This window comes from Streptomyces sp. NPDC014882, from assembly GCF_043081325.1.
Taxonomy (GTDB): domain Bacteria; phylum Actinomycetota; class Actinomycetes; order Streptomycetales; family Streptomycetaceae; genus Streptomyces.
In genome coordinates this window covers 239,315-294,782 of the sequence record NZ_JBIBWL010000010.1, presented here as the reverse complement: position 1 = coordinate 294,782, position 55,468 = coordinate 239,315, and the positions used below count along the sequence as shown (strand labels likewise).

General features: G+C 74.0%; 52 protein-coding genes (1 of these 52 only partly in view). 18 read left to right on the top strand and 34 right to left on the bottom strand.

The features are described 5' to 3' along the window. The 9 genes from ACF09K_RS23680 to ACF09K_RS23640 form a co-directional block, all read right to left on the bottom strand. Nucleotides 1-473 carry the 5' portion of a LuxR C-terminal-related transcriptional regulator gene (locus tag ACF09K_RS23680; protein ID WP_392246424.1) on the bottom strand. The gene continues 178 nt to the left of window position 1, outside the view, so only the first 473 of its 651 coding nucleotides appear in the window; its start codon is at nucleotides 471-473; its stop codon lies beyond the left edge, outside the window. Beyond that, a complete protein-coding gene (locus ACF09K_RS23675) occupies nucleotides 458-1,726 on the bottom strand; it encodes a sensor histidine kinase (RefSeq protein ID WP_392246422.1) in 1,269 nt (422 codons plus the stop codon). The genes ACF09K_RS23680 and ACF09K_RS23675 overlap by 16 nt, the downstream gene beginning before the upstream one ends. Nucleotides 1,727-1,838: 112 nt before the next feature. Beyond that, a complete protein-coding gene (locus tag ACF09K_RS23670; RefSeq protein ID WP_392246420.1) occupies nucleotides 1,839-2,852 on the bottom strand; it encodes an NAD-dependent epimerase/dehydratase family protein in 1,014 nt (337 codons plus the stop codon). 60 nt (nucleotides 2,853-2,912) lie between these two features. Further along, nucleotides 2,913-3,608 (bottom strand): winged helix-turn-helix domain-containing protein, encoded by a 696-nt coding sequence (locus ACF09K_RS23665; protein ID WP_392246418.1) that lies wholly within the window; start codon nucleotides 3,606-3,608, stop codon nucleotides 2,913-2,915. 113 nt (nucleotides 3,609-3,721) lie between these two features. Then, nucleotides 3,722-3,844 (bottom strand): hypothetical protein, encoded by a 123-nt coding sequence (locus ACF09K_RS23660; RefSeq protein ID WP_392246416.1) that lies wholly within the window; start codon nucleotides 3,842-3,844, stop codon nucleotides 3,722-3,724. Between the two features lie 173 nt (nucleotides 3,845-4,017). Beyond that, a complete protein-coding gene (gene glnII, locus ACF09K_RS23655) occupies nucleotides 4,018-5,049 on the bottom strand; it encodes a glutamine synthetase (RefSeq protein WP_392246414.1) in 1,032 nt (343 codons plus the stop codon). A gap of 415 nt (nucleotides 5,050-5,464) precedes the next feature. Continuing rightward, nucleotides 5,465-6,157 (bottom strand): hypothetical protein, encoded by a 693-nt coding sequence (locus ACF09K_RS23650; RefSeq protein ID WP_392246412.1) that lies wholly within the window; start codon nucleotides 6,155-6,157, stop codon nucleotides 5,465-5,467. Between the two features lie 128 nt (nucleotides 6,158-6,285). Then, a complete protein-coding gene (locus ACF09K_RS23645; protein WP_392246410.1) occupies nucleotides 6,286-7,191 on the bottom strand; it encodes a hypothetical protein in 906 nt (301 codons plus the stop codon). Nucleotides 7,192-7,256: 65 nt separating this feature from the next. Then, a complete protein-coding gene (locus tag ACF09K_RS23640; RefSeq protein WP_392246408.1) occupies nucleotides 7,257-7,616 on the bottom strand; it encodes an ArsC/Spx/MgsR family protein in 360 nt (119 codons plus the stop codon). 142 nt (nucleotides 7,617-7,758) lie between these two features. Between ACF09K_RS23640 and ACF09K_RS23635 the strand changes: the two genes are divergently transcribed. Next, nucleotides 7,759-8,046 (top strand): hypothetical protein, encoded by a 288-nt coding sequence (locus ACF09K_RS23635; protein WP_392246407.1) that lies wholly within the window; start codon nucleotides 7,759-7,761, stop codon nucleotides 8,044-8,046. Nucleotides 8,047-8,191: 145 nt separating this feature from the next. On the opposite strand, the gene ACF09K_RS23630 is transcribed toward ACF09K_RS23635, so the two are convergent. Together ACF09K_RS23630 and ACF09K_RS23625 are read right to left on the bottom strand one after the other, a co-directional pair. After that, a complete protein-coding gene (locus ACF09K_RS23630) occupies nucleotides 8,192-9,892 on the bottom strand; it encodes an alpha/beta fold hydrolase (RefSeq protein WP_392246405.1) in 1,701 nt (566 codons plus the stop codon). A 32-nt stretch (nucleotides 9,893-9,924) separates the two neighbouring features. Then, nucleotides 9,925-10,446: a DUF1269 domain-containing protein gene (locus tag ACF09K_RS23625; protein ID WP_392246403.1), complete on the bottom strand. Its 522-nt coding sequence runs from the start codon at nucleotides 10,444-10,446 to the stop codon at nucleotides 9,925-9,927. A 159-nt stretch (nucleotides 10,447-10,605) separates the two neighbouring features. Between ACF09K_RS23625 and ACF09K_RS23620 the strand changes: the two genes are divergently transcribed. Beyond that, nucleotides 10,606-10,887: a hypothetical protein gene (locus ACF09K_RS23620; protein ID WP_392246401.1), complete on the top strand. Its 282-nt coding sequence runs from the start codon at nucleotides 10,606-10,608 to the stop codon at nucleotides 10,885-10,887. 76 nt (nucleotides 10,888-10,963) lie between these two features. On the opposite strand, the gene ACF09K_RS23615 is transcribed toward ACF09K_RS23620, so the two are convergent. Both ACF09K_RS23615 and htpX read right to left on the bottom strand, forming a co-directional pair. Continuing rightward, nucleotides 10,964-11,548, bottom strand: a complete 585-nt coding sequence (locus tag ACF09K_RS23615) for a hypothetical protein (RefSeq protein WP_392246399.1) — start codon at nucleotides 11,546-11,548, stop codon at nucleotides 10,964-10,966. Between the two features lie 2 nt (nucleotides 11,549-11,550). Further along, a complete protein-coding gene (htpX, locus tag ACF09K_RS23610) occupies nucleotides 11,551-12,471 on the bottom strand; it encodes a zinc metalloprotease HtpX (RefSeq protein ID WP_392246397.1) in 921 nt (306 codons plus the stop codon). 189 nt (nucleotides 12,472-12,660) lie between these two features. Here htpX and ACF09K_RS23605 point away from each other — a divergent pair, with 189 nt between their 5' ends. Continuing rightward, complete coding sequence (locus ACF09K_RS23605) at nucleotides 12,661-13,782, top strand: CapA family protein (RefSeq protein WP_392246396.1); 1,122 nt, start codon at nucleotides 12,661-12,663, stop codon at nucleotides 13,780-13,782. A 341-nt stretch (nucleotides 13,783-14,123) separates the two neighbouring features. Here ACF09K_RS23605 and ACF09K_RS23600 read toward each other — a convergent pair whose 3' ends face one another. Together ACF09K_RS23600 and glnA are read right to left on the bottom strand one after the other, a co-directional pair. Further along, a complete protein-coding gene (locus ACF09K_RS23600) occupies nucleotides 14,124-14,381 on the bottom strand; it encodes a hypothetical protein (RefSeq protein ID WP_392246394.1) in 258 nt (85 codons plus the stop codon). A gap of 192 nt (nucleotides 14,382-14,573) precedes the next feature. Next, a complete protein-coding gene (glnA, locus tag ACF09K_RS23595; protein WP_392246393.1) occupies nucleotides 14,574-15,983 on the bottom strand; it encodes a type I glutamate--ammonia ligase in 1,410 nt (469 codons plus the stop codon). A 208-nt stretch (nucleotides 15,984-16,191) separates the two neighbouring features. Here glnA and ACF09K_RS23590 point away from each other — a divergent pair, with 208 nt between their 5' ends. Beyond that, entirely contained in the window at nucleotides 16,192-16,659 is a 468-nt protein-coding gene (locus ACF09K_RS23590; RefSeq protein ID WP_363087127.1) for an RDD family protein, read from the top strand. 259 nt (nucleotides 16,660-16,918) lie between these two features. Here the strand turns inward: ACF09K_RS23590 and ACF09K_RS23585 are convergent, their stop codons facing one another. From ACF09K_RS23585 to lipB, 4 genes are all read right to left on the bottom strand, one after another. Further along, the gene (locus ACF09K_RS23585; protein ID WP_382790202.1) at nucleotides 16,919-17,620 is read right to left on the bottom strand and encodes a DUF4191 domain-containing protein; all 702 of its coding nucleotides are present in this window, start codon (nucleotides 17,618-17,620) and stop codon (nucleotides 16,919-16,921) included. Nucleotides 17,621-17,732: 112 nt separating this feature from the next. Further along, complete coding sequence (locus ACF09K_RS23580; RefSeq protein WP_392246391.1) at nucleotides 17,733-17,933, bottom strand: hypothetical protein; 201 nt, start codon at nucleotides 17,931-17,933, stop codon at nucleotides 17,733-17,735. Between the two features lie 282 nt (nucleotides 17,934-18,215). Further along, entirely contained in the window at nucleotides 18,216-19,181 is a 966-nt protein-coding gene (gene lipA, locus ACF09K_RS23575) for a lipoyl synthase (protein ID WP_392246390.1), read from the bottom strand. A 126-nt stretch (nucleotides 19,182-19,307) separates the two neighbouring features. Beyond that, nucleotides 19,308-20,105, bottom strand: coding sequence for a lipoyl(octanoyl) transferase LipB (lipB, locus tag ACF09K_RS23570; RefSeq protein WP_392246388.1), 798 nt, complete (start codon nucleotides 20,103-20,105; stop codon nucleotides 19,308-19,310). 320 nt (nucleotides 20,106-20,425) lie between these two features. Between lipB and ACF09K_RS23565 the strand changes: the two genes are divergently transcribed. Continuing rightward, nucleotides 20,426-21,946 carry a regulator gene (locus tag ACF09K_RS23565; protein ID WP_392246386.1) on the top strand — a complete coding sequence of 507 codons (1,521 nt, stop codon included), beginning with the start codon at nucleotides 20,426-20,428 and terminating at the stop codon, nucleotides 21,944-21,946. A gap of 97 nt (nucleotides 21,947-22,043) precedes the next feature. On the opposite strand, the gene ACF09K_RS23560 is transcribed toward ACF09K_RS23565, so the two are convergent. Together ACF09K_RS23560 and ACF09K_RS23555 are read right to left on the bottom strand one after the other, a co-directional pair. Further along, a complete protein-coding gene (locus ACF09K_RS23560; RefSeq protein ID WP_392246385.1) occupies nucleotides 22,044-23,429 on the bottom strand; it encodes an NAD(P)/FAD-dependent oxidoreductase in 1,386 nt (461 codons plus the stop codon). 162 nt (nucleotides 23,430-23,591) lie between these two features. Continuing rightward, nucleotides 23,592-24,485: a TIGR01777 family oxidoreductase gene (locus ACF09K_RS23555; RefSeq protein ID WP_392246384.1), complete on the bottom strand. Its 894-nt coding sequence runs from the start codon at nucleotides 24,483-24,485 to the stop codon at nucleotides 23,592-23,594. A gap of 69 nt (nucleotides 24,486-24,554) precedes the next feature. Here ACF09K_RS23555 and ACF09K_RS23550 point away from each other — a divergent pair, with 69 nt between their 5' ends. The 3 genes from ACF09K_RS23550 (at nucleotide 24,555) to ACF09K_RS23540 (ending at nucleotide 26,481) form a co-directional block, all read left to right on the top strand. After that, nucleotides 24,555-25,046, top strand: a complete 492-nt coding sequence (locus tag ACF09K_RS23550) for a GNAT family N-acetyltransferase (protein WP_392246382.1) — start codon at nucleotides 24,555-24,557, stop codon at nucleotides 25,044-25,046. A 167-nt stretch (nucleotides 25,047-25,213) separates the two neighbouring features. Continuing rightward, nucleotides 25,214-26,188 carry a peptidoglycan recognition protein gene (locus ACF09K_RS23545; protein ID WP_392246381.1) on the top strand — a complete coding sequence of 325 codons (975 nt, stop codon included), beginning with the start codon at nucleotides 25,214-25,216 and terminating at the stop codon, nucleotides 26,186-26,188. Further along, nucleotides 26,185-26,481: a hypothetical protein gene (locus tag ACF09K_RS23540; RefSeq protein WP_392246379.1), complete on the top strand. Its 297-nt coding sequence runs from the start codon at nucleotides 26,185-26,187 to the stop codon at nucleotides 26,479-26,481. The genes ACF09K_RS23545 and ACF09K_RS23540 overlap by 4 nt, the downstream gene beginning before the upstream one ends. A gap of 76 nt (nucleotides 26,482-26,557) precedes the next feature. On the opposite strand, the gene ACF09K_RS23535 is transcribed toward ACF09K_RS23540, so the two are convergent. The 7 genes from ACF09K_RS23535 to ACF09K_RS23505 form a co-directional block, all read right to left on the bottom strand. Further along, nucleotides 26,558-27,076, bottom strand: coding sequence for a DUF4240 domain-containing protein (locus ACF09K_RS23535; RefSeq protein WP_392246444.1), 519 nt, complete (start codon nucleotides 27,074-27,076; stop codon nucleotides 26,558-26,560). A 57-nt stretch (nucleotides 27,077-27,133) separates the two neighbouring features. Next, nucleotides 27,134-28,108 carry a helix-turn-helix transcriptional regulator gene (locus ACF09K_RS23530; RefSeq protein ID WP_392246378.1) on the bottom strand — a complete coding sequence of 325 codons (975 nt, stop codon included), beginning with the start codon at nucleotides 28,106-28,108 and terminating at the stop codon, nucleotides 27,134-27,136. Nucleotides 28,109-28,362: 254 nt separating this feature from the next. Continuing rightward, nucleotides 28,363-31,065 (bottom strand): pyruvate dehydrogenase (acetyl-transferring), homodimeric type, encoded by a 2,703-nt coding sequence (gene aceE / locus ACF09K_RS23525; protein WP_392246376.1) that lies wholly within the window; start codon nucleotides 31,063-31,065, stop codon nucleotides 28,363-28,365. 427 nt (nucleotides 31,066-31,492) lie between these two features. Continuing rightward, a complete protein-coding gene (locus ACF09K_RS23520) occupies nucleotides 31,493-32,116 on the bottom strand; it encodes a GntR family transcriptional regulator (protein ID WP_366060811.1) in 624 nt (207 codons plus the stop codon). Nucleotides 32,117-32,332: 216 nt separating this feature from the next. Further along, nucleotides 32,333-34,186, bottom strand: coding sequence for a 2-oxoglutarate dehydrogenase, E2 component, dihydrolipoamide succinyltransferase (gene sucB, locus ACF09K_RS23515; RefSeq protein ID WP_392246374.1), 1,854 nt, complete (start codon nucleotides 34,184-34,186; stop codon nucleotides 32,333-32,335). Between the two features lie 75 nt (nucleotides 34,187-34,261). After that, nucleotides 34,262-35,650 (bottom strand): dihydrolipoyl dehydrogenase, encoded by a 1,389-nt coding sequence (gene lpdA / locus ACF09K_RS23510; RefSeq protein WP_392246373.1) that lies wholly within the window; start codon nucleotides 35,648-35,650, stop codon nucleotides 34,262-34,264. A 665-nt stretch (nucleotides 35,651-36,315) separates the two neighbouring features. Next, entirely contained in the window at nucleotides 36,316-37,842 is a 1,527-nt protein-coding gene (locus ACF09K_RS23505) for a leucyl aminopeptidase (protein ID WP_392246372.1), read from the bottom strand. Nucleotides 37,843-38,197: 355 nt separating this feature from the next. On the opposite strand from ACF09K_RS23505, the gene ACF09K_RS23500 reads away from it, so the two are divergent. Next, nucleotides 38,198-38,983 (top strand): endo alpha-1,4 polygalactosaminidase, encoded by a 786-nt coding sequence (locus ACF09K_RS23500; RefSeq protein WP_392246442.1) that lies wholly within the window; start codon nucleotides 38,198-38,200, stop codon nucleotides 38,981-38,983. A 25-nt stretch (nucleotides 38,984-39,008) separates the two neighbouring features. Here ACF09K_RS23500 and ACF09K_RS23495 read toward each other — a convergent pair whose 3' ends face one another. Continuing rightward, nucleotides 39,009-39,824 carry an adenosylcobinamide-GDP ribazoletransferase gene (locus ACF09K_RS23495; RefSeq protein WP_392246371.1) on the bottom strand — a complete coding sequence of 272 codons (816 nt, stop codon included), beginning with the start codon at nucleotides 39,822-39,824 and terminating at the stop codon, nucleotides 39,009-39,011. Nucleotides 39,825-39,885: 61 nt separating this feature from the next. On the opposite strand from ACF09K_RS23495, the gene ACF09K_RS23490 reads away from it, so the two are divergent. Beyond that, on the top strand, nucleotides 39,886-40,650 hold the full coding sequence (locus ACF09K_RS23490; RefSeq protein ID WP_392246370.1) for a hypothetical protein: 765 nt from the start codon (nucleotides 39,886-39,888) through the stop codon (nucleotides 40,648-40,650). 336 nt (nucleotides 40,651-40,986) lie between these two features. On the opposite strand, the gene cobT is transcribed toward ACF09K_RS23490, so the two are convergent. Beyond that, nucleotides 40,987-42,132 carry a nicotinate-nucleotide--dimethylbenzimidazole phosphoribosyltransferase gene (cobT, locus tag ACF09K_RS23485; protein WP_392246369.1) on the bottom strand — a complete coding sequence of 382 codons (1,146 nt, stop codon included), beginning with the start codon at nucleotides 42,130-42,132 and terminating at the stop codon, nucleotides 40,987-40,989. Nucleotides 42,133-42,281: 149 nt separating this feature from the next. Here cobT and ACF09K_RS23480 point away from each other — a divergent pair, with 149 nt between their 5' ends. Next, complete coding sequence (locus tag ACF09K_RS23480) at nucleotides 42,282-43,238, top strand: class I SAM-dependent methyltransferase (protein WP_392246368.1); 957 nt, start codon at nucleotides 42,282-42,284, stop codon at nucleotides 43,236-43,238. 249 nt (nucleotides 43,239-43,487) lie between these two features. On the opposite strand, the gene ACF09K_RS23475 is transcribed toward ACF09K_RS23480, so the two are convergent. Continuing rightward, nucleotides 43,488-44,699, bottom strand: a complete 1,212-nt coding sequence (locus tag ACF09K_RS23475; protein WP_392246366.1) for a bifunctional adenosylcobinamide kinase/adenosylcobinamide-phosphate guanylyltransferase — start codon at nucleotides 44,697-44,699, stop codon at nucleotides 43,488-43,490. A 114-nt stretch (nucleotides 44,700-44,813) separates the two neighbouring features. On the opposite strand from ACF09K_RS23475, the gene ACF09K_RS23470 reads away from it, so the two are divergent. After that, complete coding sequence (locus tag ACF09K_RS23470) at nucleotides 44,814-45,026, top strand: hypothetical protein (RefSeq protein ID WP_363087150.1); 213 nt, start codon at nucleotides 44,814-44,816, stop codon at nucleotides 45,024-45,026. A gap of 130 nt (nucleotides 45,027-45,156) precedes the next feature. Here the strand turns inward: ACF09K_RS23470 and ACF09K_RS23465 are convergent, their stop codons facing one another. Beyond that, nucleotides 45,157-45,858: a methyltransferase domain-containing protein gene (locus ACF09K_RS23465; protein ID WP_392246364.1), complete on the bottom strand. Its 702-nt coding sequence runs from the start codon at nucleotides 45,856-45,858 to the stop codon at nucleotides 45,157-45,159. Between the two features lie 83 nt (nucleotides 45,859-45,941). After that, a complete protein-coding gene (locus ACF09K_RS23460) occupies nucleotides 45,942-46,568 on the bottom strand; it encodes a DUF3043 domain-containing protein (RefSeq protein ID WP_392246362.1) in 627 nt (208 codons plus the stop codon). A 289-nt stretch (nucleotides 46,569-46,857) separates the two neighbouring features. On the opposite strand from ACF09K_RS23460, the gene ACF09K_RS23455 reads away from it, so the two are divergent. The 5 genes from ACF09K_RS23455 (at nucleotide 46,858) to ACF09K_RS23435 (ending at nucleotide 53,370) form a co-directional block, all read left to right on the top strand. Then, the gene (locus tag ACF09K_RS23455; protein WP_392246440.1) at nucleotides 46,858-47,634 is read left to right on the top strand and encodes a PspA/IM30 family protein; all 777 of its coding nucleotides are present in this window, start codon (nucleotides 46,858-46,860) and stop codon (nucleotides 47,632-47,634) included. 34 nt (nucleotides 47,635-47,668) lie between these two features. Next, entirely contained in the window at nucleotides 47,669-47,947 is a 279-nt protein-coding gene (locus tag ACF09K_RS23450; RefSeq protein ID WP_392246359.1) for a hypothetical protein, read from the top strand. Between the two features lie 240 nt (nucleotides 47,948-48,187). Then, nucleotides 48,188-49,408, top strand: a complete 1,221-nt coding sequence (locus tag ACF09K_RS23445; RefSeq protein WP_392246358.1) for a sensor histidine kinase — start codon at nucleotides 48,188-48,190, stop codon at nucleotides 49,406-49,408. Beyond that, complete coding sequence (locus tag ACF09K_RS23440; protein ID WP_392246356.1) at nucleotides 49,405-50,085, top strand: response regulator; 681 nt, start codon at nucleotides 49,405-49,407, stop codon at nucleotides 50,083-50,085. The genes ACF09K_RS23445 and ACF09K_RS23440 overlap by 4 nt, the downstream gene beginning before the upstream one ends. Nucleotides 50,086-50,265: 180 nt before the next feature. Next, on the top strand, nucleotides 50,266-53,370 hold the full coding sequence (locus tag ACF09K_RS23435; protein WP_392246354.1) for an efflux RND transporter permease subunit: 3,105 nt from the start codon (nucleotides 50,266-50,268) through the stop codon (nucleotides 53,368-53,370). Between the two features lie 112 nt (nucleotides 53,371-53,482). Here the strand turns inward: ACF09K_RS23435 and nadA are convergent, their stop codons facing one another. After that, entirely contained in the window at nucleotides 53,483-54,667 is a 1,185-nt protein-coding gene (nadA, locus tag ACF09K_RS23430) for a quinolinate synthase NadA (protein ID WP_392246352.1), read from the bottom strand. 300 nt (nucleotides 54,668-54,967) lie between these two features. On the opposite strand from nadA, the gene erpA reads away from it, so the two are divergent. Further along, complete coding sequence (gene erpA / locus ACF09K_RS23425) at nucleotides 54,968-55,324, top strand: iron-sulfur cluster insertion protein ErpA (protein ID WP_392246350.1); 357 nt, start codon at nucleotides 54,968-54,970, stop codon at nucleotides 55,322-55,324. Nucleotides 55,325-55,468 lie beyond the last annotated feature (144 nt).

The window sequence follows — 55,468 nt, the reverse complement described above, 5'->3', positions numbered from 1 at the left end:
ACCTCCCGCTCGCGCGGTGTCAGCCGGGCCAGCGGCCGGTCGCCGCCGTGCCGGGCCAGCAACTGCTGGATCACCTGCGGGTCCATCGCCGTCCCGCCCGCCGCGACCCGCCGTACGGCGTCCACGAACTGCTCCGCGTCGAAGACCCGGTCCTTCAGCAGGTAGCCGACGCCGCCGCTGCCGTCGGCGAGCAGTTCGCGCGCGTACAGCTGCTCCACGTGCTGGGAGAGGACCAGCACCGGCAGTCCGGGCCGCTCCCGCCGGGCCCGCAGCGCGCACTGGAGGCCCTCGTCGGTGTGGGTCGGCGGGAGCCGGACGTCGACGACGGCGACGTCCGGCTCGAGTTCGGCGAGGGCCCGTTCCAGCTCGGGTCCGCTCTCGACGGCGGCGGCCACCTCGAAGCCGAACGCCTCCAGGAGCCGGACGAGTCCGTCCCGGAGCAGGAACAGGTCTTCGGCTAGGACAACACGCACGGAATCTCCATGGTCACCATGGTGGGGCCGCCCGCCGGGGAGCTGACGGCCAGGACGCCGTCGAATGTACCCAGCCGCCGCTCGACCCCGGCCAGCCCCGACCCGGCGCCGATCACCGCGCCGCCCCTGCCGTTGTCCGTGACGGAGATCCGCAGGTGGCCGTCCGCGTGGTGCGCGTCGATCCAGATCCGGTCGGCGCCGGAGTGCTTGACCGCGTTGGTGAGCACCTCGCTGACCGCGAAGTACGCCGCCGACTCCACGGGGGCGTCCGCCCGGCCGGGCAGTTCCACGGTCACCTCGGTGGCCGTCGGCATCCGCAGCGCCAACGCCCGCACGGCGTCGCCCAGTCCGCGTTCGGCGAGCACCGGCGGATGGATGCCGCGCACCAGGTCGCGCAGCTCGGCGAGGGCGTCGGCGGAGGACCGGCGGGCCTGCGCGAGGAGCCGCTTGGCCTGCTGGGGGTCCTTGTCGACGAGCATCTCCACGGTCCCGAGGTCCATGCCCATCGCCACCAGGCGGGCCTGGGCGCCGTCGTGCAGGTCGCGCTCGATGCGCCGCAGCTCGGAGGCCGAGGTGTCCACGGCGTCCCGCCGCGTCTGCGTCAACACGCGGACACGCTCGGCGAGTTCGGCCTGGGTCGGGGCGAGGACGGCGCGGGTGAGGCGGAAGTGGAGCCCGAGGGCGCCGACCGTGTACCGGTGGGCGACGACCAGCAGGACGGCGCCCAGGGCGGCGGCGCCGAGCGCGGAGAGCTGGTCGGACACGGGCACGAACCCGTACCAGTAGGGGCCGTCGTCGTACGCGCGCCACAGCCCGAGGGCCAGCGCGAAGCCCTCCACCGGGTAGAGGACCAGGACCGCGGGCAGCAGCGCCGTCACGAACCCCGCGGTCATGTCCACCAGCAGCCACCGCAGGTCCCGCCAGGTCGCCGGGTCCCGCAGCATCGCGAAGGTGCGCGTCCAGGGGTTGGCGTCCTCGGGTGCCGGCCGGTACGCCGACGGGATGCCCACCCCGCCCCACGCGGCGGCGAGCGCCCGCCGCCGGTCGGCGAACAGGCGCACGCCGGCCAGGACGTACGGCGTGGTCACGAGGCCGACACCGATGGGGATCAGGGCGATCGAGACGGCGGTGAGGGAGAAGCACAGGACGGCGAGCGGGAGGGAGGCGACGGCCAGCACGAACCCGCGCCCGGCGGCGCGCAGCACGCCCCGGATCCCGGAGCCGTCGCTCTCGCCCTTCGTGGTGGTGTTCATGCCGTCAGTCTGGCCGACCCGCCGGCCGGGGACACGGGGCCGGACCCCCGGACCGGGGGGTGGGGTCAGGTACACCTGCCGCGGCGCCCCGGCCGGGCGGGGCGGCGCTCCGCTACCGGGTGCCCGGCGCCGACGCCTTCGCCAGCACCCTCGCCTCCACCTCCGGGTCCAGCCCCTTCCGCGTCCGGTCCGGGCGCTGCGGGGCCTCGCCGCCGATCTCCCGCAGCCACCGCCAGGTGTCGGCGACGGTCTCCCCGACCGGCCGGCAGCTCAGTCCGGTGGCGAGGGCCCGGGAGACGTCCGCCGCGTGCAGGGCGTCGTGCAGGTCGCTGCCCGGCGGCACCCACACGGGCAGCTGGGTCCACGGCTCGATGCCCGCGGCGAGGACGGTCTCCGGCGCGGTCCAGCGCAGTTCGGCCGGACCGCCGGTGGCCCGTACGCACGCCTCCAGCAACTCGCCCATCGTGGCGTGCCCCTGAGGACTCATCAGGTTGAACGGCCCGCTCAGTTCCCGCTCCACCGCTCCGAGGATCCACTCGGCGAGGTCGCGGACGTCGACGTACTGCAGGGGCAGTTCGCGCGGCCCCGGTGCCAGGACCGGGCCGCCGCGGGCGATCCGGGTCAGCCACCAGGGCAGCCGGCCGACGTTCTCGTACGGCCCGAGGATCAGTCCGGCCCGCACCAGCACGGAGTCCGCCGCGCCGAACGCGTCGACGACCGCCAGCTCGCCGCCCCGCTTGTCGCGGGCGTAGTCGGTCTGCTCCGCGCCGGGCTCGGCGCCCTCGACCGGCGGCGCGTCCTCGGCGTACCCGGCGGGCGGCGCCCAGGCGTACACCGAGCAGCTCGACACGTACACGTACCGGCCGGCGCGGCCCCGCAGCAGCCGCGCCGCCCCGTGCACCGCGCGGGGCGCCGCCGACCAGGTGTCGACGACGGCGTCCCACTCGCCGTCCTCCAGCGCGGCGAGGCCGCCGGGCGCGGTCCGGTCGCCGACCAGGGTCCGGGTGCCGGGGACGGACGCGTGCCGTCCCCGGTTGAAGACCGTCACCTCCCAGCCGCGCCCGAGGGCCGCCTCGACGACGGCCCGTCCCGCGAACTCCGTACCACCCAGCACCAGAAGTCTCATGCCGGTGACTGTGCCCGGTCCGCCGCCGGGAGGGAACCGTCCTCTGCCGTCAGCAGAGGATCACGAACCGGTCGGCGGCGTGTACTTGTAGCCCACCCGCCGCACCGTCCGGATCGTCCGGCGGTGCTCCGCGCCCAGCTTGCGGCGCAGCCGGGCGATGTGGACGTCGACGGTACGGCCGTCGCCCACGTGTCCGTAGCCCCACACGGTGCTGACGAGCCGGTCGCGGGTGTGCACCCGGTTCGGGTGCGCGACGAGGTGCGCGAGCAGCTCGAACTCCAGGTAGGTCAGATCGAGTTCCCGTCCGCCCACCCGGGCGGTGCGCTGCACGGGGTCGATCCGCACGCCCGCCTCGCCGGCGGCCGGGGCCCCGTGCCCGCCCGCCGCCTGCCGGTCCGTCGCGGGCCCGTCGGGCACCGCCGCGAACGGGAACGGCGGCTGCCGGTCGGCCGGGACGAGCACCAGGTAGCCGACCATCGGCGGCTGCCCCGGCAGGGTGGGCAGGGTGTGCGGGGGAGCGGGCAGCCAGGTGGCACCCGGCGGCAGGAAGCCCGCGACGTCCGCGAAGCCCGCGGCGTCTGCGGCGTTCACGGCGTTCGCGAGGTCCACGGTGTTCGCGGCGTCCACGGCGTTCGCGACCTCGTCGCGGTCCACCGCGCGGAGGCGGTGCCGGGCCGGGGCGGGGAGGGCGGAGACGTCGTGGAGGGCGGAGGCGGGGAGGACGGAGGCGTCGTGGAGGGAACGAGTGGTCGCCATGAGAGGTCAGCTCTTTCGCGCGAGAGGTTCGTCGGGAGGCGACGGCCGCGATGTGTGGTCGGGCTCGTCGGGGACGTACGTCGTTCGCGCCGGCCGAAGACCGGGGTACGGCTTTAGAGGGCCGGCGCGTTCGTCGCGCGGCAACACACCCGGTCGAAGTCGTGGTGCTGACGGGAGGGCCAGAACGGCTCGAGGTCGTGACGACCCGTCGCGGTGTGCTGCTGGAAGCCGACCATGGGTTCATTGAAGCAGACACCGGCCCCGGACAGCAGACTCCTCTCACTGCTCGGACGCTTTCCGGCCGGAAACGGACGAGGGGCGCCCGCCGAGCCGGCGGGCGCCCCTTCCGGGTGGAGTGCGGGGCCGGATCCGGGGAGCCCCGGGATCCGGTTTCGTCAGGAGTGCGGGATCAGACCTGGCCGGCCTTCTCCAGCGCGGAGCAGCAGGTGTCCACGATCAGGCGGGTCACCAGGTACGGGTCCACGTTGGCGTTCGGGCGGCGGTCCTCGATGTACCCCTTGCCGTCCTTCTCGACCTGCCACGGGATGCGGACCGAGGCGCCGCGGTCGGAGACGCCGTAGGAGTACTCGTTCCACGGGGCGGTCTCGTGCAGACCGGTCAGGCGGTCGTCGATGCCGGCGCCGTAGTTCTTGACGTGGTCGAGGGGCTTGGAGCCCTCACCGAGCGACTCGCACGCGGTGATGATCGCCTCGTACGTCTCGCGCATCGCCTTGGTGGAGAAGTTGGTGTGCGCGCCGGCGCCGTTCCAGTCGCCCTTGACCGGCTTGGGGTCGAGGGTGGCGGAGATGCCGAAGTCCTCGGCGGTGCGGTAGAGCAGCCAGCGGGCCACCCACAGCTGGTCGGAGACCTCCAGCGGGGAGAGCGGGCCGACCTGGAACTCCCACTGGCCGGGCATGACCTCGGCGTTGATGCCGGAGATGCCCAGGCCCGCCTTCAGGCAGTTGTCCAGGTGCGCCTCGACGACGTCACGGCCGAAGATCTCGTCGGCGCCGACACCGCAGTAGTAGCCGCCCTGCGGGGCCGGGAAGCCGCCCTTGGGGAAGCCGAGCGGGTAACCGTCCTGGAAGAAGGTGTACTCCTGCTCGATGCCGAAGATCGGCTCCTGCGCGGCGAACTTCTCGGCGACCTCGGCCAGCGCGGCACGGGTGTTGGACTCGTGCGGCGTCATGTCGATGTCGAGGACCTCGCACAGCACGAGGATGTCGTCGCCGCCGCGGACCGGGTCGGGGCAGGTGAAGACCGGCTTGAGGACGCGGTCCGAGGCGTGGCCCTCGGCCTGGCTCGTGGACGACCCGTCGAAGCCCCAGATCGGCAGCGCGTCCAGACCCACGGGCCCACCCGTGATGATCCTGGTCTTGGAGCGGAGCTTGGCGGTCGGCTGGGTGCCGTCGATCCAGATGTACTCAGCCTTGAAGGTCACGGGCCACTTCCTTCGGGGGTGGGTCAGACGCACGTGCGGGTGCTGCGGCGCTGCGGCACTGGGGCGCCGCTCTCGATGCCGGGCAGCCTGTCAACAGGCGATTTCCCGGTCATTGCCCGTATGTGAACCCCGTGTTACCTGGTGGTTCTGTGGCGCGGCTCACGGTGTGAGGGCGACGGCCCGGCCCCGAGCCGCCGTTCGCGGCCGCGACCGCGGGGACGGCCGCGGGTGCGCCGGTGCGGGCGCGAGGGTCTCGTATGCGAGCGGAGCGCGGAGGGTGCGGAGGGTTTCGGGTGCTCGGGTGCGAGCGGAACGGCGCCGCCGCGGGGCCCGGACGTGCCGGTCCCGCTGTCCGTGTGGCCGCGGACAGCGGGACCGGTGACACGTACGTCTCTTCCGGCGTCTCTTCCGGACGTCACCCCACCTTCTCGATCAGGGCCCGGCGGATGAGGAACTTGCCGGGCTCGCGGACCTGCTCGAAGGCCGCGTCGTTCAGCAGCGCGCAACTGCCGGAGACCGAGGTCACCTCGACGGTCGTGGACTTGCCGTTGTCCAGGTTGGTGACCTTGAGCTTCGTCCCCGCCGGGAACTGGTTGCTGGACGCGGCCGGGGCGCCCGCCTCACCGGAGAGGGTGACGGTCGAGCCGTTGCAGACCTGCCGGCCGGAGGCGGCCCCGGCGTCACCGGCGTTCCCCGCGTTCCCGGCCGGGGCGCTCTGCGGCGGCGAGGCGGGCGGGGTGGCCTGCTGCCCGCCGCCCTGCTGCCCGTTCTGCGCCGGCTGCGTCGCCTGGGAGCCCTGAGCCGATTCCCCGACGACGCAACCCGACGCCTTCTGCTGCACCTCGATCTGCTCGACGACCGCCTCCCGGTTGGCGATCCGGGCCGCGGACTGAGCGTCCGGGGCCGCCCGCTGGTCGGCGATGAACCGCTGGTTGTTGCCGAGGGCGGTGGCGAGCCCCTGGCAGACGGTCGACTCGGCGGCCGTCTGCGGGCCCTGCGCGGCGTTGGAGGTGGCCGCCATGACGAAGGCGCCGCCTCCCGCCACCGTCGCGGCGCCCACCAGCAGCGCGATCTTCTTCTTCGTGCCGAGAGTTCTCCTGCGCGACATCCGCGCCTCCTGAGGGGTAGGGGAGCGTACGCCGCTATGTACGAGATACCGAACGGGGTTGCTCAGTGGTCACCGGCGCCGGACGGTGTGGCGTGCGTCACGCGGACGCTCGCCCCCCGGTGGTCCGCTCAGCCGTTCCCCCCGTCCTCCCCGTTCCCTCCGGTCTTCCCGGTCTCCCCGGCCTCCCCGTCTTCGTAGGCCACCACCGTCTGGTTGACGTGCCGCAGCAACCCCTCGGTCTGGGCGGTGAGTTCGGCCTCGCCGGTCTCGGAGCCGTCGCCCCACTGGCCGTTGGCGAACACCACCGAGCGGACCGTCATCACCCGCCGGAACACCCCGGCCGAACCCGGCGGCACCGTCGGCATGCCCGCCTCGGGCGGCGGGTCCAGCGAGACCACCTGGTAGGTGACCGGGTCCAGCGAGGCCATCATGAACACCCTGGTGGCGTCCTCGACCCGGGCGAAGCTCAGCACGGTCACCGTGATCTGCGAGCGCCGGTCCGCGTCCGTGAAGAGCGCCGCCGTCATGCGGGCGCACGGCTCGCCCTGTCCGATCATCTCGGCCAGCTCCACCGACATGCCGCGGGTGCAGTCGGTGGTGGTGGCGAGATCGACCCGGGTGTACCGCGAGCCGTCCTGGACGCGGACGTTCTTCGCCGGGAACGCCTGCTCCGGCCGGATGACCGGCCGGGCGAGCAGCGAGGGCAGGCTGCTCGGGGCGCCGGAGGGCGGGGGCGCGTCGACGGACGGGACGGCGGGGCCCGAGCCGGTCGCGGTGGCCGCCGGGGGCGCGGCGGTGGGGCCGGCCCCACCGTTTCCGTCGGCCGCCATCACGGCACCGGCCGCGACGGCGGCGGCCAGGACGACACCGGTCCCGGTGGCCGCGAGCCGCCGGTTGCGCCGCCGCCGTCGCAACCGGTCCTGCTCGATCCGGTCCTGTTCGAGCCGGTCCTGCGCGATCCGGTGCTGCTCGGCCGCGAACCGGTCGTACGGGTCGGGCGGTCCGTACGGGAATCCTTGATCACCGAAGGTCATGGCGGCGGAGGGTAACAGCGTGAGCGCCCCGACTCCCGCCGCCCGACGAACCGTTCGCAGCCGGACTAACGGGACAGAGCGTCCCGTACGGCCTCGTCCGTGCGGGCCACCACCGCCGTGCCGTCCTCGGCGGTGATGATCGGGCGCTGGATGAGCCGGGGGTGCCCGGCGAGCGCCGCGATCCAGCGCCCGCGCGCGGCGGCGTCCCGCGGCCACTCCCTCAGCCCCAGCTCCCCTGCCTCGGCCTCCTGGGTGCGGGTGATGTCCCACGGCTCCAGCCCGAGGCGGTCGAGCACGGCGCTGATCTCGTCCTCGCTCGGCACGTCCTCCAGGTAGCGGCGGACCGTGTAGTCGGCGCCCTCGGCGTCGAGGAGGGTGAGGGCGCTGCGGCACTTGGAACAGGCGGGGTTGATCCAGATCTCCATGACCGTCACGGTAGCCGGAAACAGGGCCGAAAAGCCTTCTGGCCAGGGGCGTTTGTCAGTGGCGGGCAGTAGAATAGAAGCAGTGTTCGAGGGTTCCGCCGGAGGTGCCGGAGGGGACCCTGACCGCGACAGGAGGATGCCTGTGCCCGCTGCCGCACTCGAGACGAAGCGACCCGTCCAGCTCGACCTGCCCTACGTCCCCGTGGCGAAGCGGCCGCTGCCGCCCGGACGGCCCCGCGACTGGTACGTCACGCACAACCGGCGCCTCAAGGCCATGCGCCTCGCCATAGCCCTGCTCGACCTGGGCGTCTACCTGCCCAGCCAGGCCCGCGACGAGAAGATCCGCAGCACGGCCCGGCTCATCGGCGTGCACCCGCCGTCGGACACGACGTGCCACATGGTGCGGGCGCTGATGCGCTACAGCAGGTGAGGGCGGCGCCGGGTGCCGCCCCGCACGGCACCCGGCGCACCCCACCCCTTCCCTCCGAAGGACTCCGCTCCCCGCCCCGCCTCCCGCCCCACTCCCCGCTCCCGCCGGCCCGGTCCGCGTCACCCGTTCGCCGTACCCGGCCCCCTCACGCGTACGCCTCCAGCAGCCCCGCCACGTACGTCTCCAGCCGGGCGCCGAGCACCTCCGCCGTCAGGTCGGTGCGGCCCAGCTCGCGCCACGGCCCCGCCAGCTTCGCCGCGTCGGGGCAGTGGGCCAGGGCGTCGAGCAGCCGCCAGTACAGGTGGTCGGTGCCGTCGGCGAGGCCGTGTCCGCCGTGCGCCTCGTAGCGCTCCCGGAAGCCGAGGCCGTGGGCCGGACCGTGCAGCAGGGCCAGCGCCGTGGAGCAGTGCGCGACGTCCAGGTCGGCGGGGCCCCAGGAGGTCTCCACCCAGTCGACGACCCCGCTGACCCGCAGCCCGTCGCCCGCCCCGTCGAACAGCACGTTGCCGGGATGGAAGTCGCGGTGCAGGAAACGCCCCTCGTGGGCCGGGGGTTCGCGCCGGATCACGTCGACCGCCCGCTCCCACACCGCCCCGGCGGGCGCGCGGACCCGCTCCGGGGACGTCCAGGCCTGGTAGGCCCGCGGGCGCTCGCCGGGGCTGATCGCGTGGATCCGGACGAGCTGGGCCGCGAGCAGGTCCAGCCGGCGTTCCAGGTCCTCCTCGTCGACCCGCACCCGGCCGGGCAGCGACGACATCAACAGGCTGGGGTGGTCGCACAGTTCGCCCGCCGCGTCGACGGCCAGCAGCCGCGCCGCCGGGACGCCCTCCTGCCCCGCGAGCAGCCCCAGCACGTCCGCCTCGCGCGTCAGCAGCCCCGGCGCGTGACGGCGGAAGAAGGGCTTCACGAACGTCCGCAGCACCAGGCCCGAGCCGTCGTCCAGGGTGAGCCGGCGCATCTGGGAGGTCCAACCGCCCCGCAGCGGGCGGGATTCGACGACCGTCCGGCCGTCCGGCAGCCGCTCGGCCAGCCAGGCGCGGGTCGCCGTCCAGCCGTCCTCGCCGAGTCCGGTGAGGACGGCACCGGCGAACTCCCGCCGGTCGTTGGGGTGATCGCGCAGCCACGCGCCCACCTGGTGGTCGGCGTCCGGCAGTTCGAACCGGGTGTACTGGGAACGGGCGGCCAGCGCGTCCTGCACCGCCTCCGTGACCTCCGCCGGGACCACCGCGTCGGTCCCCGGCACGGCGAGCACCGCCCGGCCCCCGTACGCCCGCAGGACGTCCAGCGCGGGCGCCGCCCGCCAGCTCCCCGGCGTCCGGATGATCGCGCTGAACCGCCCCGCCCCGCTCCCGGCCGCGTCCGCCCGGGAGGGACCCCCGCCGTCCCCGAACGGCACGTCCCACGCCTCGGCCGCGTACACCGCGGGCGCGCACAGGCCGAGGGCCGCGACCCGGTCCCCGTAGTGGGCGGTGAGGTCGGCCACGGTCTGGCCCCCCATGCTGAACCCCACGAGCACCAGTGGCCCGTCCCCCGGCACGTACGCGTCGATCACCGCCACGGCCTGCTCGAAGCGCCGCCGCAGGCTCGACTCCCGCAGCGCACCGGTGCTTTCCCCGTGCCCGGAGAAGTCGAGGGCGAGGGCGTGGCAGCCCCGCTCCGCGAACTCGCCGAGCAGCGGCAGCAGTCGCTCCTTGCTGCTGCGGCCGGCCCCGTGCAGGACGACGGCGGTGGCCGCCGCCGGGCCCCCGCCGCCGTACACACCGCTGAGACACTCACCGCCGTGCTCGTGACGAAAGGACCGCAAGGGCCGGAAGGGGCCAGGGGGGAAGCCGGTCAACTCGCTCATCGGCCCATTCACTCACGCCGGCCCACGGGCGGTCACGCCGTCGGGGAGCCGGTCTCCGCCCGCGGTGCCCTGGCCGCCGCGATCGCCTCCCGCAGGTGCTCCTCCTCCGCCTTGCTCAGCGAGGTCTGCACCAACTGCCCGCCGAACGGGGCGATCTGCGGGATCACCTTGTCCCCGGCCGCGTGCCTGGACAGGACGAAGAGGGCCGCGGCACCGGGCCGCAGGTTCTGGCTGAGTTCCCTCATGAAGTCGTCGTTGATGCCGGTGTCGGTGAGGGACCCGCCGGCCGCCCCGGCCGCCGCGCCCACCGCCGCCCCGAGCAGCGGGGCCAGGAACAGCAGTCCGATCACCCCGCCCCACACGGCGCCGCCCGCCGCGCCGACCGTCGTGTGGTTCACCGCCTGGTGCAGTTTGATCCTGCCGTCGTCGCGCCGCTCGACGACCACCGCGTCCTCCAGCTCGACCAGGTGCTGCCTGGACAGCTCGAACAGCTTGTCGCGCACCTGGTCGGCGGTGGCGAGGTCGTCGTAGGCGACGACGAAGAGATTGCTCATCGGGCACCCCTTTTGATGGCGTACGTGCTTTTCATACCGACCTTAGGCGCCGGGAAAAGGGGATGCACGCCGAGTGACCGCCTCCTTACCCTGGGGAGACGCCCCCCACCGTCACCACCCGGCACACCCGTCCGTCCCCGCCCAGGAAGGAGACACACCATGGGCACCGTCGTCCTCTCCGGGACCGTCGTCCTGGTCGTCCTGGGATTCGGCAACCACCTGTACTGGCTCGCCGCGGTCGCCGCCCTCTACCTGTACGCGCGCCACGGCCGCGGTTCGTCGGCGTCGTCGTCCTCGGCGGCAGCGCCGTCGTCCGGCCCGGTCGCCGGCTCCGCGCAGGGCTCCGCCCCCGCGCCGACGTCGTACAAGGCCTACCGGGCGCGCCGCGACCAGCAGGCCAAGTGGGAGCGCCGCTACGCGCGCGAGCGCGGCGGCAGGTAGCAGGCAGGGGACGAGGGGCGGCCCCGCGCGGAGGGCCGTCCGCCGGCCGGCCCCTTCAGCGGCCGGCGCCCGCCCCTCACAGGCCGGGCGCGCCCCACAGCGGGTACCAGCGGCCGAGGTCCTGCTCGGTCCGCAGGTCGTTCGCGAGGGCCGCCCGCACCTGGAGCTCCAGCGAGCCGTCGCGCCGCTGCCCCCCGCCGGGCAGCGGCGCGAACGGGTAGAAGGAGCCGCGCTTGTACAGGTACACCAGTGCCAGCCGCCGCCCGTCCCGGTCCTCGAACCCCACCAGCGAGCACAGCAACTGGGGGCCGAAGCCGTTGGCCTCCATCGCGCTGTTCACCGCGTGCAGATCGTTGACCAGTTGCGGGAGTTCACCGGGGGTGCGCGAGGAGACCAGCCAGGAGTAGCCGTAGTCGTCCCGCAGCAGCCGCACCGGGGGCCCGGTGCGCTCGGTGTCCGCGTCCAGCAGTGCCTGGACCTCGCGGTGCGTCTGCTCGAACGCCGACCCCTCGACCGTCGCGAAGCACACCGCGCCCTGCCCGGTCGGCGTGAACCCGGCCGCCGCCTCCAGCGTCACCGCCGCCGACGGCAGCGCGAACAACTGGTCCAGGTCGGGCGCGACCGGCTTCGACCGGCCGAGCAGGATGTCCAGCAGCCCCATGGTCAGTCCGCCCTCCCCGGGGTGGCCGCCTCGCCCAGTTCGGCCGAGATCCGCCCCAGCTGCGCCAGCCGCTGCTCCAGGCTCGGGTGGGTGGAGAACAGCTGTGCGAGACCCGGCTCGGAGCCCAGCGCCGGGGTGAAGTAGAACGCGTTGAACGCCTGGACCGTCCGCAGGTCCTTCGACGGGATCCGCGCGATGTCCCCGGTGACCTTCGTCAGCGCGGAGGCCAGCGCGGAGGGCCGGCCGGTCAGCAGGGCCGCCGCCCGGTCCGCCGCCAGCTCCCGGTACCGGGACAGGGCCCGGATCAGCAGGAAACTGAGCGCGTACACGGCCGCGGAGACACCCATGACGGCCGCGAAGACGACCGCGGTGTTCTGGTCCCTGCGCCCGCCGCCGAAGAGCTGGCTGTAGAAGGCGAACCGCACGATCAGCCCCGCGATCACGCCGAGGAACGAGGCGATCGTGATCACGGCGACGTCCTTGTGCGCCACGTGCGACAGCTCGTGCGCGAGGACACCCTCCAGTTCGGCCGGCTCCAGCCGCCGCAGCAGCCCGGTGGTCACGCACACCACCGCGTGATCGGCGTCGCGCCCGGTGGCGAACGCGTTCGGCATGTCGATCTCCGACACGGCGACCACCGGCCCCGGCATGTCCGCCAGCGCGCTCAACCGGTCGACCACGGCGTGCAGTTCGGGATACTCCTCCCGCTCCACCACCCGCCCCCGCATCGCGAACAGCGCGATCCGGTCGGAGAACCAGTACTGCGCGCCGAGCACGCCCGCCGCGATCACGACGACCAGCACCCACGACTTCAGCAGCACGATCAGCGCGGCGACGAACGCCACGTACAGCAGCCCGAGCAGGAACAGCGTGACCGTCATCCGCACGGTCAGCCCGCGGTCGCTGCGAAACCGACTCCGCATGTGTACCACCACCCACGGTCAGGCACTCGCCCCACTGCCAGTGTGCACCGCCGCCTCCCATGACGCGGTCGTCGTCCGCTCCGGAAGCGGCAAAGGCTCGCGGCCCCGGCCCGGTACGACCACGGCCGCCGCTCCTGCGCCACCGCTCCTTCACCGACGGCCGGCTCCGCCCGGTCCTAGCATGGAGGCATGAGCGGCGACCTGCTCACGCTCTTCCTCTGCGGTGACGTCATGCTCGGCCGGGGCGTCGACCAGATCCTCCCGTGCCCCGGCGGCCCGGCCCTGCGGGAGCGGTACGTCAAGGACGCCCGCGGCTACGTGGAGCTGGCCGAGGCGGCCCACGGTCCGATAACGGTGCCGGCCGGCTTCGCCGAGCCGTGGGGAGAGGCGCTGCCGCTGCTCGACGAGGCGGCCCCCGACGCCCGGGTGATCAACCTGGAGACGGCTGTCACCCGGCACGACGGGTTCGCGCCGGGCAAGGAGGTCCACTACCGGATGAACCCCGCCAACCTGCCCTGCCTCACCGCCGCCCGCCCCGACGTCTGCGTCCTGGGCAACAACCACGTCCTGGACTTCGGCCGCCCGGGCCTGGCGGAGACGCTCGACGCCCTGGCCGGGGCCGGGCTGCGCACCGCGGGGGCGGGACGGAACGCCGACGAGGCATGCCGGCCGGCCGTCGTCCCGCTCGGTCCGGGCACCCGGCTGCTGGTCCTCTCCGTCGCCCTGCCCTCCAGCGGCGTCCCCCCTGCCTGGGCGGCGACGGCGGACCGCAGCGGCGTCGCCTTCGCGGACGGGCCGACGGACGCCGCGGCCCACGCGGTGACCCGACGGGTCGGGCAGGTGAAGCGGCCCGGGGATCTGGTGGTCGTGTCGGTGCACATGGGCTCCAACTGGGGGTATTCCGTCCCCCGTGAGCAGACGGCCTTCGCCCGCGCGCTCGTCGACGGCGGGGTGGACCTGGTGCACGGCCACTCCTCGCACCACATCCGGCCGCTGGAGGTCCACCGGGGCAAGCTCGTCCTGCACGGCTGCGGCGACTTCATCGACGACTACGAGGGCATCACCGGCTACGAGGAGTACCGGGACGACCTGCGGCCCGCCCACCTCGCCACCCTGGAACCGGACACCGGCCGGCTCGTCGCCCTGCGGATCGTCCCCTTCCGGGCCCGGCGGATGCGCCTGTGGCACGCCCCGCCCGCGGACGCCCGCTGGATGTCCGCGCTCCTCGCCCGGATCACCTCCGGTTTCCGCCCGCCCACCGGCCCCTCCGCCGACGGCGGCATCACCCTCAGGCCGGAGCCGGGCGGCTGACGGGGAGGGACGGGGCCCGACGGGACGGCGGCGCGGACGTCCGGCGGCCCGGCGGGGACACCTCCCGGCCGAAGGCCGGGCGACACCGGCGGCCTTCGGCACCGCGGGCGGCACGCCCTCGCGGGAAGCACGGGCCGGGCCCCGCGTCCGCCGCGGCCCGATCCGAACGGACACGCCCTAGGGCGTGTCCGGCAATTGGCGTCGGATCAGCGCGCGGCGTCTGGTGCGGTGCATCGCAAGGCGGAGGGTCGCCCGTGTACTGGGTGTACTCGGGTGATCCGACAACGCGGCGAGGTGCCGTGCCAGGCGTCGCGCGCCCGGCGGGAATTGTCAGACACACCCTAGTAGGGCGCCCGGAACCGCGCGTACCCCAGCAGCAGGATCACCGCGGCGACACAGCCCAGCACGATCGCCGTCGACACCCAGGACGACCGGCGGGGGGCCCGCGGGCCGGGGGCGGCCCGGAAGGGCTGCGGCTCGGGCGGGTTCTCCTTCCAGCGGGCGGCCAGCATGCGGGCCCGCGCCGAGGGCTCCTTGTGTTCCGCGCTGTCCGCCCACGCGAGGTCGAACTCCCGCTCGGCGTCGTCCTGTCGGGACATCCCCGTCTCTCCCCGTCACCCTTGTCGAACAGTTGTGCCGGAAACCATACGACGGCGCCCCCGCCCCGGGAAACCGGGAACGGGGGCGCGGCCCGGCAGGCCGACGGCCGTGCCCTTCCGGCGAGGAAGGGCACGGCCGACGGACCACACGCGGCCCAGGGGAGCGGAAAACCGCTCTGACCCGGGGCGACATCACACGTCGAAGTACAGCTCGAACTCGTGCGGGTGCGGACGCAGCTGGAGCGGCGCGATCTCGTGCGTGCGCTTGTAGTCGATCCACGTCTCGATCAGGTCGGGCGTGAAGACGTCACCGGCGAGCAGGAACTCGTGGTCGGACTCGAGGCGGTCCAGGACGGCCGACAGCGAGGTCGGGACCTGCGCGACGTTCGCGTGCTCCTCGGGAGCCAGCTCGTAGAGGTCCTTGTCGATCGGCTCGGCCGGCTCGATCTTGTTCTTGACGCCGTCCAGACCGGCCATGAGGAGGGCGGAGAACGCCAGGTACGGGTTGCCGGAGGCGTCGGGCGCGCGGAACTCGACCCGCTTGGCCTTCGGGTTCGAGCCCGTGATCGGGATGCGCATCGCGGCGGAGCGGTTGCGCTGCGAGTACACCAGGTTGACCGGGGCCTCGAAGCCGGGGACCAGGCGGTGGTACGAGTTCACCGTCGGGTTGGTGAAGGCCAGCAGCGACGGGGCGTGCTTGAGGATGCCGCCGATGTAGTAGCGGGCCATGTCCGACAGGCCCGCGTAACCGGCCTCGTCGTAGAACAGCGGGGAGCCGCCGCTCCACAGCGACTGGTGCACGTGCATGCCCGAGCCGTTGTCGCCGAAGATCGGCTTCGGCATGAAGGTCGCGGTCTTGCCGTTGCGCCAGGCGACGTTCTTCACGATGTACTTGAAGAGCTGGAGGTCGTCGGCCGCGGCGAGCAGCGTGTTGAACTTGTAGTTGATCTCGGCCTGGCCGGCGGTGCCCACCTCGTGGTGCTGGCGCTCGACCTGGAGGCCGGACGCGGCCAGCTCCAGGGAGATCTCCGCACGCAGGTCGGCGAAGTGGTCGACCGGCGGGGTCGGGAAGTAGCCGCCCTTGTAGCGGACCTTGTAACCGCGGTTGTCCTCCAGCGCACCGGTGTTCCAGGCGCCCGCCTCGGAGTCGATGTGGTAGAAGGACTCGTTCTCCGACGTCTTGAAGCGCACGGAGTCGAAGACGTAGAACTCGGCCTCGGGGCCGAAGTAGGCCGTGTCGGCGATACCGGTCGACGCCAGGTACGCCTCGGCCTTCTTCGCGACGTTGCGCGGGTCACGGGAGTACTGCTCGCCCGTGATCGGGTCGTGGATGAAGAAGTTGATGTTCAGCGTCTTGTCGCGGCGGAACGGGTCGACGCGTGCCGTCGACAGGTCGGCGCGCAGCGCCATGTCGGACTCGTGGATGGCCTGGAAGCCGCGGATCGACGAACCGTCGAACGCCAGCTCCTCGTCCGGGTCGAACGCCTCGACGGGCAGCGAGAAGTGCTGCATGACGCCCGGCAGGTCGCAGAACCGGACGTCGATGAACTTGACGTCCTTGTCCGCGATGAACTTCTTGACCTCGTCGGCGTTCTGGAACATCCAGCTCCTCCTACTCCCGGCCGTCGAGCCGGGGTGGTAGTTCGTTCGTGCGGCCAGTGCGGTGGCACACGCTGTCGTCGACCCTAAGGACGGGTGATTTCCCGGGCGTGACCCGTTTGTTTCGCAGAAGTTAACGGGCCCGGTTCCACCGTAACGCCGACGCACCCCGCCGTCCCCCGTGCGAAAGGGGGCGCAGTACCGTGGACGGGTGGACAACAGGCAAGCAATCGGATCGTGGCTGTCCGGGCCCCGCGCGGCCATGGAGGACGCCGGCGCCGACTTCGGATACCGGGGCGAGCAGCTGGGCCTGCCGGAGGAGGGGCCGGGCTCGATCGCCCGTCCCGGCCGGCGGCTGGGCGCACTGGCCGTCGACTGGGGCCTGTGCGTCCTGATCGCATACAGCCTGATCACGCACGGCTACGGCCCCGCGACCAGCAACTGGGCCCTGCTGATCTTCCTCGTGATGAGTCTCCTCACGGTGGGCACGCTCGGTTTCACGCCCGGCAAGCGGCTGTTCCGCCTGCGCGTGGTGGCCCTCGGGACCGGCACCGTCAGCCCCCTGCGCGCGGCCGCCCGCACGGTCCTGCTCTGCCTCGCCGTCCCCGCCCTGGTCTGGGACCGCGACGGCCGGGGCCTCCACGACCGCGTGGCCCGCACGGTCGAGGTCCGCTTCTGACGGACGCGCCACGGCACGGGCGCGTCCACGGCACGGGGCCACGGCACGGGCGCGCGCCACGGCACGGACGCCGCGGTACGAGCTCACCGCACGGGCGCCCCGCTACCGACGAGCGCCCGGCGTCCGGCGCGAGCAGGCGTCACGGCAGGGGCGGGCGCGACCGCCCCGCGGCGGTCACGACGATACGACGGCATGACGGCATGACGAAGGGGCGCCCGGATGGTTCCGGGCGCCCCTTCGTGCGGTACGGGGAGGAGGGTCAGCGGGGCCGCTGTCCGCCCTTCGGCAGGCGCATGCCCTTGGGCATCGGGCCCTTCGGCAGCGGCATGTTGCTCATCAGGTCGCCCATGGCGCGCAGCCGGTCGTTGGTGGTGGTCACCTGGGGACCGGTCAGCACCCGAGGCAGCTTCAGCATGGTGGTCCGCAGCTTCTTCAGCTCGACCTGGCCCTCACCCGTGCCGACGAGCAGGTCGTGCACCGGGACGTCCGCGACGATGCGGTTCATCTTCCTCTTCTCGGCGGCCAGCAGGCTCTTCACCCGGTTCGGGTTGCCCTCGGCCACCAGCACGATGCCGGCCTTGCCGACCGCGCGGTGCACCACGTCCTGGCTGCGGTTCATCGCCACCGCGGGGGTGGTCGTCCAGCCCCGGCCGATGTTGTCGAGCACCGCCGCGGCAGCGCCCGGCTGGCCCTCCATCTGCCCGAAGGCCGCCCGCTCGGCCCGGCGCCCGAACACGATCGCCGTCGCGAGGAAGGCGAGCAGGAAGCCCAGGATGCCGAGATAGATGGGGTGACCGATCAGGAAACCGATCGCGAGGAAGACACCGAAGGTGACGATTCCGACAGCCGCGAGTACAAGACCGATCTTCTTGTCGGCCTTGCGGGTCATCTTGTAGGTCAGGGCGATCTGCTTCAGTCGCCCGGGGTTAGCGGCGTCCGCCGCCGTGTCCTTCCTCGCCATGCCACGCAGTCTACGTGGCCCCGGGAGCACCGACGACGGCAGTGCCCCGGAGATGTCCCCGAGGCGGCCCCGAGGTGGCCCGCAGACGGCACGGAGGCGGGGCCGGGGCCGGTCAGAGGCGGACGGAGGTGACCTCTTCGAGGACGCGCTGCGCCTCGAAGCGGTCCTTGGCGCGACGGCGGTCCTCCAGCACGGAGGTCCAGGCGTTGCGCCGGGCGGTGCGCTGGCCACTGCTCATGAGCAGGGACTCGACGGCGCGCAGGGCGTCGGTGATGGTCGGGATCGCGTGGGCGCGAACGGGCGCGGCCTGCATGGCGGGGGTCCCCCTCGGGAGCGGCTCGGCACGGGTCTGCGGTGGTCTGCGGGGTGTGACACCAGCGTCACTGTTTGGTGTTACCAGGGCGTGACCGACCGGTCAAACACCCATGAAGCCTGGGTGCGGGGGGCCGAAATGCTGACGCGGCCCTGACGTACGCCCTCATCTGCGAGGACGGTCAGGACCGCGTCGTATCGGACTGTACTGGCGGGTAATCGCTTGTGCGCGAATTCACACACGGGCGCTTCCGGCCTGCCGCCAGGGGCGCTTGACGGAGTGTCAGACGGCCTGGACGGCCGCGAAGGAACCGCGCTTCTCGACGGCCATCCGGTACAGGCGTCCGGCGCGGTAGGAGGACCGTACCAGCGGTCCGGACATGACGCCCGAGAAGCCCATCTGCTCGGCCTCCTCCTTCAGCTCCACGAACTCGTGCGGCTTCACCCAGCGCTCGACGGGGTGGTGGCGCACGGAGGGACGCAGGTACTGCGTGATGGTGACCAGCTCGCAGCCCGCCTCGTGCAGCTGCCGGAGCGCCTCGCTGACCTCTTCGCGGGTCTCGCCCATGCCGAGGATCAGGTTGGACTTGGTGACCAGGCCGAAGTCCCGGGCCTCGGTGATGACCTTCAGCGAGCGCTCGTACCGGAAGCCCGGACGGATGCGCTTGAAGATCCGCGGGACCGTCTCGACGTTGTGCGCGAAGACCTCGGGGCGGGCGGAGAAGACCTCCGCCAGCTGCTCGGGGACGGCGTTGAAGTCGGGCGCCAGCAGTTCGACCTTGGTGCGGCCGCCCTCGCGGCCGGCGGTCTGCGCGTGGATCTGGCGGACCGTCTCCGCGTACAGCCAGGCGCCGCCGTCCTCCAGGTCGTCGCGGGCGACGCCGGTGATGGTGGCGTAGTTCAGGTCCATGGTCACCACGGACTCGCCGACCCGGCGGGGCTCGTCGCGGTCCAGCGCCTCGGGCTTGCCGGTGTCGATCTGGCAGAAGTCGCAGCGCCGCGTGCACTGGTCGCCGCCGATGAGGAAGGTCGCCTCGCGGTCCTCCCAGCACTCGTAGATGTTCGGGCAGCCGGCTTCCTGGCAGACCGTGTGCAGGCCCTCGCTCTTCACGAGGTTCTGCATCTTCGTGTACTCGGGGCCCATTTTCGCCCGGGTCTTGATCCACTCGGGCTTGCGCTCGATGGGGGTCTGGCTGTTGCGGACCTCCAGGCGCAGCATCTTGCGTCCGTCGGGTGCGACTGCGGACACGACCGGCTCCCTGTAGCTTCGATTCTTCGGCGTACACCAGGGTACGCCCGTGTTTGTTGAGCCCTACCGGTGAGGCCAACCCGGAGACCGAGGGCGCCATTCCCCCCGGGGCCGGGCGCCGTCCCGCTAGACGGCGGCCTTCTCGATCTCCCGCGGCTTCAGCTCCGCGTTCTCCAGTACGTCCCTCAGGTGCCGCTCGACGACCGGCAGCACCTCGTCGACGGTGACGTCCCGGCCCAGCTCGCCGGCCAGGGAGGTGACACCCGCGTCCCGGATCCCGCACGGGATGATGCGGTCGAACCAGGCGTTGTCCGGGTTCACGTTCAGGGAGAAGCCGTGCATCGTGACGCCCTTGGCGACCCGGATGCCGATCGCCGCGAGCTTGCGGTCCTCGCGGCGCTGGCCGGCGTTGGAGGGCGCGTACTCCGGGCCGTTCAGCCGCGGGTCGAACTCCTCGTCGTTCAGCCGGGGGTCGAAGTCGAGGGAGAGGCCGCCGAGCGAGGGCCGCCGCTCGACCGGGTCGCCCAGCACCCACACCCCGCTGCGGCCCTCGATCCGCGAGGTCGCGACGCCGAACTCCGCGCACACCCGGATCAGGGCGTCCTCCAGCCGCCGCACGTGCGCCACGACGTCCACCGGGCGCGGGAGCTTCTGGATCGGGTAGCCCACCAGCTGGCCGGGGCCGTGCCAGGTGATCTTGCCGCCGCGGTCCACGTCCACCACCGGGGTGCCGTCCAGGGGGCGCTCGCTCTCGGCCGTGCGCCGGCCCGCGGTGTACACCGGCGGGTGTTCCAGCAGCAGCACGGTGTCGGGGATCTCGTCCGCGAACCGCGCCGCGTGCACCCGGCGCTGTTCGTCCCACGCCTCCCGGTACTCCACGGCGTCCGCTCCGAAGCCCATGCGAACGAACCGCAACTCACTCACGGCAAGCGCCTCCCTAGGCGATACGGCGATACGGCGATACGGCGGTACGGCAATGCGGCGGTGCGGCGGGCCCCGTGCCGGTCACCCGGACCTGTCCGTCAGGCCCTACCGCGCCCCACGCCACTGTACGTCCGCCCGTCACGCGTCAGCTCCGCGGGCAATTCTCACACGATCGGATGAATGAGCGTCGAGATGTGCGATCGCCTGCTCACGCTCCGCTACATTCGCGCCGTTCACGAGGCCACCAGGGCTGATCACCGCAATCAGGGCACTTCATCCGGGCACGTCACAGGCCCGGAAGGCAGGAGACCGCACCGCAGATGACGGAACGACCCGCGCAGCGCATCCCCAACCGTCAGCTCGCCGCGCTCATCGCAGAAGCGGGATTCTCCAACGCGGGTCTGGCCCGACGCGTCGATCAGCTCGGCCTCGAGCACGGCCTGGACCTCAGATACGACAAGACGTCCGTCACCCGGTGGCTGCGCGGCCAGCAGCCCCGCGGCACCACCCCCGCCCTCATCGCCGAGGTCTTCACCCGCCGCCTCGGCCGCCGGCTCACCGCCCAGGACCTCGGCCTGGACGCCTGCGCCCCCGTGTACGCGGGCCTGGAGTTCGCCGCCACCCCCGAGGAGGCCGTCGAGATCGTCAGCGGGCTCTGGCGCAAGGACTCCGGCAGCCACGCCGAACTGCGCAAGATCGCCTTCACCGCGGCCGGACTGGTCGTGCCCAGCCGGGACTGGCTGATCGGCCGGGCCGACGAGAAGGTGGCCCACGGCGACCCGGCCGCCCGCGTGCCCGCCCAGGGCCGTCCGGCCGCCCGCTCCGCCCGGCCCGCCGCGGTGGAGACCGCCCCCGCGGCCGGCCCGCCGGCCCCGCCCGCCCCTCCCGTCCCGCCCGCCGTGCCCCGGCCGCGCGGCACGGCCGAGCGGGACCCCGGCCGGCGGGTCACCGGCGGCGACATCGCCGCGCTCCGCTCGGTCGGCGAGCTCTTCCGCACCCTCGACGACATGTACGGCGGCGGCCACGCCCGCCAGGCCCTGGTGCGCTACCTGGAGCACGAGTGCGAGCCGATGCTGCGCGGCAGCTACGGCGAGCAGACCGGCCGCCGGCTGTTCGGGGCCGCCGCCGACCTCACCCGCCTCGCGGGCTGGACCTCCTTCGACATCGCCGCGCACGGCCTGGCCCAGCGCTACTTCGTCCAGGCCCTGCGCCTCTCCCAGGCGGCCGCGGACCGGGCGTACGGCTCCTACGTCCTCGTCACCATGAGCCGCCAGGCCGTGTACCTCGGCCACGGACGGGAGGCCGTGCAGCTCGCGCGGGTGGCGCAGCAGGGCGTCGGCACCGGTGCGCCGCCGGCCGTGCAGGCGCTGCTGCACGCGGTCGAGGCCCGCGGGCACGCGGTGCTCGGGGAGGTGCGGGCCTGCACGGCGTCCCTGGTGCGGGCCGAGCGGGCGCTGGAGGCGGCGAGGCCGGGGGAGGAGGTGCCGTTCTGGGCGCGGTTCTTCGACGAGGGGCAGCTGGCCGGCGAGTTCGGGCACTGCCACCGCGATCTCCAGCAGTTCCGGGCCGCCGCGCGGCACGCCGAACGCTCCCTGCGGCTGCGGCCCGCCGGGTACGCGCGCAGCCGCCTGTTCTGCCGGATCGTCCTCGCCACCGCCCGCCTCGGCCTCGGCGAACTCGACCAGGCCTGCCAGATCGCCGCCGAGGCGGCGGGGCAGGCCACGGAGATGCGGTCGGTGCGGGCGCTGGAGTACGTCCGTGACTTCGAACGCCGTCTGGAGCCGTACCGCGACGCGGCCCCGGCCAGGGTGTACCGGGACCGGGTGGCGGCGCTGGGGTAGGGAAACCGGACGGCGCTCCCCGCTCCGTTCCGCCGGGCCGGGGACCGGGTGGGCCGGGGCGGAGGGTCCTGCCCGCCGCCCCGGCCCGCCGGCCCGCTCACGCCGCCCGCTGCGCCGTCCCGGCCGGCTCGGCCGCGTGGAGCGACCCCGCTCCCAGGTCGGAGACGATCGCCGCGGACGCCCGGTGCGCCGAGTGCAGCGCGCCCTGGACCGTGCTGGTGTCCCGGTGGTCGCCGCAGACGTACAGCCCGGCCAGCAGCCGCACCGGGCGGCGCAGGTCGTGCGGCGCCCGCATGACCGGCACGGCCTCGGCGGTGTGGTGCACGGCCAGCGTCTCCCAGCGCCCGGTCGGGGTGCCGTACAGCCGCGCGAGGTGCCGGCGGACGGCCGCGTCGACGCCGTCCGGCGGCGGCCCGAGCACCGTGGAGGAGATCAGCGTGCGGCCGGCCGGGGCCCGGCTCGGGTCCACCGCGCTGAGCACCGCCGTGTGGGCGACCGGTCCGCCCCGGTCGGCGTCCAGCAGCAGCGAGGCCCCGGTCGGGAGCGGCTCGTCCGTCGTGTGGTGCAGGACCGTGACGGGGTGGAAGCCGGGCACCCGCAGGCCGGGCAGCAGCTCCGCCGCGCTGCGCGCGTCGGTCGCCACCAGCACCGCGCGGCACCGGAACTCGCCGTGCTCGGCGGTGGTCACCGAGGTCGTGGAGACGGCGGTGGCCCGCACCCCCGTGTGCACGGTCCCCGGCGGCAGCGTCCGCGCGAGCAGCTCGGGCAGGACGTCGGCCCCGCCCTCCGGCACGCACAGCCGTCCGGCCGCGAAGGCGCGCAGCGCCAGGTCCGCGCACCGGCTGGAGGTGGTCAGGTCCGGGTCGCACAGCAGCGCGGCGAGCAGCGGCCGCAGGAAGCCGTCGATCGTGCGGGCGGGCAGACCGCGTGCCGCGAGCGCCTCGGCGGCCGGCGCCTCGGGCCGGCGCAGCAGCCGTTCGGCGGGCGTGGCCGCGAGCCGGGTGAGCGCGGCGCCGAGCCGGGCCTGGTCCACGGCCGAGCCCAGCGGCGCCCCGGTCCGCATCCGTGGCGCCGCGGCGGCCGATCCGGTGCGCTGCCGTGGCAGCGCACCGCTCCGGGGAGCGGCGGCGAGGGCGCGTACGGCGTGGAGTGCGCCCCTTGCGCCCCCCGCGCCCGCTTGCGCGCCCGCGCGGTGGTGGCGTCCGTCGCTGTGCAGCAGGACCCCCGGGGCGAAGGGACGCAGGGTGAGCGCGTCCAGCCCGGGGGCCAGGGCCAGTTCGGGATACGCCGTGGACAGCAGCTGTCCGATGCGGTCGAGCCGGAAGCCGTCGACCTTCTCGGTCGCCATGCGGCCGCCCACACAAGGGGCGGCCTCCAGGACCGTGGTCGTCACTCCTGCGCTGGTCAGCCGATGCGCCGCGGAGAGTCCGGCGACCCCGGCCCCCACGATGACGACGTCCGTCCGGTACGCGGGCTCAAGCACGTGCCCCTCCTCGAGGTTGCGCGGCCGATGGAGACGTCATGCCCCCAACTGGCTTACTGGATACCCGAGTTCGGATCGAGAGTAGGCCCGTGACCGGTCGGGGGCAGTCGCGCACGGACAGGGCACGGTCGCACGGCGGTCGCATACGGTCCCGACGGGGCGTCAGGCGGCCCGCAGGGCGTCCTCGATCCCGGGGAACGCGAAGGTGAACCCCGACTCCAGCAGCCGCCTGGGCACCACCCGCGCGCTGCCCAGCACGTCCCCGGCCATCTCGCCCAGGACCCCCCGCAGCACCGGCGCCGGCACCGGGAACAGCGTCGGCCGGTGCAGCACCCGCCCCATGGCCGCGGTGACCTCACGGTTCGTCAGCGGCTCCGGCGCGGTCAGGTTGAACGGCCCCGACAGGTCGTCACGCTCCAGCAGGTGCCGGAGCGCCGCCACCTCGTCGTGCAGCGCGATGTACGACCAGTACTGCCGCCCGTCGCCCATCCGCCCGCCGAGGCCCGCCCGGAACAGGGGGAACAGCCGCCCCCAGGCGCCGCCGTCGCGCGAGACCACCAGCCCGGTCCGGGGGAACACCGTCCGCACCCCGGCCGCCCGCGCCGGTTCCGCCGCCGCCTCCCACTTCACGCACAGCTCCGGCAGGAAGCCCCGGCCGGCCGGCGCGCTCTCGTCGACGGCCCGGTCGCCCGTCTCGCCGTAGTAGCCCATCGCGCTGCCGTTCACGAACACCCGCGGCCGCTCGTCGAGCGAGGCGACGGCCTCGGCGAGGGCGGTCGTCCCGTGCACCCGGCTGTCGTGGATCCGGCGCTTGTACTCGTCCGTCCAGCGGTGGTCGCCGACCCCCGCCCCCGCCAGGTTGACCACGGCGGAGCACCCCGCGAGCCCCGCCGCGTCCACCCGCCCCCGCTCGGGGTCCCAGCGCACCTCGTCCGCCCCCCGGGGCGCGTGGCGCACCAGGCGGACCACCTCGTGCCCGTCGGCGGTCAGGGACCGCACCAGGGCGCTGCCGATGAGACCGGACGCGCCGGCCACCGCGATTCGCGTTCGTTCCATGGACCCATCCTGCCCGCGATCCCGGAGCACCCCGCGGGGACAAGCCGCCCGACTCGTAGGATGCCGCCCATGACCGGCCCCCTCATACGCCCCGCGCGGCCCGACGACGACGCGGCGCTCGCCCTGATCGACGCCCTGACCTGGTCGCCCCTGCACGCCGTCACGCCGCGGCCGCAGCCGCCGTACGGCCCCTTCTTCGACGCGCGCCACCTCCCCGAGGACCACCTGGTCGCGGAGGTGTCCGGCCGGGTCGTCGGCTACGTCCGCGTCGTGCGCCCCACCGAACTCGCCTGCAACGCGCACGTGCGCCAGATCCAGGGCCTCGCCGTCTCCGACGAGGCACGCGGCCACGGCGTCGGACGCGCGCTGGTGCGGGCGGCCGTCGAGGAGACCCGCCGGCGCGGCGCCCGCCGCCTCACCCTGCGCGTGCTCGGCCACAACACCGCGGCCCGCAAGCTCTACGAGTCCGAGGGGTTCGTGGTCGAGGGCGTCCTGCCGGAGGAGTTCCTCCTCGACGGGGCGTACGTGGACGACGTGTCCATGGGCCGCTCCGTCCTCTGACCCCGGTACGCGGTGGCGGGCCCGGTGACCGGCCTCGCGTGCGCGGGCCCGCCCCCGACCGGCCACGCGCGCGTGCACCCCGCAAAACGCCGCGGACCGGGAGGACGGTTCCACCGGGTGGCACAGCACACGTCGCGGGCGGGGCGGAACCGCCCCACAGTGGGGTCATGCGTGCCATCCGACAGGTCCTCCGCCCCGGACGGAAGCCCGCGCGAGGGTCGGCGCACCGGTTCGCGCACCGGTTCGCGCAGAGGTTCGCGCACGGACCCGGGGGGTGGAGCCCGGCGCGGCTGCCGCGTCCGCTCCTCGTGGCCCTGGCCTGCCTGCCCGGACTGGCCGCCGTGGCCGCCCTGGGCCTGTGCGCGGGCGGCGTCGAGCACGCCGCCACGGCGTCCCTGGCCGCCCGCCCCGTGCGGCGCGCGGCGCAACTCCCCGCCCACTCCGCCGCGCGGCCGCGCATCGTGCCGCGCTCGGCCTGGATGGCCGACGCCGGACGCGCCCAGCCGCCGCCGCGCTACGACGACGAGGTCGTCGCCGTCTTCGTCCACCACACCGACTCGCCCAACGGCTACGACTGCGCCGACGCGCCCCGCATCATCCGCCACCTCTACACGGGCCAGACCGGCGGCCGCGACTGGGACGACATCGGCTACAACTTCCTCGTCGACCGCTGCGGCACCGTCTACGAGGGCCGGGCGGGCGGCACCGACCGGCCCGTCACCGGCGCGCACACCCAGGGCTTCAACCACCGCACGGCCGGCATCGCCGCCCTCGGCACGTTCACCGCGGGCGTCCCCGTGCCGCAGGCGATGGTGGACTCGATAGCGGCCCTCGCCGCCTGGAAGCTCGGCCTGGCGGACGTCGACCCGCGCGGGAGCGTCCGGCTCACCTCCAGCAACAGCGGCAGCCGGTACGCCGCGGGCGCCACGGCCACCCTGCCCGTCCTCGCCGGCCACAAGGACGGCTACATGACCAGCTGCCCCGGCGCGGCCCTCAGCGCCCGGCTGCCGGAGATCCGGCTGGCGGCCGCCCGACTCCAGGGCCGGACGTCCACAGGAACGCCTCAGGCGCCGCTCAGGGTTCTCCCGTCCCCGTCTCCCACGGTCGTGCCCGACACGATCCGGCCGGGGCGGGGACGATGAGCGACACGAACCGCGTGAACGACACGAACGACACGAACCGCGTGGACGACCTCCTGAAGCGCGGTACCGGCACCGCGCACGCCGTCGAGGAGGGAACGGCGGCCGCCGCACGACGGGCCCTCCGCGGCCCCCGGACGGTCGTCCGCGCCGTCGCCGCGGTCGTCCCCGGTCCCGCGGCGGCCACCGCGTCCGCCCCGGAGCGGGCCGACGAGACGCCGCCGCACCACGCCGTGCGGGCCGAACGGCAGGCGTACCTCCCGTCGGACGCAGGCCGCCGCCGCACGACGGCCTGACCCCGGCCCCGGCCTCTTGCCCGGCGGCCCGGCGGCCCAGACGGCCCCGGCGGCACGGTCAGTCCCGGCGGCACGGTCAGTCCCGGAAGCGCTCCCACAGCCGCGGGAACCGCTCCGCGAGCGCCCGCTCGTTCTCGAAGTCGACCGGCGTGCCCTCGGGTTCCACCGGGGCGGGCGCGATGCCCAGTTCCGGGGCGACGGTCCCGGTGAGCTGCTCGTAGGCCTCGTCGGCCGCGTAGCCCAGATCCTCGCCGTCGCCGTCGACCTCCTCGTCGAACTCGCCCAGCAGCTCCGCGAGCGCGTCCGGGTCGTGCACGGCCCCCTCGTACACCTCCCGGCCCTGACCGATCAGCCAGCACCGGAAGAAGTCGAAGGCGTCGTCGCTCGCCCCGTCCAGCAGCACCCAGGCGGCGCCCCACAGGTCCCAGGTGTACGCCCGGTTGTAGCGGGCCTCGAAGTGACGGGCGAAGTCGAGCACCATGTCGGGGTCCAGCCGCAGCAGCCGCTCCACCAGCAGATCGGCCTGCTCCTCCGGGTCGCCTCCGGCGGCCTCGCGGGTGGCGTCGACCAGTTCCCAGAACTCCGTCTCGTCCATCACGCGTCCCAGCATCCTGCCTGGACGGGCGGGCCGCACCCGGAGTGCGGGCGGTCGTCAGGGACGGTACAGCGCCGCCAGCCGGGCCGCGTCCGCGGCGAAACGGCGGCGCAGCGGCTCCGGGGAGACCACCTCCGCCTCCGGTCCCAGCGCGGTGAGCTGGCCGTGCGCCACCTCCTCGGACTCCACGCCCAGGGTGACCGTCACCCACCCCCGCGCGTCGGGCTCCCCGGCCGTCGCCAGGGCGTCCCGCGCGGCCACCGGGTCGACGGTGTACGGCAGCCGGCGCAGCCCCGCCGGCGTGAGCCGTACGACGACCTCGGCCCGCAGGATCGACCGCGCGAACCGCTCCGCCTGCCGGGCCCAGAAGCCGGGCAGGTCGAAGTCCTCGTCCCTGCCGAACCGCTCCGCGCCGGCCCGCGCGTCCGTGAACCGGTCGACGCGGTACGTCCGGAAGGCCCCCGCGTCGGCCACCCGCGCGCACAGGTACCACAGGCCCGCCTTGAGCACGAGCCCGTACGGCTCCAGCTCCCGTACGGCCTCCGTCCCGCCCCGCAGGTACCGGGCGGTGAGCCGGAGGTCGTCCCACACCGCCTCCGCGATCACGGGCAGCAGCGGGGGCGTCCGCGGCTCCTGGAACCAGGCGGGCGCGTCCAGGTGGAACCGCTGCGCCGCCGTCCGCGGGGCGTCCCTGAGGGACGGCATCAGGGCGGCCGACACCTTCAGGCGGGCCGCCGAGGCCGCGTCCTCCAGGCCCATCTCCCTGAGCGCGCCCGGCACACCGCTCAGGAACAGCGCCTCCGCCTCGCCGCGGGCCAGGCCGGTGAGGCGGGTGCGGTAGCCGTCGACCAGGCGGTAGCCGCCGGCCCGTCCGCGCTCGGCGTACACCGGTACGCCCGCCTCCGACAGGGCCTGGGCGTCCCTGGTGACCGTCCGCTCCGACACCTCCAGCTCGCGCGCCAGCTCGGCGGCGGTCATGGCGGACCGGCCCTGCAGGAGCAGCACCATCTTGATGAGCCGGGCAGCACGCATACCCGCATGATGCCGGGTGGCACCGACAGAGGGGGCCTGACCCCGCCGCCTCCCGTCCCGGCCCCGGGGCCGCCGTCCCCCGGGCCTCCGCTCCGGCCCGGACGGACCCGCCCTCGGACGCCGGACGACCCGCACCGCCCGGTCCCCGGCCGGCAGGCCGGCTCGTCCCGTCGGGCGGCGCGCGGGGACGGCCGGACGGCGGGAGGGGCACGGTGGCCGTGGCCACCGTGCCCCTCCCGCCGCACTGGTCGGGCCTACAGCCCGTAGCGCTCCCGCGCCTCCTTCACCGCCGTCGCCCGGACCTCGCCGCGGCGGGCCAGCTGGGCGAGGGCCGCCACCACGATGGACTCCGCGTCGACGCCGAAGTGGCGGCGGGCGGCGTCACGGGTGTCGGACAGGCCGAAGCCGTCGGCGCCCAGCGACGAGTAGTCCTGCTCGACCCACTGCGCGATCTGGTCCGGGACCTGGCGCATGTAGTCGGAGACCGCGAGGACCGGCCCCTCGGCACCCTGGAGCGCCCGGCGGACGTACGGCAGCCGCTCCTCGCCGCGCAGCAGCGCCGCGTCGGCCTCCAGCGCGTCGCGCCGCAGCTCGGTCCAGGAGGTCGCGGACCACACGTCGGCGGCCACGCCCCACTCCTCGGCGAGCATCCGCTGCGCCTTCAGCGTCCAGTGGATCGCCGTGCCGGAGCCCAGGAGCTGGATGCGCGGCGCGGCGGCCACCGGGGACAGACCCGCGGACTCCGCCGTGTTGAAGCGGTACAGGCCCTTGACGATGCCCTCGTCGATGCCGGGGGCGGCCGGCTTCGCGGGCTGCGGCACCGGCTCGTTGTAGACGGTCAGGTAGTAGAAGACGTTCGGGTCCTCACCCGGCGCCGTCTCGCCGTACATCCGGCGCAGACCGTCCTTGACGATGACGCCGATCTCGTACGCGAACGCCGGGTCGTACGTCAGCGCGGCCGGGTTGGTCGCCGCGATCACCGGCGAGTGGCCGTCGGCGTGCTGGAGGCCCTCGCCCGTCAGCGTGGTGCGGCCGGCCGTGGCGCCGACGAGGAAGCCGCGGCCGAGCTGGTCGCCGAGCTGCCACATCTGGTCGGCCGTGCGCTGCCAGCCGAACATCGAGTAGAAGATGTAGAACGGGATCATCGCCTCGCCGTGCGTGGCGTACGCGGTGGACGCGGCGATGAAGTCGGCCATCGAACCGGCCTCGGTGATCCCCTCGTTGAGGATCTGGCCGTTCTCGGCCTCCTTGTAGTACATCAGCTGGTCGCGGTCGACCGGCTCGTACGTCTGGCCCTTGGGGGAGTAGATCCCGAGCGAGGGGAACAGCGACTCCATGCCGAAGGTGCGCGCCTCGTCGGGGACGATCGGCACCCAGCGCCGGCCCGTCTCCTTGTCGCGGACCAGGTCCTTGACCAGCCGGACGAAGGCCATGGTGGTGGCGACGTTCTGGGAGCCGGAGCCCTTGTCGAACGCGGCGAACGCCTTCTCGGCGGGGGCGGGCAGCGGGGCGAGCGCGTGCGTGCGGCGGGCCGGGGCCGGGCCGCCGAGGGCCGCGCGGCGCTCCTGGAGGTAGCGGACCTCGGGGGAGCCGGCGCCCGGGTGGCCGTAGGGCACGACGCCGTCGACGAACGCGCTGTCGGGGATCGGCAGCTCCAGCAGGTCGCGCATCGCCTTGAACTCGTCCACCGAGAGCTTCTTCATCTGGTGGTTGGCGTTCTTCGACGCGAAGCCCTCACCGAGGGTGTGGCCCTTGACGGTCTGGGCCAGGATGACCGTCGGGGCGCCCTTGTGCTCGACGGCCGCCCGGTAGGCCGCGTACACCTTGCGCGCCTCGTGGCCGCCGCGGGACAGGTGGAAGCACTCCAGGATCTTGTCGTCGCTCAGCAGCTTCGCCATCTCGACGAGCGCCGGGTCGGCGCCGAAGAAGTCCCGGCGGATGTAGGCGGCGTCGCGCGTCTGGTACGTCTGCACCTGGGCGTCGGGCACCTGGCGCAGGCGGCGCACGAGCGCGCCCGTGGTGTCGAGGCGGAACAGCTCGTCCCAGGCGGAGCCCCACAGCGACTTGACGACGTTCCAGCCGGCGCCGCGGAACTGGGCCTCCAGCTCCTGCACGATCTTGAAGTTCGCGCGGACGGGGCCGTCGAGGCGCTGCAGGTTGCAGTTGATGACGAAGGTGAGGTTGTCCAGCTCCTCGCGGGCGGCGAGCGCGAGGGCCGCCGTCGACTCGGGCTCGTCCATCTCGCCGTCGCCGAGGAACGCCCAGACGTGGGAGGCGGAGACGTCCTTGATGCCGCGGTTGGTCAGGTAGCGGTTGAAGCGCGCCTGGTAGATCGCGGAGAGCGGGCCGAGGCCCATGGACACCGTGGGGAACTCCCACAGCCAGGGCAGCCGCCGCGGGTGCGGGTACGACGGGAGGCCGTTGCCGCCCGCCTCCTGGCGGAAGTTGTCCAGGTGGCCCTCGTTCAGCCGGCCGTCGAGGAAGGCGCGGGCGTAGATGCCGGGGGAGGCGTGGCCCTGGATGTAGAGCTGGTCGCCCGAGCCGTCGGCCTCCTTGCCCTGGAAGAAGTGGTTGAAGCCGGTCTCGTACAGCCAGGCCGCGGAGGCGAAGGTGGCGATGTGGCCGCCGACGCCGTGCTTCGCGCCGCGGGTCACCATGGCCGCCGCGTTCCAGCGGTTCCAGGCGGTGATCCGGGCCTCCATCGCCTCGTCACCCGGCGTGGCGGGCTCGGCGGCGGTGGGGATGGTGTTGACGTAGTCCGTCTCGAGCAGCTTGGGCAGCGCGATGCCGTTGCCCTCGGCCCGCTCCAGCGTGCGCCGCATCAGGTACGCGGCACGGTGCGGCCCGGCCGCCTGGGCGACCGCGTCCAGGGAGGCCTGCCATTCGGCGGTCTCCTCCGGGTCCCGGTCGGGGAGCTGGTCGAGCGCGCTCGGCTGGATGGCGTGGGGGTCGGTCATGTCGCCGCCTTCCTCAGTCGAAGGGGGTTCCCTCATCGGCAGGGGTTCGGGGTGCCCTTTGTCTTTGGCAGGACAGGGCGGTGGGGCTCTGCCGCGGAGTCGTGGTACGACACCGCGACGCGGCCCGTCGGCGACTGTAACCCCCTGATCGATGATCGATCAAAGGGTTGAGGGGGAAAATCTCTTGATCACGAGAAAGTCGGCACGGGGTGTCTCGCGCGAAGGCACCCCGTGCCGTGTTTTCGAAAGGTTTTCGCAGGTGGGGCCGCGTATGAGCGAATGTGCGCTCAGGGGCGCCGGCCGGTGCCCCCGGCGCGGACGCCCCGGGCCCGTACCGTCTCCGGAACTCGCTGCCCCGGGTCCGCACCGTCCCGGGACCACACCGTTCCGGGTCCCCGGGTCCCTGGCGCCTCGGCTCTACGGCGCCTCAGGCCCGCGGCGCGCAGCCCAGCACGTGCGCCTTCACGATCTCCGCGATGCGCGGGTCCCGCCGCTTGAAGGCCGCCACCAGTTCCTCGTGCTCCTCCGCGTACGACTGCTGCACCGTCCCCAGCCAGCGGATCGACAGCGCCGTGAACACCTCGATGCCCAGGCCCTCCCAGGTGTGCAGCAGCACGGAGTTGCCGGCCGCGCGGACCAGCTCGCGGTGGAAGGCCACCGTGTGCCGCACCTGACCGGTCCCGTCCGACGCCCGGTCCGCCTCGTACAGCGCGGCCACGTGCGGCTCCAGCGCCGAGCAGTCCTCGGCCAGCCGCTGCGCCGCCAGCTCCGCGGCGATCGCCTCCAGGCCGGCCCGGACCGGGTAGCTCTCCTCCAGGTCGGCCGCGGTCAGGTTCCGCACCCGTACGCCCTTGTTCGGCGCGGACTCGATCAGCCGCAGCGACTCCAGCTCGCGCAGCGCCTCGCGCACCGGCGTCTGGCTGACCTCCAGCTCACTGGCGATCCGCCGCTCCACGATCCGCTCGCCCGGCTGCCAGCGCCCGCTGACGATCCCCTCCACGATGTGCTCGCGGATCTGCTCGCGCAGCGAGTGGACGACGGGCGCGGTCATGAGGGCTCCTTAGGGAGGGGCCGCCCATCGGCCCCTGGGGCGTTCGACGTTTAGACAATAAGGCCGTGACGGGGCCGGGGAGCGGTTCACGGGGGCGCTTCCGCGCAGGTGAGACGAGACTTACACGCCGCTGACAGGCCGTGCGGCGGGGTGCGAACGCGCGGCGCCCCCGCCCGGGAGACCCGGGCGGGGGCGCCGTACGACACCGCGTGCCGACTACAGGCCGAGCTCGACCTCGAACTCGCCCGCCTCCAGGATGGCCTTGACCGCCGTCAGGTAACGGGCCGCGTCGGCGCCGTCCACCAGCCGGTGGTCGTAGGACAGCGTCAGGTAGGTCATGTCGCGGACGCCGATGACCGTGCCCTCCTCCGTCTCGATGACGGCCGGACGCTTCACCGTGGCCCCGATGCCGAGGATCGCGACCTGGCCCGGCGGCACGATGATCGTGTCGAAGAGGGCACCGCGCGAACCGGTGTTGGAGATGGTGAAGGTCGCGCCGGACAGCTCGTCCGGAGTGATCTTGTTGCCGCGGACCTTGCCGGCCAGCTCGGCCGTGGCCTTGGCGATGCCGGCGAGGTTGAGGTCGCCGGCGTTCTTGATGACCGGAGTCATCAGGCCCTTCTCGGAGTCCACCGCGATACCGACGTTCTCGGTGTCGAAGTAGGTGATGGTCCCCTCGGCCTCGTTGATCTTGGCGTTGATCGGCGCGTGGGCCTTCAGCGCCTGGGCCGCGGCCTTGACGAAGAACGGCATCGGCGAGAGCTTGACGCCCTCACGGGCCGCGAAGGAGTCCTTCGCCTTGGCGCGCAGCTTCATCAGCCGCGTGACGTCGACCTCGACGACCGACGACAGCTGGGCCTGCTCGTGCAGCGCCTTGACCATGTTGTCGCCGATGACCTTGCGGATGCGCGGCATCTTGACGGTCTGGCCACGCAGCGGGGAGGCCTCCAGCGCGGGGGCCTTCTTCGCGGCGGCCGGGCCTCCGGCGGTCACGGCGGCGGCCGGAGCCGGTGCGGCGGCGGCGGCCTTCGCGGCCTCGGCGGCGGCGACGACGTCCTGCTTGCGGATGCGACCGCCGACGCCGGTGCCCTTGACCGAGCCCAGGTCGACGCCGTTCTCGGCGGCGAGCTTGCGCACCAGCGGGGTGACGTAGGCACCCTCGTCGGTGGCCTGCGCGGCGGCGGGGGCGGCTGCGGCGGGGGCCGGGGCAGCGGGGGCCGGAGCGGGCGCGGGAGCCGCGGCGGCCGGAGCGGGAGCGGCCGGAGCCGGGGCCGGAGCCGGCGTGGGCTCCGGGGCGGGCGCGGGCGCCGGAGCAGCCGGGGCGGGAGCGGCCGGGGCGGGAGCGGCCGGGGCGGGAGCGGCCTCGGCCGGGGCCGGGGCGGCGGGGGCCGGGGCAGCGGCCGGAGCCGCCCCCGGAGCGCCGATGACGGCCAGCTTGGCGCCGACCTCGGCGGTCTCGTCCTCGCCGACCGTGATCTCGAGCAGCACACCGGAGGTGGGCGCCGGGATCTCGGTGTCGACCTTGTCCGTGGAGACCTCGAGCAGCGGCTCGTCGGCCTCGACGGAGTCGCCGACCGACTTCAGCCAGCGGGTGACGGTGCCCTCGGTGACGGACTCGCCGAGCGCGGGCAGGACGACGTCCGTACCCTCGGCGGAACCGCCGCCGGAGGCGGCCTCGGCGGTGGGAGCGGGGGCCGGGGCCGCCTGCTCGGTGGAGGGCTGGGCGGCCGGGGCCGGCTCGGGAGCCGGCGGGGCGACCTGCTCGGCGGCCGGAGCCTGCTCCGCGGCCGGGGCCGGCTCGGCGGCCGGAGCCGGCTCGGCGGGGGAACCGGTGCCGTCGTCGATGACGGCCAGCTCGGCGCCGACCTCGACGGTCTCGTCCTCGGCGACCTTGATGGACGCCAGGATGCCGGCGGCGGGCGAGGGGATCTCGGTGTCGACCTTGTCGGTCGACACCTCGAGCAGGGGCTCGTCGGCCTCGACGCGCTCGCCCTCGGCCTTCAGCCAGCGGGTGACAGTGCCCTCGGTGACGCTCTCACCGAGCGCCGGAAGGGTTACGGAAACCGCCATGGTTTCGGTTGCTCCTTACGAATTGCGGAAGTCTGTGTCGTCGCGTAGCCGCGGAGTCGTTTCGCCGACCGAGGGTCAGTCGTGCGAGTGGAGCGGCTTGCCGGCCAGGGCCAGGTGGGCCTCGCCGAGCGCCTCGTTCTGCGTCGGGTGGGCGTGGATGAGCTGCGCGACCTCGGCCGGCAGCGCCTCCCAGTTGTAGATCAGCTGGGCTTCGCCGACCTGCTCGCCCATGCGGTCGCCGACCATGTGGACGCCGACCACGGCACCGTCCTTGACCTGGACGAGCTTGATCTCGCCCGCGGTCTGGAGGATCTTGCTCTTGCCGTTGCCCGCCAGGTTGTACTTCAGAGCGACGACCTTGTCCGCGCCGTAGATCTCCTTGGCCTTGGCCTCGGTGATACCCACGGAGGCGACCTCGGGGTGGCAGTACGTCACCCGCGGGACGCCGTCGTAGTCGATCGGGACGGTCTTCAGGCCGGCCAGACGCTCCGCCACCAGGATGCCCTCGGCGAAGCCGACGTGCGCGAGCTGGAGCGTCGGGACGAGGTCGCCGACGGCGGAGACGGTGGGGACGTTCGTGCGCATGTACTCGTCGACCAGGACGTAGCCGCGGTCCGTCGCGATGCCCTGCTCCTCGTAGCCGAGGCCCTGCGAGACCGGGCCGCGGCCGATGGCGACGAGCAGGATCTCGGCCTCGAACTCCTTGCCGTCGGCGAGGGTGACCTTGACGCCGTCCTGGGTGTACTCGGCCTTCTGGAAGAAGGTGCCCAGGTTGAACTTGATGCCGCGCTTGCGGAACGCGCGCTCGAGGAGCTTGGAGGAGTTCTCGTCCTCGACCGGGACCAGGTGCTTGAGGCCCTCGACGATGGTGACGTCGGTGCCGAACGACTTCCACGCGGAGGCGAACTCCACGCCGATGACGCCGCCGCCCAGGATGATCGCGGACTTCGGCACGCGGTCCAGGACGAGCGCGTGGTCGGAGGAGATGATCCGGTCGCCGTCGATCTCCAGGCCCGGCAGCGACTTCGGCACGGAGCCGGTCGCGAGCAGCACGTGGCGGCCCTGGATCCGCTGCCCGTTCACGTCGACGGAGGTCGGGGAGGACAGACGGCCCTCACCCTCGATGTACGTCACCTTGCGGGAGGCGACAAGCCCCTGGAGACCCTTGTACAGGCCGGAGATGACACCGTCCTTGTACTTGTGGACCCCGGCGATGTCGATGCCCTCGAAGGTGGCCTTGACGCCGAACTGCTCGCTCTCGCGGGCCTGGTCGGCGATCTCGCCCGCGTGGAGCAGGGCCTTGGTGGGGATGCAACCCCGGTGCAGGCAGGTGCCGCCGACCTTGTCCTTCTCGATCAGGGCGACGTCCAGGCCCAGCTGGGCCCCGCGCAGGGCCGCGGCGTAACCGCCACTACCACCGCCGAGGATCACTAGGTCGAAAACGGTGCTGGCGTCGTTCGCCACGTCACGTCCTCCATGCATGTGCGCCGTGCGCCGGTCGTCGCTGACCGCCGGCGGCTGGTGTCCGGCCGCTCTTTCTTCGGCCCTGTGGTGGGGGCCCTGTCCTGCCGAGCCCCATCTTCGCACCTGCGGGAGGCGAACGGGACGCCGGGCCGGAGTTGCCGGACGTTCGCCGCCGGGGAGTGCGCACCGGGATGGTCCGGCCGGCCCGTGCGGCGGCCGGCTTCGGGCCGGCGGCGTCCCGGGCCGTTCGGGCCACGCCGGTCACGCCGTCCGGGACCCCCGCCACGGCGTCGGCGTGCGGGGTCCCGCTCCACCGGAGTGGTGGTCCGGGCCCCTCCGCCGCCGCCGGTCGCACCCGTCCGGCCAGGTCACGAGGGAGCCGGCGGCCTCCCGGGAGCGGACGGCGGGCGGGACCCGCGTCGCCGCCCCGGGGCCGGGCGCGCCGGGGGCCCGGGGCGTCCCCCCGCACCCTCAGGGCGGTGGGGGAGCGCCCGGACCGTTCGGGGCGCGCGACCGGGGAGGTTCACTTCCGTCCGGTCCGCGGGAGCGGTGTGAGACACCCCACGCCCGCTCGCGCGCGGGTGAGGAGCCCCACCGGGGTGCGGGGACGCGCCGATCGGCGGCGCGCCGGGCGATCGGGCGCGCGGTCCCCGCACCCCGGGCGGTCAGCCGAGGTCGCCCTCCGCGGTCAGCTCCGCCAGCCGCACCAGCGTCCGCACGGCCGTGCCCGTACCGCCCTTGGGCGTGTACCCGAAGGGGCCGCCCTCGTTGAACGCCGGTCCCGCGATGTCGAGGTGCGCCCAGGTGATCCCCTCACCGACGAACTCCCGCAGGAACAGGCCGGCGACGAGCCCGCCGCCCATCCGCTCGCCCATGTTCGCGATGTCGGCGACGGGGGAGTCCATGCCCTTGCGCAGGTGGTCGGGGAGCGGCATCGGCCAGGCCGGCTCGCCGACCTCCTCGGCGGCCTCGTGCACCGCGGAGCGGAACGCGTCGTCGTTCGCCATGATGCCGAACGTCCGGCTGCCCAGCGCCAGCATCATCGCGCCGGTCAGGGTCGCGACGTCCACGATGGCGTCCGGCTTCTCCTGGGAGGCGGCCCACAGCGCGTCGGCGAGGACCAGCCGGCCCTCGGCGTCGGTGTTGAGGACCTCGACCGTCTTGCCGCTGAACATGCGCAGCACGTCACCCGGGCGGGTGGCGGAGCCGGACGGCATGTTCTCGGCCAGCGCCAGCCAGCCGGTGACGTCGACGTCCAGGCCGAGACGCGCGACGGCGACCACGGCGGCGAAGACCGCCGCCGCACCGCTCATGTCGCACTTCATCGTCTCGTTGTGGCCGGCCGGCTTGAGCGAGATGCCGCCCGAGTCGTAGGTGATGCCCTTGCCGACGAAGGCGAGGTGCTTCTTCGCCTTCGAGGAGGTGTACGACAGCTTCACCAGGCGCGGAGCCGCCGCCGAGCCGGCGCCGACGCCGAGGATGCCGCCGTAGCCGCCCTTGGCGAGGGCCTTCTCGTCGAGGACCTGGACCTTGATGCCGTGTTCCTTGGCCGCGGTCTGGGCGAGGGCGGCGAAGGCCTGGGGGTCGAGGTCGTTCGGCGGGGTGTTGATGAGGTCCCGCGCGCGGTTGAGTTCCTCGGTGACGGCGGCGGCGCGGGCGAGGGCCGCCTTGTGGGCGGCGTCGCGCGGCTTGCCGCCGAGCAGGACGGCCTCGGCGAGCGGGGCCTTGCCGTTCTTCGCCTTGGCGTCCTTGCCCTGCTCCTTGTAGGTGTCGAAGGAGTAGGCGCCGAGCGCGACGCCCTCGGCGACCGCGCCGAGGTCGGCGGCGTCCGCCAGGGGCAGGGCGAAGGCGGCCTTCTTGGCGCCGGCGAGGGCGCGGGCGGCCGCACCGGCGGCGCGGCGCAGCGCCTCGGCGTCGTAGGAGGCGTCCTTCTCGGGCTCCGCGCCCAGCCCCACCGCCAGCACGAGAGGCGTCTTGAAGCCGGCCGGGGCCGGCAGCTTCGTCACCTCGCCCTCGGCGCCGGCGGCACCGAGGGTTTCCAGGACGCCGGCGAGCCGGCCGTCGTAGGCCTTGTCCACGGCCTCGGCGCCCGCTGTGACGACGGGGCCGTTGGCGCCCTTGGCGACACCGATCACGATCGCGTCGGCCCGAAGGCCGGGCGCCGCGGCGGTGCTGAGAGTGAGAGCAGTCACGGTGGTGATTTCTCGCTTCCGATGTGGAGTTGCTGTGGCCGATATGAGTGGGTCGACCGGGCCCGACAGCCGACCCTAGATCCGGGCTGGGGGAGCGGTCGTTACCGGGGTCGGCCTCACCGGCGCGGCGGACCGGCGCGGCGACCCCGCGACGAGCGTACGCGTGCGCGGGCGTCCGCCCGTGCACGGGAGTGTTCACCTGTCGGTGGCGTCGTGGCCACTCCCCGATCCTCGCATCCGGCGGACGGGGCCACACCTCTCGGGTGCGGCGGAGGGCGGCGTCCCGCGCCGGGCGGCGGCGGGGGATCATGGCGGCAGCCGCCGTCGCCCACCCTGGAGCCCGTCCGTGAGACGCATGGTCCTGCTGCCCGTCCTGCTGCCCGTCCTGCTGTCGCTGCTGGCGGGCTGCGCGTCCGCGCCGGACGGCGAGCCCGCGCGGGGGGACCGCTGGCGGCCACCGCCCGGCATCGGCTGGCAGTGGCAGCTGAGGGGGCGTCTGGACACCTCCGTCGACGTGCCGGTGTACGACGTCGACGGCTTCGACCAGAGCGCGGCGGCCGTCGCCGGGCTGCACGAGGACGGCCGCAAGGTCATCTGCTACCTGTCCACCGGCGCCTGGGAGGACTGGCGCCCGGACGCGGGGAGGTTCCCGCGGGCGGTCCTGGGCGAGGGCAACGGCTGGGAGGGGGAGCGCTGGCTGGACATCCGCCGTACCGACGTCCTCGAACCGCTGATGGCGGCCCGCCTCGACATGTGCCGCGACAAGGGCTTCGACGCGGTGGAACCGGACAACATGGACGGCTACCGCAACGAGAGCGGCTTCCCGCTGACGGCCGCCGACCAGCTCCGCTACAACCGGCTGATCGCCCGGCTCGCCCACGACCGGGGCCTGTCCGTCGGTCTGAAGAACGACCTCGACCAGATCCCCGAACTCGTCGACGACTTCGACTTCGCGGTCAACGAGCAGTGCGCCCAGTACGGCGAGTGCGCGCGGACGACCCCGTTCGTCGAGGCGGGCAAGGCCGTCTTCCACGTCGAGTACGAACTCCCCACGAGCCGCTTCTGCGCCGAGTCCCGCCGCCTGAAGCTGAGTTCCCTGCTGAAGAAGTACGAACTCACGGCGTGGCGCGAGGCCTGTTAGCCGGGTCCTCCCGCGGCCGCGTCGGCTAGCCGAGGCAGAGCACCACCAGCGCCGTCGTGGCCGCCGTCTCCGCCAGGCCGCCGAAGACGTCGCCGGTGACCCCGCCGAAGCGGCGCGTGCAGTGGCGCAGGAGCAGTTCGGCGGCGACGACGGCGAGGACGACGGCGACGGGCGTGCGGACGGCGTCGTACGGGCCGAGGAGGGCGCCCCCGGCCGCCGCGGCCGCGAGGCAGCCCGCCGCCACGGCCAGCGCGCCGCGCACCGGGACCACCCCGGCGACCGCCGCGCCGAGCCCCTCCGGCCGGGCGGCGGGCACGCCGGCGCGGGCGGCGAGGGTGAGCGCCAGCCGGGCGGCGACCGCGCCGGCGACGGCCGCCAGGGCGCCCCGGCCCCAGGAGGAGCCGTAGAGCTGGGTCAGCGCGGCCACCTGGGCGAACAGGACGAGGACGAGGGTGAGCACGCCGAAGGGCCCGATGTCCGACTGCTTCATGATCCGCAGCGCGTCGTCCGCGGGCCTGCCGCTGCCCAGCCCGTCCGCGGTGTCCGCCAGCCCGTCGAGGTGCAGGCCGCGGGTGAGGGCGGCGGGTACGGCGGCGGAGGCGACGGCGGCGAGCAGCGGGCCCGCGCCGAGGAGCAGGAGCAGCAGCCCGAGTCCGGCCGCGCAGCCGCCCACGGCCAGCCCGGCCAGCGGGGCCGCGAGCATGCCCCCGCGCGCGGCCCCGCGGTCCCAGCGGGTCACCCGGACGGGGAGGACGGTGAGGGTGCCGAAGGCGAAGCGCAGACCGTCGAGGCCGGAGGACGGGGAAGGCGGGGAGGACGGGGCGGACGGGGTCGTGGACACCGGCGCAGGTTACCCGGCGGTCGGACGGGCGCCGCGGGGAGCCCGGGACGAAAATGCGCCTATGGGAGATTGGCTGCAGCGGAACGTCGTCGAGCCGGGCAAGCTTCCGCTGCTCGTCGCCCTGGCCTCCTTCGTCCTGACCTTCCTGATCACCCGGGTCGTCACCCGTCTGATCCGCGCCGGCAAGGGCCCGTTCGGCAACATCAGCGCGGGCGGGGTGCACATCCACCACGTGGTCCCCGGCGTCGTCCTCACCGTCGTCGGCGGCTTCGGCGCGGTGGCCAGCGGCCGCAGCGGCTTCGGCTCGTACGCCTGCGCGGCGGTCTTCGGCGTCGGCGCGGGCCTGGTCCTGGACGAGTTCGCGCTGGTCCTGCACCTCGACGACGTGTACTGGACGGAGGCGGGCCGCAAGAGCGTGGAGGTCGTCGTCGTGACGGCGGCCCTGGTCGGCCTGGTGCTGGTCGGCTTCGCGCCGTTCGGCGTCAACGACCTCAGCGACGAGGAACTCCAGGACCGGGGCGCCGTGCTCTCGACCGTGGTCGTCAACTTCCTGTTCGCCCTGGCCGTGCTGAGCAAGGGCAAGGTGAAACTGGCCGTCTTCAGCGTGTTCGTCCCGTTCGTCGCCCTGTTCGGCCTCGTCCGGGTGGCCCGCCCCGACTCGCCGTGGGCCCGCCGCTTCTACCGCAGACGGCCGCACGCCCGCGCCAGGGCGGTCCTGCGGGCCTACCACCACGACCGCCGCTGGGCGGGACCGCGCCGGGTGATCGGCGACTGGCTGGGCGGCAAGACCGACGCCGAGCTGAGCCGGGCGGCCGAGCACCGCTGACGCGCGGCCGAGGAACGCCGACGTGCCGCCGGGCGGCGCCGACGCGCGGCCGGGCAGTGCCGACGGTACGGCCGGGCGGCGCCGACGTGCCGACGTGGCGGCCGGCGGCTCCGGGGGTTGCCTGCTGTGCCGAGCGCCCCGGCGGTCGCCTTCCGGCGAATCCCTCGGGGCCACCGGGGTTCTCGGGGCCGTCGAGCCCCGCGGACACCCGTGGTGCTTCGGCTTCTCCGGCAGTTCGGCGGCCGGGGCGGCGGCCGCCCGCACCAGGGGCGGTGCCGCCGGGCAGCGCCGACGCGCCGACGCGCCGTCGTGACGGCCGTCGGCCCCGGCGGGGGCCTACTCCGTGCCGAGCGCCCCGGTGGCCACCTTCCCGGCGGATCCCTCCGGGCCACCGGGACCCTCGGGGCTGTCGGGACCCGCGGGCTCCCGGGGTGCTTCGGGCTTCTCCGGCAGTTCGGCGGCCAGGGCGGCGGCCGCCTGCACCAGGGGCAGCGCCAGCAGCGCTCCCGCGCCCTCGCCCACCGTCACGCCCTGGTCCAGCAGCGGCTCCAGGGCCATCCGGTCCAGCGCCTTCGCCTGCCCCGGCTCCCCGCTGCGCTGCCCGGCCAGCCACCAGTCCGGGGCCCGGAAGGCGATCCGCTGCCCGACGAGCGCGCACGCCGCCGCCACGACGCCGTCCAGCACCACCGGCATCTTGCGGACGGCGCTCTGCAGCAGGAAGCCCGTCATCGCGGCGAGGTCCGCGCCGCCCACGGTCGCCAGCAGCCGCACCTGGTCCCCGAGCACCGGCCGCGCCCGCCGCAACGCGTCCCGGATCGCGGCGCACTTGCGCATCCACGCCAGGTCGTCGATCGCCAGGCCGCCCCGCCCGGTCACCACGGACGCGTCGGTCCCGCACAGCGCGGCCACCAGGACGCCCGCCGCCGTCGTCCCGCCCACGCTGACATCGCCGAGCACGACCAGGTCCGTACCGGAGTCGGCCTCCTCGTCGGCCACCGCCACCCCGGCGAGGAAGGCCGCCTCGGCCTCCTCGGCGGTCAGCGCGTCCTCGACGTCGATACGGCCGCTGCCGCGCCGCACCCGGTGCCGCACGACGTCCTCGGGGAACGTCTCCGGCGGGCAGTCCAGCGCCATGTCCACGACGCGCACGGGGACGTCGAGCCGCCGGGCGAGCACCGACACCGGCCGGCCGCCCTCCAGCACCTCCCGCACCAGCTCCGCCGCGCTGCCCGCCGGACGCGCCGAGACGCCCAGTGCGGCGATCCCGTGATCGCCGGCGAACAGCACCACCCGCGGCCGTACGACCGGCCGTACGGGCACCGAACCCTGCGCCGCCGCCAGCCACTCGCCCAGGTCGTCGAGGCGGCCCAGCGAGCCGGGCGGCACGGCCAGCCGTTCCCGGCGGGCCTCCGCGTCGCGGCGCACCCCGCCGTCGGGGCGCTCGATCAGATCGGTGAAGTCGTCGAGATTCAGCGAGCTCATTCGCCGAACAGTACCGGCACCGGTCGAACGGCCCGGTGCCACACCGGCACCACACCCCCGTGACGTCTTTGCACCCGAGATCGGCATCCCATACGTTCCGCTTTGCGGTGAATTGCCGCATCCTCCGACGCCCCTCCCCGGAGCCGCTCATGCCCCCCAGGCCCATCCACGAGCCGCGCCGCGACGACTGCCCCTGGTGCGGCTCGAAACGCCTGCGCACCCGCCTGCGCGCGCCCGACCTGCTCCACCACCGGCCCGGCACCTTCGCCGTCGACGAGTGCCGGGACTGCGCCCACGCCTTCCAGAACCCGCGACTGACCGCGGAGGGGCTCGCCCTCTACCACCGCCCCCCGGCGGTGGGCCTGCCCGGCGCCTCCGCCGAACGTGTCCTCGCCACCCGCACGCGGCGGCGCCGGCTGGTGGCCACCGCCCGCGCGATGCTGCCCTTCCCCGAGCCGGAGAGCTGGCTGGACGTGGGCACGGGGGACGCGCTGTTCCCCGAGGCGGCGAAGGAGGTCTTCACCTACACCTCCTTCGACGGGCTCGACCCCACCCCGCGGGTCGTCAGGGCCCAGGAGGCCGGCCGGGTGGAGGAGGCCCACCAGGGGTGGCTCACCCACCCCGCCACCAGCGCACGGCTGCGCGCCCGCTACGACGTCGTCAGCATGCTCGGCCACGTCGAGCACACCCTCGACCCGCGCGCCGAACTCCGGGCGGCGCTCGTCGCGTTGCGGCCCGGCGGACACCTGCTCCTCGAACTGCCCGAACCGCGCAGCGCGTTCGCGGCGCTCCTCGGCAAGTGGTGGGTGGCCCACGGGCAGCCGCGCCACCTCCACCTCATCCCGCTGCCCAACCTCCGCGCCGAACTCGAGTCCCAGGACTGCACCGTCGTCACGGCCGACCGCAGCGGCGCCCACGTCCCCCACGACCTCGCGGCGGCCCTGGCCCTCGCCCTCTCCCGCTCGGTCCCGGCCCCCCGTACGGCCCTCCTGCGCGCCGCCGCCCCGCTGGTCACCGCGGCGGGCGCCCTGGACCACGCACTGGCCCCCCTGCTCCGCCACACCCGCTTCTCCAACACGTACCGGGTGATCGCCCGCAAGAACTGACCCCCGGCACCGGCGAAGACCACCCCGCGCCCTGCCTCCGCACCCTCGTCCTCCCCGCCTTCGTCCCCCGCGCCTCCGCTCCGGGCGCCTCCGCTCCGGACGTCCCCGCTCCGGACGTCCCCGCTCCGGGGCCGCCCACCCCGAGGATGCCCGTCGGGGTGTCCGCCCCGGGGTGTCCGCCCCGGGATGTCCGCATCCCGGCGCGGCCGGCCGGCCCGGCGGTACCGGTACCGGCTCCGCGCGGCCGGCTCAGCCCCGTAGCACCACCACCTGTCCCGCCACCACCAGCAGCACCTCCTCGCACTCGCCCGCGACCGCCGCGTTCAGCCGCCCCAGCTCGTCCCGGTACCGCCGTCCCGACGCCGTCGCCGGCACGATCCCGGACCCCACCTCGTTCGACACCAGCACCACCGGCCGCCGGGCCCCCCGCACCGCGGCCGCCAACTCCGCCACCCGCGAGCGCAGTTCGCGTTCACCGCCGTCCGCCCACACCGCGTCGTCCCAGGCGCCGACGGAGTCCATCGCGTCGGTCAGCCACAACGACAGGCAGTCGACGAGCAGGGGCGGCGCCCCGTCCTGTGCGAGCAGCGGCACCAGGTCGCACGTCTCCACCGTCCGCCACGACCCCGGCCGCCGCTCCCGGTGCGCGGCGACCCGTGCCGCCCACTCGCCGTCGCCGCCCCGCGTCCCGCCGGTCGCGACGTACAGCACGCCGGGGAAGGACTCCAGCCGCCGTTCGGCCTCCACCGACTTCCCCGACCGCGCGCCGCCCAGCACCAGGGTCCGCCGCGGCACGTCCGGCACCTCCTCGTACACGCCCACCGTCAGCGTCGATCCGTCCGGCACCGCCCGCGCCCCCGCCGCGGCCAGCCGGCGCCGTACCTCCGGCCCCGGGGGCACGTCGTGGTCCAGGTGCACGGCGACGACGTCCGTCGTGGGCCCGACCGCGCCCACCGCCCGCAGCTTCGCCGCCGCGTCCGGTCGCCCCACCACGTCGGCGAGGACCATGTCGTACCGCTCGGCAGGCTCCCCGCCCTCCTCCAGCCCGGCCGGCGCGCCGCCCGGCGGCAGGTACAGCAGCCGCTGCCCGTCCGGACCGGTCACGGCGTACCCCGTACCGGGCGCGTCCATCGCCACCGCCCGCACCCGGTGCCCCGTCGGCTGCGTCGACTCCCGGCCGTCCGGCACCCGGACGGGGCGCGGCAGCCCGGCCGGCACCTCGACCGCGGGCCCGTCGTGCGGATGCGACAGCAGCACCTGCCGCACGCCGCCCAGGGAGTGCCCGGAGCGCGCCGCGGCGAAGGCCGCGCCCGGCGTGAGGTCGAGCAGCAGCACACCGTCCACCAGAACCGCGGTCGCCGCCCGGGCGTCCGCCCCGAGGGCGGTCGCGCAGGCGGCGCAGGGACAGTCGGGGCGGGGGAGTCCCGCGGGGGCACCGGTACCGAGCAGAGTCACTTCCACGGACCTGATTTTCGCGCGTCCGACCAGGTCTTGCGCATCCGGCTAGGCTGCGTGCCAGGAGCCGGACCGTGATCCGGCTCCTGCTCTGCATGTGCTCACACGTTGGAGGCGTACATGGCGGCATGGACGTGGCGGTTCGAGAAGGCCGACGGGACGGAGGTCCAGCCCGCGGTGCAGCCAGAGGAGTTCACCACGCAGGGGGACGCCGAGTCCTGGCTCGGGGAGCAGTGGAAGGCCCTGCTCGAAGGCGGCGCGGACCAGGTCCGGCTGTTCGAGGACGCCACGGAGATCTACGGCCCGATGAACCTGCACGCCGACGAGTCGTAGGAGGGGCCCCGGCCCGGGGTGGCCGGCCGACGGCCACCCCGCTCGCCCCGCCCCGACCGCCCCCGGCGCCGCTCGGCCGGCGGCCACGCCGACCGTCCGTCGCCGCGGGTGACACCCACCGCGGGGCCTCTCAGCCCCGCACCCCGCACAGGTGCAGCAGTGCCGCCACACTGCGGTACGGGTCCGTCCGGCCCGCCCGCTCCTCCGCCGCCAGCAGCGGCTCCAGGTCCTCGGGGACGTCCGCGCCGTCCACCGCCGTGTCCGTGAAGACCCGCACGCCGTACCAGGCGTGCAGCGGCGCCCCGATGCCCGCGAGGGTCGCGGTCAGGGTCTCCCGGCGGTCCGCGCGGACGTCGAGACCCAGCCGGTTGCGGTACGCCGTGGTGTCGAAGGCACCCAGGGCGCCCGCCCAGTCCCCGGCCAGCCCGGGCCGCATGGCCAGCGCGTCGGCGTTGCGCACCAGGAGGGACAGCAGGCCGCCGGGGGCCAGCACGCGCGCGAGGCCCGCGAGCAGGGGGTCCGGCTCCTGGACGTACATGAGCACGCCGTGGCAGAGCACCACGTCGAAACTGCCGGGCGGGAAGTGCGCGCCGGTGTCCCGGCCGTCGCCCTCCATGATCCGCATCCGCTCCCGGATGCCCTCGGGCTCGCCGCCCAGGGCCTCACGGGCCGCGGCGATCATCGTCGCGTCCCGCTCCAGCCCGGTCACCTGGTGACCGAGCCGGGCCAGCCGCAGCGCCTGGGTGCCCTGCCCCATCCCCACGTCGAGCACGCGCAGCCGCTGCCCGACCGGGTACCGCCCGGCTATCTGTTCGTCGAGCTGCCGGGCCACCAGCTCCTGCCGTACGACATCACGCAGTCCGCCGAGCCTGTTCAGCCAGGCCTTCGCCGCACCCCCGGAGAAAGAAGCCGTGCTCAGGGCCGCTCTCCGCGCTTGACCTGCGGCTTGGGCAGCCGGAGCCGACGCATCTGGAGGGAGCGCATGAGCGCGTAGGCCACCGCGCCCCGCCGGTTCTGGTCGGGGAAGCGCTCGGCGAGCCGCTTCTTCAGACGGAACCCGGCCACGAGCGAGTCCAGCACGATCAGCACGATCACCACGAGCCACAGCAGCAGCGCGATCGTCTGGAGCGAGCCCACCCGGACCATGCTCAGCACCAGGATGACCACGGCCATCGGCAGGAAGAACTCCGCCACGTTGAACCGCGAGTCGACGGTGTCGCGCGCGAACTTGCGCACCGGGCCCTTGTCGCGGGCCGGCAGGAACCGCTCGTCACCGCCCGCCAGCGCCTGCCGCTGGCGCTCCAGCTGGGCTCGGCGCTCCTCGCGCTGACGCTTGGCGGCGTCCTTGCGCGACAGAGAGGTGTTGGCGACGCTGCGGCGCTGGGACTGGGCCTCACTGCGCTTGGGCGTGGGCCTGCCCTTCGGGGCCTGCGGGTCGCGGGTCTGCTTGGAGTCGGCCGGCGCCTTGTCGGCTACCGGGGCCTTCTCGTCCTTGGCACGGCTACGGAACACAAAACCCAAGGGTAAGCGCTCCCCGGGCATGGACCCCAGCCGGGCGGGGAACGATCCGGCAACACCGTTCGTCTGAACCGATGACGGACTCGGGACGAACCGGTGGAGAGGGGACGGGCGGTGGCGCGGTGGTCACCCTGAAGGTCACCTCCTCCTCACGCCGGAGCAAGGCCTCGGTCAGTCGTCCTTGGGGATGAGCACATCTGGCCCCGAACAGTGCGTCAATGGAAGCAGGGCCCGTACTGTGGGTTCTGTCGCAGAGCTGGAGCTGGACGTCAGAAGGGGGCGCGCGAAGCCCATGAGCGGTGTCATGAAGCGTATGGGGATGATCTTCCGCGCGAAGGCGAACAAGGCCCTTGACCGGGCCGAGGACCCGCGCGAGACCCTCGACTACTCGTACCAGAAGCAGCTGGAGCTGCTGCAGAAGGTCCGCCGCGGTGTCGCGGACGTGGCCACCTCGCGCAAGCGGCTGGAACTCCAGCTCAACCAGTTGCAGTCGCAGTCCTCCAAGCTGGAGGACCAGGGCCGCAAGGCGCTCGCGCTGGGCCGCGAGGACCTGGCCCGCGAGGCGCTCTCGCGCCGGGCCGCCCTCCAGCAGCAGGTCACCGACCTGGAGACGCAGCACTCGACGCTCCAGGGCGAGGAGGAGAAGCTCACCCTCGCGGCCCAGCGCCTCCAGGCCAAGGTGGACGCCTTCCGCACCAAGAAGGAGACCATCAAGGCCACCTACACGGCGGCACAGGCGCAGACCCGGATCGGGGAGGCCTTCTCCGGCATCTCCGAGGAGATGGGCGACGTCGGGCTGGCGATCCAGCGCGCCGAGGACAAGACCGCCCAGCTCCAGGCCCGGGTCGGCGCCCTCGACGAACTCCTCGCCTCCGGCGCCCTGGACGACCCCACCGGCATCGCCAAGGACGACCTCCAGGCCGAGCTGGACCGGCTCTCCGGTGGTACGGATGTAGAGCTGGAGCTCCAGCGCATGAAGGCGGAGCTGGCCGGTGGCCCCTCGTCCGGGCAGCAGGCCATCGAGGGCGGCGCCGACCCGGCGCAGAACCGGCAGCAGCCGCAGGACACCCCGCGCTTCGACAAGCAGTAGCCGCGGCGCCGGGGCCGGAGCCGAGGAGGCCGACATGATCGTCCGGATCATGGGGGAGGGCCAGTGGACACTGGCCGACTCCCACTTCGCCGAGCTGAACCAGCTGGACGACGAACTGCTGGCCGAGATGGAGGGTGGCGACGACGAGGGCTTCCACCGCACCCTCTGCGCCCTCCTGGAGGCCGTCCGCCGCCTCGGCGAGCCCCTTCCCGACGACGCCCTCGAGCCCTCGGAACTGATCCTCCCGGCCCCGGACGCGAGCCTGGAGGAGGTCCGGGAGATGCTCAGCGGCAACGGGCTGATCCCCGGCTGAGGCCGGGGTCCCGGTGACGGCGGGCCGCTGCCCCGGCGGTGACCCGCGGCCCGCGGATCCGGCCCGGCGGCCGGCCGGGGACCGGGCCGCCCGGGCCGACGGCCGGCCCGGTCCCCGGCCCGCCGCCCCGCCCGGCGCCCGGGCCCGAGGGCGGTCGTCCCCGGCGGCAGCCCCTGCCGGCGGGGCCGGGCGGCGGCCACGGAGCGGCCACGAAAGCGACGGCACGGAAAGCGACCCCCTGTGACCACCCTCGCCCGAGCCCGGCGCCGGCTGAAGGCCCACCCCCTCGCCCTGGACTCCGCCCTCGCCGCCGCCGTACTGCTGTGCATGCTGGCCGGTTCCTTCGTCGACCCGCACGGCGAGCAGGGCGTCAGCTGGAGCCTGCGCAGTCCCGACCCGCTCAGCCTGCTGCTGACCACCCTCGCCGGCGTCGCCCTCGCCCTCCGCCGCATCGCCCCCCTGGCGGTCCTCGCGGTCACCGGCACCTGCACCGTGGTCGAGAGCGTCACCGGCGACCCCCGCGCCCCCGTCGCGATGTCCGCCGTCCTCGCCCTCTACACCGTCGCCTCCACCACCGACCGCCCCACCACCTGGCGGGTCGGCCTGCTCACCACGACCGTCCTCACCGGCGCCGCCATGCTCGCCGGGCCGCTGCCCTGGTACGCCCAGGAGAACCTGGCGATCTTCGCCTGGACCGGCATCGGCGCCACCGCCGGGGACGCGGTCCGCAGCCGCCGGGCCGTCGTGCGCGCCATCCGGGAGCGGGCCGAACGGGCCGAACGCACCCGTGAGGAGGAGGCCCGCCGCCGGGTCGCCGAGGAGCGCCTGCGCATCGCCCGCGACCTGCACGACGTGGTCGCCCACCACATCGCCCTGGTCAACGTGCAGGCCGGGGTCGCCGCCCACGTCATGGACAAACGCCCCGACCAGGCCAAGGAGGCCCTCGCGCACGTCCGCGAGGCCGGCCGCTCCGCGCTCAACGAACTGCGCGCCACGGTCGGTCTGCTGCGCCAGTCCGGCGACCCGGAGGCGCCCACCGAGCCGGCCCCCGGCCTCGACCGGCTCGACGAACTGGCCGGCACCTTCCGCAACGCGGGCCTGCCGGTCGAGGTGGCCCGTGCCGACCACGGCACCGCGCTCCCCGCCGCCGTCGACCTGGCCGCCTACCGCGTCATCCAGGAGGCCCTCACCAACGTGCGCAAACACGCGGGACCCGAGGCCAGGGCCGAGGTCAGCGTCGTCCGCGTCGGCCCCCACATCGAGGTCACCGTCCTCGACGACGGCCCCGGGGGCGCACCGGCCCCGCAGGACGGCGGCGGACACGGCCTGCTCGGGATGCGCGAGCGCGTCACCGCACTGCGCGGCGCCCTCACCACTGGTCCCCGCTACGGGGGCGGCTACCGCGTCCATGCGATCCTGCCCGTCAAGACCCGCCCCAGCGCCCCCGAGGACTCCGCATGACCATCCGCGTCCTGCTCGCCGACGACCAGGCGCTGCTGCGCAGCGCGTTCCGGGTGCTCGTCGACTCCGAGCCCGACATGGAGGTGGTCGGCGAGGCGTCCGACGGGGCGCAGGCGGTCCGGCTCGCCAAGGAGGAGCGCGCCGACGTCGTCCTGATGGACATCCGCATGCCCGGCACCGACGGCCTCGCCGCCACCCGCCTGATCAGCGCCGATCCGTCCCTCGCGCACGTCCGCGTGGTGATCCTGACGACCTTCGAGGTCGACGACTACGTGGTGCGGTCGCTGCGCGCGGGCGCCTCCGGCTTCCTCGGCAAGGGCAGCGAGCCGGAGGAACTGCTCAACGCCATCCGGGTCGCCGCCGGCGGGGACGCCCTGCTCTCGCCGGCCGCGACCAAGGGGCTGATCGCCCGCTTCCTCGCCCAGGGCGACGCGGGGGACGACGACGACCCGGACCGGGCGCGGCGGCTGTCGGCGCTCACCGGCCGGGAGCGCGAGGTCCTCGTCCAGGTCGCCGGCGGCCACTCCAACGACGAGATCGCCGAACGCCTGGAGGTCAGCCCGCTGACCGTGAAGACGCACGTCAACAGGGCCATGGCCAAACTGGGCGCCCGCGACCGGGCCCAGCTCGTGGTGATCGCCTACGAGTCCGGGCTGGTCCGCCCGAGGGTGGACTGATCCCCACCCGGCCGTACTGCACCCGGAGTATGCGCCGCATAAGGAAATCGACCTGGGGCTTACGGATCGGGCCCTGCGCATGGCCGAGGGTGTGAGGGGACGGGGTCCGTGCGTGCGCGCCGTCCCTTCCCGTCCCTGCCGTGCCGCTCCCGCCGCTCCCGGAAGAGAGACCTGTAACCCATGTCCTGGCTGTCGAAGTTCAGCCTCGCGCAACGGGCCCTGATAGGCCTCGTGTCCATCATCGCGATCGTGTTCGGGGCGATCGCGATCCCGCAGCTCAAACAGCAGCTCCTGCCCACCATCGAACTGCCGGTGGTGTCGGTGCTCGCGCCGTACCAGGGCGCCTCCCCCGACGTCGTCGAGAAGCAGGTGATCCAGCCCATCGAGGACAACCTCGAAGGGGTCGACGGGATCACCGGCGTCACCTCCACGGCGAGCGAGGGCAACGCGGTCATCCTCGCCTCCTTCGACTACGGCAACGACACCGAGCAGCTCGTCGCCGACGTCCAGCAGGCCGTCAACCGGGCCCGCGTCCGGCTCCCGGACCCGGTGGACCCGCAGGTCGTCGCCGGCTCCACGGACGACATCCCGACCGTGGTCCTCGCCGTCGCCTCGGCCGGTGACCAGCAGGCCCTCGCCGACCGCCTGGACACGACGGTCGTGCCCGCGCTGAAGGACATCGACGGCGTCGGCCAGGTCACCGTCGACGGTGTGCGCGACCTCCGGGTCGCCGTCACCCCGGCCGACGCGAAACTGGCGAAGGCCGGGCTGACCGTCCAGTCGCTCGCCCAGGCCCTCCAGGCCGGCGGCGTCACCGTCGCCGCGGGCTCCTTCGACGAGGCGGGCGGCAACCGCACCGTCCAGGTCGGCGGCGGCTACACCTCCCTGCGGCAGATCCAGGACCTGGTGATCCCCGCGCGGCCGGGCGGCAAGCCGGTCCGCCTCGCCGACGTCGCCACGGTGAAGCAGGAGGAGGCCCCGGCCGCCTCCCTCACCCGCACCGACGGCAAGCCCAGCCTCGCCGTGGCCGTCACCATGGACCACGACGGCAGCGCGGTCGCCATCTCCGGCGCGGTCCGGGACAAGCTGCCCGGTCTGCGCGAGGACCTCGGCGCCGGCGCGTCGATCACCGTCGTCAGCGACCAGGGCCCGGCGGTGTCGAAGTCCATCGACGGCCTGACCACCGAGGGCGCGCTCGGCCTGCTCTTCGCGGTCCTGGTCATCCTGGTCTTCCTGGCGTCGGTCCGCTCGACGCTGGTGACGGCGGTGTCCATCCCGCTGTCCGTGGTCCTCGCCCTGATCGTGCTGTGGACCCGTGACCTGTCGCTCAACATGCTGACGCTGGGCGCGCTGACCATCGCCATCGGCCGCGTCGTCGACGACTCGATCGTGGTCCTGGAGAACATCAAGCGTCACCTCGGCTACGGCGAGGAGCGCCAGACCGCGATCCTCACCGCGGTCCGCGAGGTGGCCGGCGCGGTCACCTCCTCGACCCTCACCACGGTCGCCGTGTTCCTGCCGATCGGCCTGGTCGGCGGCATGGTCGGCGCCCTGTTCGGCGCGTTCAGCCTCACCGTCACGGCGGCCCTGCTGGCCTCCCTGCTGGTGTCCCTGACGGTCGTCCCGGTCCTGTCGTACTGGTTCCTGCGGCCCCCGAAGGGCACCTCCGAGGACGCCGGCGAAGCCCGCCGCGCGGCCGAGGAGAAGGAGGCGAACAGCCGTCTGCAGCGCTTCTACGTTCCCGTCCTGCGGTTCGCGACCCGGCGCCGGCTGACGAGCGTGGCGATCGCGGTCGTCGTCCTGATCGGCACCTTCGGCATGGTGCCCCTGCTGAAGACCAACTTCTTCGACCAGGGCGAGCAGCAGGTCCTGACGGTCAAGCAGGAGCTGGAGCCGGGCACCAGCCTGGCGGCGACCGACGCCCAGGCCAGGAAGGTCGAGCAACTCCTCGCCGGCACCGAGGGCGTGAAGGACTACCAGGTCACCGTCGGCTCCTCCGGGTTCATGGCCGCCTTCGGCGGCGGCACCGACACCAACCAGGCCTCGTACCAGGTGATGCTGGAGGACTCGGCGTCCTTCGAGGACGTCCGGGACCACATCGAGGACGGGCTGAAGAAGCTGTCCGGCATCGGCGGCACCACGGTCGCCGCCGGTGACGGCTTCGGCAGCCAGGACCTGAGCGTCGTCGTGAAGGCGGCCGACGCCGGGGTGCTGCGCACGGCGGCCGAGCAGGTCCGCGCCGCGGTGGCCGGCCTGGACGACGTCACGGACGTCACCAGCGACCTCTCGCAGAGTGTGCCCCGCATCTCGGTCGCGGCGAACGCGAAGGCCGCGGCGGCCGGGTTCGACGAGCAGAGCCTGGGCGCGGCGGTCACCCAGGCGGTGCGCGGCACGACGGCGGCGAAGGCGGTCCTGGACGACACCGAGCGCGACGTCGTCATCACCTCCGCCCGTCCGGCCACCACGCTGGCGCAGCTCAGGGCCCTGCCCCTGGGGCCGGTGAAGCTCGGCGACATCGCGACCGTGCGGCTCGTCGACGGCCCCGTGGCCATGACCCGCATCGACGGGCAGCGCGCGGCCACCGTCACCGCCCGGCCGACCGGCGACAACACGGGCGCGGTGAGCGCGGACCTGACGTCGAAGCTGGACGCGCTGAAGCTCCCGGCGGGCGCCACGGCCGAGATCGGCGGTGTCTCCCAGGACCAGGACGACGCGTTCAAGAACCTCGCCCTGGCGATGCTCGCGGCGATCGCGATCGTCTTCATGCTGCTGGTGGCGACCTTCCGGTCGCTGGTCCAGCCGCTGATCCTGCTGGTCTCCATCCCGTTCGCGGCGACCGGCGCGATCGGCCTGCTGATCGCCACCGGCACCCCGATGGGCGTCCCGGCCATGATCGGCATGCTGATGCTGATCGGCATCGTGGTGACCAACGCCATCGTGCTGATCGACCTGATCAACCAGTACCGCGGACAGGGGTACGGCGTGGTCGAGGCCGTGGTCGAGGGCGGCCGCCACCGGCTGCGGCCCATCCTCATGACGGCGCTGGCGACCGTCTTCGCCCTGCTGCCGATGGCCCTGGGCGTCACCGGTGAGGGCGGCTTCATCGCGCAGCCGCTGGCCGTGGTCGTGATCGGCGGTCTGATCACCTCCACGCTGCTCACCCTGCTGCTGGTCCCGACCCTCTACGCGATGGTCGAACTGCGCAAGGAGCGGCGGGCGCGGAAGCGGGCGGCGAAGAAGCGGTCCGCCGGGCCGGAGAGGACGCCGGAGCCGGCCGGCGTCTGAGCGGTCCACGCACCTGAGCTCCGGTAACCCCCACCGTGCTCCGGTACCCGCACCGAGGCCCCGTCCCGCGCACACCGCGCGGGCCGGGGCCTCGACCTCTGTCCGGCGCGGCCTACGGCAGCGCCAGCATCCGCTCCAGCGCCAGCTTCGCGTACGTCTCGGTCTCCTCGTCGACCTCGATGCGGTTGACCAGCTTGCCCTCGGCCAGGGACTCCAGGGCCCAGACCAGGTGCGGCAGGTCGATGCGGTTCATGGTGGAGCAGAAGCAGACCGTCCTGTCGAGGAACACGATCTCCTTGCCCTCGGGGGCGAAACGGTTCGCCAGCCGGCGGACCAGGTTCAGCTCCGTGCCGATGGCCCACTTGGAGCCGGCGGGGGCGGCCTCCAGGGCCTTGATGATGTACTCGGTCGAGCCGACCTGGTCCGCCGCCGCCACGACCTCGTGCCGGCACTCGGGGTGGACGAGCACGTTCACCCCGGGGATGCGGGCGCGCACGTCCTCCACCGACTCCAGGCTGAAGCGGCCGTGCACCGAGCAGTGGCCCCGCCACAGGATCATCTTCGCGTCGCGCAGCTGCTCGGCGGTGAGCCCGCCGTTCGGCTTGTGCGGGTTGTAGACGACGCAGTCCTCCAGGGACATGCCCATGTCGCGGACGGCGGTGTTGCGGCCCAGGTGCTGGTCGGGCAGGAACAGCACCTTCTCGCCCTGCGCGAAGGCCCACTCCAGGGCCTTCCTGGCGTTGGACGAGGTGCAGATCGTGCCGCCGTGCCTGCCGGTGAACGCCTTGATGTCCGCGGAGGAGTTCATGTACGAGACGGGCACGACCCGCTCGGCCACGCCGGCCTCGGTCAGCACGTCCCAGCACTCGGCGACCTGCTCGGCCGTCGCCATGTCGGCCATCGAGCAGCCGGCCGCCAGGTCGGGCAGGACCACCTTCTGGTCGTCGGACGTCAGGATGTCCGCGGACTCGGCCATGAAGTGCACACCGCAGAACACGATGTACTCGGCCTCCGGGCGGGCGGCCGCGTCCCGCGCCAGCTTGAAGGAGTCGCCCGTGACGTCGGCGAACTGGATGACCTCGTCGCGCTGGTAGTGGTGCCCGAGGACGAAGACCTTGTCACCGAGCTTCTCCTTGGCGGCGCGGGCCCGCTCCACCAGGTCCGGGTCGGACGGGGAGGGCAGGTCGCCGGGGCACTCGACGCCCCGCTCACTCTTCGGGTCGGCCTCGCGGCCGAGCAGCAACAGGGCGAGCGGAGTCGGCTGTACGTCGAGCTCCGTGGTCTGGGCGGTGGTCACGACACGCACCCTTTCTACTTTTCGTCGATCTGACGCTATCTATCATAACCCGCTTCATGTCACTTTGACGATGGTCATTGCGTCGATGTGACATGAATCCCGCCGTGTCCCGAGGTGCCCCCGCCGTGCCCCGGCGCGGGCCCGTCCACGGGCGCCGAGGGCCACTGTTCGCCGCCGGGCGCGTGTGCGAGCATGAAAGGACGGGCGGAAGACGACTCGCCCGGCCCGTGGAATGAATCCGCGGCCCCGCCGGTTGAAACCGTCGGCAAGCAGTCTCCGTACAACCCGGGAGAGATGTAGATGTCCGTATCGGACGAGACCAGCACCGTCACCGACGGCATCATCCTGTCCGACGCCGCCGCGGCGAAGGTCAAGACCCTGCTCGACCAGGAAGGCCGTGACGACCTGGCCCTGCGTGTCGCCGTCCAGCCCGGTGGCTGCTCCGGCCTGCGCTACCAGCTCTTCTTCGACGAGCGTTCCCTCGACGGCGACGTGGTCAAGGACTTCGACGGCGTCAAGGTCGTCACCGACCGCATGAGCGCCCCCTACCTGGGCGGCGCGTCCATCGACTTCGTGGACACCATCGAGAAGCAGGGCTTCACGATCGACAACCCGAACGCGACGGGCTCCTGCGCCTGCGGCGACTCCTTCAGCTAGGACGCCCCGCATCCGACGCGGAAGGGGGGGGGCCCCCCCCCGGGGGGGGGCCCCCCCCCCCCGGGGGGGCCCCGCGGGGGGCGGTTCGCGTGTGCGGGTGCCCCGGTGCCGCCCCCGCCGCCGGGGACACCCCAGCCCGGGCGC

Excerpts from the sequence above, each read along its gene's own strand:
- ACF09K_RS23675 (WP_392246422.1), bottom strand. The coding sequence starts at position 1,726 with ATGAACACCACCACGAAGGGCGAGAGCGACGGCTCCGGGATCCGGGGC.
- ACF09K_RS23670 (WP_392246420.1), bottom strand. The coding sequence starts at position 2,852 with ATGAGACTTCTGGTGCTGGGTGGTACGGAGTTCGCGGGACGGGCCGTC.
- ACF09K_RS23665 (WP_392246418.1), bottom strand. The coding sequence starts at position 3,608 with ATGGCGACCACTCGTTCCCTCCACGACGCCTCCGTCCTCCCCGCCTCC.
- ACF09K_RS23660 (WP_392246416.1), bottom strand. The coding sequence starts at position 3,844 with ATGGTCGGCTTCCAGCAGCACACCGCGACGGGTCGTCACGACCTCGAG.
- ACF09K_RS23650 (WP_392246412.1), bottom strand. The coding sequence starts at position 6,157 with ATGTCGCGCAGGAGAACTCTCGGCACGAAGAAGAAGATCGCGCTGCTG.
- ACF09K_RS23645 (WP_392246410.1), bottom strand. The coding sequence starts at position 7,191 with ATGACCTTCGGTGATCAAGGATTCCCGTACGGACCGCCCGACCCGTAC.
- ACF09K_RS23640 (WP_392246408.1), bottom strand. The coding sequence starts at position 7,616 with ATGGAGATCTGGATCAACCCCGCCTGTTCCAAGTGCCGCAGCGCCCTC.
- ACF09K_RS23630 (WP_392246405.1), bottom strand. The coding sequence starts at position 9,892 with ATGAGCGAGTTGACCGGCTTCCCCCCTGGCCCCTTCCGGCCCTTGCGG.
- ACF09K_RS23625 (WP_392246403.1), bottom strand. The coding sequence starts at position 10,446 with ATGAGCAATCTCTTCGTCGTCGCCTACGACGACCTCGCCACCGCCGAC.
- ACF09K_RS23620 (WP_392246401.1), top strand. The coding sequence starts at position 10,606 with ATGGGCACCGTCGTCCTCTCCGGGACCGTCGTCCTGGTCGTCCTGGGA.
- ACF09K_RS23615 (WP_392246399.1), bottom strand. The coding sequence starts at position 11,548 with ATGGGGCTGCTGGACATCCTGCTCGGCCGGTCGAAGCCGGTCGCGCCC.
- htpX (WP_392246397.1), bottom strand. The coding sequence starts at position 12,471 with ATGCGGAGTCGGTTTCGCAGCGACCGCGGGCTGACCGTGCGGATGACG.
- ACF09K_RS23605 (WP_392246396.1), top strand. The coding sequence starts at position 12,661 with ATGAGCGGCGACCTGCTCACGCTCTTCCTCTGCGGTGACGTCATGCTC.
- ACF09K_RS23600 (WP_392246394.1), bottom strand. The coding sequence starts at position 14,381 with ATGTCCCGACAGGACGACGCCGAGCGGGAGTTCGACCTCGCGTGGGCG.
- glnA (WP_392246393.1), bottom strand. The coding sequence starts at position 15,983 with ATGTTCCAGAACGCCGACGAGGTCAAGAAGTTCATCGCGGACAAGGAC.
- ACF09K_RS23585 (WP_382790202.1), bottom strand. The coding sequence starts at position 17,620 with ATGGCGAGGAAGGACACGGCGGCGGACGCCGCTAACCCCGGGCGACTG.
- ACF09K_RS23580 (WP_392246391.1), bottom strand. The coding sequence starts at position 17,933 with ATGCAGGCCGCGCCCGTTCGCGCCCACGCGATCCCGACCATCACCGAC.
- ACF09K_RS23565 (WP_392246386.1), top strand. The coding sequence starts at position 20,426 with ATGACGGAACGACCCGCGCAGCGCATCCCCAACCGTCAGCTCGCCGCG.
- ACF09K_RS23555 (WP_392246384.1), bottom strand. The coding sequence starts at position 24,485 with ATGGAACGAACGCGAATCGCGGTGGCCGGCGCGTCCGGTCTCATCGGC.
- ACF09K_RS23550 (WP_392246382.1), top strand. The coding sequence starts at position 24,555 with ATGACCGGCCCCCTCATACGCCCCGCGCGGCCCGACGACGACGCGGCG.
- ACF09K_RS23545 (WP_392246381.1), top strand. The coding sequence starts at position 25,214 with ATGCGTGCCATCCGACAGGTCCTCCGCCCCGGACGGAAGCCCGCGCGA.
- ACF09K_RS23540 (WP_392246379.1), top strand. The coding sequence starts at position 26,185 with ATGAGCGACACGAACCGCGTGAACGACACGAACGACACGAACCGCGTG.
- ACF09K_RS23535 (WP_392246444.1), bottom strand. The coding sequence starts at position 27,076 with ATGGACGAGACGGAGTTCTGGGAACTGGTCGACGCCACCCGCGAGGCC.
- ACF09K_RS23530 (WP_392246378.1), bottom strand. The coding sequence starts at position 28,108 with ATGCGTGCTGCCCGGCTCATCAAGATGGTGCTGCTCCTGCAGGGCCGG.
- aceE (WP_392246376.1), bottom strand. The coding sequence starts at position 31,065 with ATGACCGACCCCCACGCCATCCAGCCGAGCGCGCTCGACCAGCTCCCC.
- ACF09K_RS23520 (WP_366060811.1), bottom strand. The coding sequence starts at position 32,116 with ATGACCGCGCCCGTCGTCCACTCGCTGCGCGAGCAGATCCGCGAGCAC.
- sucB (WP_392246374.1), bottom strand. The coding sequence starts at position 34,186 with ATGGCGGTTTCCGTAACCCTTCCGGCGCTCGGTGAGAGCGTCACCGAG.
- ACF09K_RS23500 (WP_392246442.1), top strand. The coding sequence starts at position 38,198 with ATGGTCCTGCTGCCCGTCCTGCTGCCCGTCCTGCTGTCGCTGCTGGCG.
- ACF09K_RS23490 (WP_392246370.1), top strand. The coding sequence starts at position 39,886 with ATGGGAGATTGGCTGCAGCGGAACGTCGTCGAGCCGGGCAAGCTTCCG.
- cobT (WP_392246369.1), bottom strand. The coding sequence starts at position 42,132 with ATGAGCTCGCTGAATCTCGACGACTTCACCGATCTGATCGAGCGCCCC.
- ACF09K_RS23480 (WP_392246368.1), top strand. The coding sequence starts at position 42,282 with ATGCCCCCCAGGCCCATCCACGAGCCGCGCCGCGACGACTGCCCCTGG.
- ACF09K_RS23470 (WP_363087150.1), top strand. The coding sequence starts at position 44,814 with ATGGCGGCATGGACGTGGCGGTTCGAGAAGGCCGACGGGACGGAGGTC.
- ACF09K_RS23460 (WP_392246362.1), bottom strand. The coding sequence starts at position 46,568 with ATGCCCGGGGAGCGCTTACCCTTGGGTTTTGTGTTCCGTAGCCGTGCC.
- ACF09K_RS23455 (WP_392246440.1), top strand. The coding sequence starts at position 46,858 with ATGGGGATGATCTTCCGCGCGAAGGCGAACAAGGCCCTTGACCGGGCC.
- ACF09K_RS23450 (WP_392246359.1), top strand. The coding sequence starts at position 47,669 with ATGATCGTCCGGATCATGGGGGAGGGCCAGTGGACACTGGCCGACTCC.
- ACF09K_RS23440 (WP_392246356.1), top strand. The coding sequence starts at position 49,405 with ATGACCATCCGCGTCCTGCTCGCCGACGACCAGGCGCTGCTGCGCAGC.
- ACF09K_RS23435 (WP_392246354.1), top strand. The coding sequence starts at position 50,266 with ATGTCCTGGCTGTCGAAGTTCAGCCTCGCGCAACGGGCCCTGATAGGC.
- erpA (WP_392246350.1), top strand. The coding sequence starts at position 54,968 with ATGTCCGTATCGGACGAGACCAGCACCGTCACCGACGGCATCATCCTG.